Source organism: Pseudomonas sp. Ag1, assembly GCF_000278565.1.
GTDB lineage: Bacteria > Pseudomonadota > Gammaproteobacteria > Pseudomonadales > Pseudomonadaceae > Aquipseudomonas.
The window spans coordinates 1-43,629 of the sequence record NZ_AKVH01000066.1 but is presented as its reverse complement, the minus strand read 5'-3'; the positions used below and the strand labels follow the sequence as shown (position 1 = coordinate 43,629).

At 59.9% G+C, this 43,629-nt stretch carries 42 protein-coding genes and 1 tRNA gene; 16 read left to right on the top strand and 27 right to left on the bottom strand.

What is annotated here, in order from left to right; all coding sequences use genetic code 11:
• The 6 genes from A462_RS28190 to A462_RS28215 form a co-directional block, all read right to left on the bottom strand.
• Positions 1-392: cupin domain-containing protein (locus A462_RS28190; protein WP_008431572.1), on the bottom strand; the 392-nt coding region annotated here is incomplete at its 3' end.
• A gap of 84 nt (positions 393-476) precedes the next feature.
• Positions 477-1,847, bottom strand: a complete 1,371-nt coding sequence (purB, locus tag A462_RS28195; RefSeq protein ID WP_003219584.1) for an adenylosuccinate lyase — start codon at positions 1,845-1,847, stop codon at positions 477-479.
• A gap of 124 nt (positions 1,848-1,971) precedes the next feature.
• Positions 1,972-2,595 carry a high frequency lysogenization protein HflD gene (gene hflD / locus A462_RS28200; protein WP_003219586.1) on the bottom strand — a complete coding sequence of 208 codons (624 nt, stop codon included), beginning with the start codon at positions 2,593-2,595 and terminating at the stop codon, positions 1,972-1,974.
• Positions 2,592-3,716: a tRNA 2-thiouridine(34) synthase MnmA gene (gene mnmA, locus A462_RS28205; protein ID WP_003219588.1), complete on the bottom strand. Its 1,125-nt coding sequence runs from the start codon at positions 3,714-3,716 to the stop codon at positions 2,592-2,594. The genes hflD and mnmA overlap by 4 nt, the downstream gene beginning before the upstream one ends.
• Positions 3,717-3,775: 59 nt before the next feature.
• Positions 3,776-4,222, bottom strand: a complete 447-nt coding sequence (locus A462_RS28210; RefSeq protein ID WP_008431568.1) for an NUDIX hydrolase — start codon at positions 4,220-4,222, stop codon at positions 3,776-3,778.
• Positions 4,223-4,450: 228 nt separating this feature from the next.
• Positions 4,451-6,676, bottom strand: a complete 2,226-nt coding sequence (locus A462_RS28215; RefSeq protein WP_008431567.1) for an NADP-dependent isocitrate dehydrogenase — start codon at positions 6,674-6,676, stop codon at positions 4,451-4,453.
• Positions 6,677-7,170: 494 nt separating this feature from the next.
• On the opposite strand from A462_RS28215, the gene icd reads away from it, so the two are divergent.
• Complete coding sequence (gene icd / locus A462_RS28220; protein ID WP_003219599.1) at positions 7,171-8,427, top strand: NADP-dependent isocitrate dehydrogenase; 1,257 nt, start codon at positions 7,171-7,173, stop codon at positions 8,425-8,427.
• A gap of 69 nt (positions 8,428-8,496) precedes the next feature.
• On the opposite strand, the gene cspD is transcribed toward icd, so the two are convergent.
• Positions 8,497-8,757 carry a cold shock domain-containing protein CspD gene (gene cspD / locus A462_RS28225; RefSeq protein WP_023658953.1) on the bottom strand — a complete coding sequence of 87 codons (261 nt, stop codon included), beginning with the start codon at positions 8,755-8,757 and terminating at the stop codon, positions 8,497-8,499.
• 224 nt (positions 8,758-8,981) lie between these two features.
• On the opposite strand from cspD, the gene clpS reads away from it, so the two are divergent.
• Together clpS and clpA are read left to right on the top strand one after the other, a co-directional pair.
• Positions 8,982-9,350 (top strand): ATP-dependent Clp protease adapter ClpS, encoded by a 369-nt coding sequence (clpS, locus tag A462_RS28230; protein WP_003219604.1) that lies wholly within the window; start codon positions 8,982-8,984, stop codon positions 9,348-9,350.
• Positions 9,351-9,379: 29 nt separating this feature from the next.
• On the top strand, positions 9,380-11,650 hold the full coding sequence (gene clpA, locus A462_RS28235; RefSeq protein ID WP_003219606.1) for an ATP-dependent Clp protease ATP-binding subunit ClpA: 2,271 nt from the start codon (positions 9,380-9,382) through the stop codon (positions 11,648-11,650).
• A 236-nt stretch (positions 11,651-11,886) separates the two neighbouring features.
• Here clpA and infA read toward each other — a convergent pair whose 3' ends face one another.
• From infA to aat, 3 genes are all read right to left on the bottom strand, one after another.
• The gene (gene infA / locus A462_RS28240) at positions 11,887-12,105 is read right to left on the bottom strand and encodes a translation initiation factor IF-1 (RefSeq protein WP_002553999.1); all 219 of its coding nucleotides are present in this window, start codon (positions 12,103-12,105) and stop codon (positions 11,887-11,889) included.
• A gap of 100 nt (positions 12,106-12,205) precedes the next feature.
• Positions 12,206-12,913, bottom strand: a complete 708-nt coding sequence (locus A462_RS28245) for an arginyltransferase (RefSeq protein WP_003219609.1) — start codon at positions 12,911-12,913, stop codon at positions 12,206-12,208.
• Positions 12,914-12,968: 55 nt separating this feature from the next.
• A complete protein-coding gene (gene aat / locus A462_RS28250; protein ID WP_003219611.1) occupies positions 12,969-13,649 on the bottom strand; it encodes a leucyl/phenylalanyl-tRNA--protein transferase in 681 nt (226 codons plus the stop codon).
• 487 nt (positions 13,650-14,136) lie between these two features.
• On the opposite strand from aat, the gene ftsK reads away from it, so the two are divergent.
• From ftsK to cysG, 6 genes are read left to right on the top strand one after another with little or no spacing between them, the layout of a single operon-like run.
• Positions 14,137-16,545, top strand: a complete 2,409-nt coding sequence (ftsK, locus tag A462_RS28260; protein ID WP_008431561.1) for a DNA translocase FtsK — start codon at positions 14,137-14,139, stop codon at positions 16,543-16,545.
• Positions 16,546-16,602: 57 nt separating this feature from the next.
• The gene (gene lolA / locus A462_RS28265) at positions 16,603-17,226 is read left to right on the top strand and encodes an outer membrane lipoprotein chaperone LolA (RefSeq protein WP_003219615.1); all 624 of its coding nucleotides are present in this window, start codon (positions 16,603-16,605) and stop codon (positions 17,224-17,226) included.
• Positions 17,227-17,253: 27 nt separating this feature from the next.
• Positions 17,254-18,576, top strand: a complete 1,323-nt coding sequence (locus A462_RS28270) for a replication-associated recombination protein A (protein ID WP_003219616.1) — start codon at positions 17,254-17,256, stop codon at positions 18,574-18,576.
• Positions 18,576-18,950 carry a fluoride efflux transporter CrcB gene (gene crcB, locus A462_RS28275; RefSeq protein WP_008431560.1) on the top strand — a complete coding sequence of 125 codons (375 nt, stop codon included), beginning with the start codon at positions 18,576-18,578 and terminating at the stop codon, positions 18,948-18,950. The genes A462_RS28270 and crcB overlap by 1 nt, the downstream gene beginning before the upstream one ends.
• A 16-nt stretch (positions 18,951-18,966) precedes the next feature.
• A complete protein-coding gene (gene serS, locus A462_RS28280) occupies positions 18,967-20,247 on the top strand; it encodes a serine--tRNA ligase (protein ID WP_008431557.1) in 1,281 nt (426 codons plus the stop codon).
• Entirely contained in the window at positions 20,248-21,642 is a 1,395-nt protein-coding gene (gene cysG / locus A462_RS28285; RefSeq protein ID WP_003219620.1) for a siroheme synthase CysG, read from the top strand.
• Positions 21,643-21,772: 130 nt separating this feature from the next.
• On the opposite strand, the gene A462_RS28290 is transcribed toward cysG, so the two are convergent.
• The 7 genes from A462_RS28290 to A462_RS28320 all read right to left on the bottom strand — a co-directional run bounded on the left by A462_RS28290 (position 21,773) and on the right by A462_RS28320 (position 25,985).
• Positions 21,773-22,768 (bottom strand): glutathione S-transferase family protein, encoded by a 996-nt coding sequence (locus A462_RS28290; RefSeq protein WP_008431555.1) that lies wholly within the window; start codon positions 22,766-22,768, stop codon positions 21,773-21,775.
• Positions 22,769-22,856: 88 nt separating this feature from the next.
• Positions 22,857-23,858 carry a glycosyl transferase family protein gene (locus A462_RS28295; RefSeq protein WP_008431554.1) on the bottom strand — a complete coding sequence of 334 codons (1,002 nt, stop codon included), beginning with the start codon at positions 23,856-23,858 and terminating at the stop codon, positions 22,857-22,859.
• The gene (locus tag A462_RS28300) at positions 23,855-24,190 is read right to left on the bottom strand and encodes a TusE/DsrC/DsvC family sulfur relay protein (protein WP_008431552.1); all 336 of its coding nucleotides are present in this window, start codon (positions 24,188-24,190) and stop codon (positions 23,855-23,857) included. The genes A462_RS28295 and A462_RS28300 overlap by 4 nt, the downstream gene beginning before the upstream one ends.
• A complete protein-coding gene (tusB, locus tag A462_RS28305; RefSeq protein ID WP_003219628.1) occupies positions 24,187-24,480 on the bottom strand; it encodes a sulfurtransferase complex subunit TusB in 294 nt (97 codons plus the stop codon). Before tusB ends, A462_RS28300 begins: the two co-directional genes overlap by 4 nt.
• On the bottom strand, positions 24,480-24,830 hold the full coding sequence (tusC, locus tag A462_RS28310; protein WP_008431550.1) for a sulfurtransferase complex subunit TusC: 351 nt from the start codon (positions 24,828-24,830) through the stop codon (positions 24,480-24,482). The genes tusB and tusC overlap by 1 nt, the downstream gene beginning before the upstream one ends.
• Before the next feature lies 1 nt (position 24,831).
• Positions 24,832-25,224, bottom strand: coding sequence for a sulfurtransferase complex subunit TusD (gene tusD / locus A462_RS28315; protein ID WP_003219632.1), 393 nt, complete (start codon positions 25,222-25,224; stop codon positions 24,832-24,834).
• An 89-nt stretch (positions 25,225-25,313) separates the two neighbouring features.
• Positions 25,314-25,985, bottom strand: a complete 672-nt coding sequence (locus A462_RS28320) for a Bax inhibitor-1/YccA family protein (protein WP_003219636.1) — start codon at positions 25,983-25,985, stop codon at positions 25,314-25,316.
• A 152-nt stretch (positions 25,986-26,137) separates the two neighbouring features.
• Here A462_RS28320 and A462_RS28325 point away from each other — a divergent pair.
• Positions 26,138-26,228 (top strand) — tRNA-Ser (locus tag A462_RS28325).
• Positions 26,229-26,476: 248 nt separating this feature from the next.
• On the opposite strand, the gene A462_RS28330 is transcribed toward A462_RS28325, so the two are convergent.
• Entirely contained in the window at positions 26,477-27,388 is a 912-nt protein-coding gene (locus A462_RS28330; protein WP_008431545.1) for a bifunctional GNAT family N-acetyltransferase/nucleoside diphosphate kinase regulator, read from the bottom strand.
• Positions 27,389-27,750: 362 nt separating this feature from the next.
• On the opposite strand from A462_RS28330, the gene A462_RS28335 reads away from it, so the two are divergent.
• The gene (locus A462_RS28335; protein ID WP_003219642.1) at positions 27,751-28,209 is read left to right on the top strand and encodes an Hsp20 family protein; all 459 of its coding nucleotides are present in this window, start codon (positions 27,751-27,753) and stop codon (positions 28,207-28,209) included.
• Between the two features lie 127 nt (positions 28,210-28,336).
• On the opposite strand, the gene A462_RS28340 is transcribed toward A462_RS28335, so the two are convergent.
• The 4 genes from A462_RS28340 to A462_RS28355 form a co-directional block, all read right to left on the bottom strand.
• The gene (locus A462_RS28340; protein WP_003219643.1) at positions 28,337-29,665 is read right to left on the bottom strand and encodes an OprD family porin; all 1,329 of its coding nucleotides are present in this window, start codon (positions 29,663-29,665) and stop codon (positions 28,337-28,339) included.
• 230 nt (positions 29,666-29,895) lie between these two features.
• Entirely contained in the window at positions 29,896-30,153 is a 258-nt protein-coding gene (locus tag A462_RS28345; RefSeq protein WP_008431541.1) for a hypothetical protein, read from the bottom strand.
• Between the two features lie 40 nt (positions 30,154-30,193).
• A complete protein-coding gene (locus A462_RS28350; RefSeq protein ID WP_008431539.1) occupies positions 30,194-31,186 on the bottom strand; it encodes a zinc-dependent alcohol dehydrogenase family protein in 993 nt (330 codons plus the stop codon).
• 62 nt (positions 31,187-31,248) lie between these two features.
• A complete protein-coding gene (locus A462_RS28355) occupies positions 31,249-31,551 on the bottom strand; it encodes an ArsR/SmtB family transcription factor (protein ID WP_003219649.1) in 303 nt (100 codons plus the stop codon).
• 598 nt (positions 31,552-32,149) lie between these two features.
• Here A462_RS28355 and A462_RS33050 point away from each other — a divergent pair.
• Positions 32,150-32,347: a hypothetical protein gene (locus A462_RS33050; RefSeq protein ID WP_023658951.1), complete on the top strand. Its 198-nt coding sequence runs from the start codon at positions 32,150-32,152 to the stop codon at positions 32,345-32,347.
• A 56-nt stretch (positions 32,348-32,403) separates the two neighbouring features.
• Here the strand turns inward: A462_RS33050 and A462_RS28365 are convergent, their stop codons facing one another.
• Complete coding sequence (locus A462_RS28365; protein ID WP_008431536.1) at positions 32,404-32,964, bottom strand: fasciclin domain-containing protein; 561 nt, start codon at positions 32,962-32,964, stop codon at positions 32,404-32,406.
• A 191-nt stretch (positions 32,965-33,155) separates the two neighbouring features.
• Between A462_RS28365 and A462_RS28370 the strand changes: the two genes are divergently transcribed.
• Positions 33,156-33,905, top strand: a complete 750-nt coding sequence (locus A462_RS28370; protein WP_032898777.1) for a hypothetical protein — start codon at positions 33,156-33,158, stop codon at positions 33,903-33,905.
• Between the two features lie 15 nt (positions 33,906-33,920).
• On the opposite strand, the gene A462_RS28375 is transcribed toward A462_RS28370, so the two are convergent.
• Positions 33,921-35,183 (bottom strand): MFS transporter, encoded by a 1,263-nt coding sequence (locus A462_RS28375; protein ID WP_032898783.1) that lies wholly within the window; start codon positions 35,181-35,183, stop codon positions 33,921-33,923.
• A 243-nt stretch (positions 35,184-35,426) separates the two neighbouring features.
• Here A462_RS28375 and A462_RS28380 point away from each other — a divergent pair, with 243 nt between their 5' ends.
• Both A462_RS28380 and A462_RS28385 read left to right on the top strand, forming a co-directional pair.
• A complete protein-coding gene (locus A462_RS28380) occupies positions 35,427-36,554 on the top strand; it encodes an MFS transporter (protein ID WP_050550296.1) in 1,128 nt (375 codons plus the stop codon).
• A 55-nt stretch (positions 36,555-36,609) separates the two neighbouring features.
• Positions 36,610-37,707, top strand: a complete 1,098-nt coding sequence (locus tag A462_RS28385) for a LacI family DNA-binding transcriptional regulator (protein WP_008431528.1) — start codon at positions 36,610-36,612, stop codon at positions 37,705-37,707.
• Positions 37,708-37,815: 108 nt separating this feature from the next.
• Here A462_RS28385 and A462_RS28390 read toward each other — a convergent pair whose 3' ends face one another.
• The 3 genes from A462_RS28390 to A462_RS28400 are packed head-to-tail and all read right to left on the bottom strand — an operon-like array spanning position 37,816 to position 41,947.
• Positions 37,816-39,426, bottom strand: a complete 1,611-nt coding sequence (locus A462_RS28390; RefSeq protein WP_008431526.1) for a GMC oxidoreductase — start codon at positions 39,424-39,426, stop codon at positions 37,816-37,818.
• A 17-nt stretch (positions 39,427-39,443) separates the two neighbouring features.
• Positions 39,444-41,231 carry a thiamine pyrophosphate-binding protein gene (locus A462_RS28395; protein ID WP_008431524.1) on the bottom strand — a complete coding sequence of 596 codons (1,788 nt, stop codon included), beginning with the start codon at positions 41,229-41,231 and terminating at the stop codon, positions 39,444-39,446.
• Positions 41,228-41,947: a ThuA domain-containing protein gene (locus A462_RS28400; protein ID WP_032898774.1), complete on the bottom strand. Its 720-nt coding sequence runs from the start codon at positions 41,945-41,947 to the stop codon at positions 41,228-41,230. The genes A462_RS28395 and A462_RS28400 overlap by 4 nt, the downstream gene beginning before the upstream one ends.
• Positions 41,948-42,235: 288 nt before the next feature.
• Between A462_RS28400 and hisD the strand changes: the two genes are divergently transcribed.
• Entirely contained in the window at positions 42,236-43,519 is a 1,284-nt protein-coding gene (gene hisD, locus A462_RS28405) for a histidinol dehydrogenase (protein ID WP_008431521.1), read from the top strand.
• The last annotated feature ends 110 nt before the right edge of the window (positions 43,520-43,629 follow it).

Below are 43,629 nucleotides of genomic sequence, written 5' to 3'. Positions count from 1 at the left end.
TGTGTTAGVCCCGGGGCGGCGTAGCTGATCATCACATCGTCAATGCGCCAGCTTGGCAGGAAGCGGAAGTTTTCCAGCAGTTCGGCCACTTCCGGCACGAACTGGTCGACCGCCTGCACCAGCAGGGTCCACTCGCGCTCGGGCAGGGTGCTGAAGGCATCTTCGGCGAACGGGCCGCGGCGCAACTCCCACGGGCGTTCGCCGTGTTCGATGATCAGGCGCGACTCGACTTCTTCTTCCAGCGCCAGGCCGGCCAGTTCGTCGGCGTCGATCGGGCTTTCGAAGTCAGGGATGGCCTGGCGGATCAGCAGGGGTTTTTTCTGCCAGTAGTCGCGCAGGAATTCCCGTGCCGTGATGCCGCCCAGAAGTTGAAGAGGAATGTCAGGATTCATGTGTAACCTATTGAAAAAAAGCACTTTTCAGACGGGAATAAAAACGCCCGGCGCTGCCGGGCGTCTCAAAGGGTCAAGCTTCTATCAGATGCGTTTGGCTTGAGCCACAGCGTTGCCGATGTAGTTTGCCGGGGTGAGCAGTTTCAGCTCGGCTTTGGCGGCGGCTGGCATATCCAGGCCGTCAATGAAAGTTTGCAGCGCTTCGGAGGTGATGCCCTTGCCACGGGTCAGCTCTTTGAGCTTCTCGTACGGGTTTTCGATGTTGTAGCGGCGCATCACGGTCTGGATCGGCTCGGCCAGCACTTCCCAGCAAGCGTCCAGGTCAGCGGCGATCTTCTGCTCGTTGAGCTCCAGTTTGCTGATGCCTTTGAGGCTGGCTTCGTACGCGATCACGCTGTGGGCGAAGCCCACGCCGAGGTTGCGCAGTACGGTGGAGTCGGTCAGGTCGCGCTGCCAGCGGGAGATTGGCAACTTGCTGGCCAGGTGCTGGAACAGGGCGTTGGCGATCCCGAGGTTGCCTTCGGAGTTTTCGAAGTCGATCGGGTTGACCTTGTGCGGCATGGTCGACGAACCGATTTCGCCGGCAATGGTGCGCTGCTTGAAGTAGCCCAGGGAGATGTAGCCCCAGATATCGCGATCGAAGTCGATCAGGATGGTGTTGAAGCGCGCAATCGCGTCGAACAGCTCGGCGATGTAGTCGTGGGGTTCGATTTGCGTGGTGTACGGGTTGAAACCCAGGCCCAGTTCGTCTTCGATGAAGGCGCGGGCGTTTTCTTCCCAGTCGATCTCAGGATAGGCCGACAGGTGAGCGTTGTAGTTGCCTACGGCGCCGTTGATCTTGCCCAGCAGCGGTACGGCTGCAACTTGAGCGATCTGGCGCTCCAGGCGGTACACCACGTTGGCCAGTTCTTTACCCAGGGTGGTCGGCGAAGCCGGCTGGCCGTGGGTGCGCGACAGCATCGGAACGTCGGCGAAACGGATCGCCAGTTCGCGGATGGCGTCGGCAGTCTGGCGCATCAGTGGCAGCATCACGTCATCACGGCCTTCGCGCAGCATCAGGGCGTGGGACAGGTTGTTGATGTCCTCGCTGGTGCAGGCAAAGTGGATGAACTCGCTGACCTTGGCCAGTTCCGGCAGCTTGGCCGCTTGCTCTTTGAGCAGGTATTCGATGGCTTTAACGTCGTGGTTGGTGGTGCGCTCGATCTCTTTGACACGCTCGGCGTGCTCCAGAGCGAAGTTTTCCGCCAGGGCGTTCAGCACAGCGTTGGCTTCGGCAGAGAACGCCGGCACTTCGCTGATGCCAGGGTGAGCGGCCAGGCGCTGGAGCCAGCGCACTTCAACCAGAACACGAGCACGGATCAAGCCGTATTCGCTGAAAATAGGGCGCAGGGCCTGGGTTTTGCCGGCGTAGCGGCCGTCAACAGGGGAAACCGCAGTGAGCGAAGAAAGCTGCATGGGGTGTTCTCGGACAGTCGGGCAACGAAATGGGGCGCGTATCATACATGAAAAAATCCGCCGGTCCGTTGCCAACTGACCGGCGTATTACGCGTGGGGCTATAAAAAAATCGGTTGCTGCGACTTATTCGTTGCGCATCAACGGGTAAAGCTCTTTCAGCAATTTGCGTCGGCTGACCACCAACTGCCAGCGATGACCGCCCAATTGGCGCCATAACCGCGCCGAACGAATACCGGCCAACAGCAGGGCGCGGATTTTCGAGGCGTTGTTCGGTTGTTGCAGGTTGCGCATATCGCCGTGCACCTGGATCCGCTGGCGCAAGGTACTTAGGGTGTCCTGGTACAGGGCGCCACAGGCTGCGATCACGTTTTCGTGGGCCGGGCCAAAATGCTCGACCTGGGACTGGATCTGCGGCAGGCGCTTGCCGATGGTGTCCAGCAGGTCGTCGCGCTTGGCCAATTGACGCTCCAGGCCGAGCATCGACAGGGCGTAGCGCAGCGGCTCGCGCTGCAAGGTGCTTGGATCGCGCTCGAGGGCGCCGACCAGTGCGCGATAACCTTCGCGCAGGGCCAGGTCATCGCCGCCGTACACTTCCAGGGTGTCCTTCGGGTCGCGGATCAGCAGGCTGCCGAGCATGCAGGTCAGGCCTGCCTCGGTGACCTGGCCGGTCTTGGCGATCTTGTCCACCAGCACCGCGGCGAGAAACACGCCGCCCAGTGCCGTCAGTTGCTCCTGGGTCGGGCTCATGCCTGGCTGCTCCAGGGTTCGGCAACTTCGATCACACCGCCCCCCAGGCAAATCTCTCCGTCATAGAACACTACCGATTGGCCCGGCGTTACGGCGCGCTGCGGGTCGTCGAAGGTGGCGCGGTAGCCGGTGGCGGTTTTTTCCAGCGTGCAGGGCTGGTCGCTCTGGCGATAACGCACTTTGGCCGTCAGGCGGCGCGGGCTGCTGAGGTCCACCGGGTTGACCCAGTAGATGTCCGAGGCCAGCAGGGCACGGGAGAACAGCCATGGGTGGTCATTGCCCTGGCCCACGATCAGCTCGTTGTGCTCCAGGTCCTTGACCAGCACGTACCACGGCTCTTCGCCGGCGTCTTTCAGGCCGCCGATGCCCAGGCCCTGGCGCTGGCCGATGGTGTGGTACATCAAGCCGTGGTGACGGCCGATGATCTCGCCTTCGGTGGTCTTGATCTCGCCCGGTTGCGCCGGCAGGTACTGTTTGAGGAAGTCGCTGAAACGGCGCTCGCCGATAAAGCAGATCCCGGTGGAATCCTTCTTCTTGGCGGTGGCCAGGCCGTGTTTCTCGGCAATGGCGCGCACTTCGGGCTTTTCCAGCTCGCCCACCGGGAACAGGGTCTTGGCGATCTGTTCGCCGCCGACGGCGTGCAGGAAGTAGCTCTGGTCCTTGTTGGCGTCCAGGCCCTTGAGCAGCTCGGTGCGGCCATCGATGTCGCGACGGCGCACGTAGTGGCCAGTAGCAATCAGATCGGCACCGAGGATCATCGCGTAGTCGAGGAACGCCTTGAACTTGATCTCGCGGTTACACAGGATGTCCGGGTTCGGCGTGCGGCCGGCCTTGTATTCGGCCAGGAAGTGCTCGAACACGTTGTCCCAGTACTCGGCGGCGAAGTTGGCGGTGTGCAGCTTGATGCCGATTTTGTCGCAGACGGCCTGGGCATCCGCCAAGTCGTCCATGGCGGTGCAATATTCCGTTCCATCGTCTTCTTCCCAGTTCTTCATGAACAGGCCTTCCACCTCATAACCCTGCTCCATGAGCAGAACGGCGGAAACGGAAGAATCCACGCCGCCGGACATACCGACGATGACGCGCTTCTTTTGTGTGTCAGAAGGGGCTGGATCACGCATAGGATTTCAACGGGAGTCTTTAAAAAGGACGCGATTCTAGCAGGCTCGCGTCTGCAAGGCTAAAGAGAAGGGCGGATCAATTCGAGGCTGTGGCGCTGGCCGGCCAGATAATCGTCGATGCAGCGGATAATCAGCTCGCTGCGCCAGTCTTCGCGCAGGGCCATCAATTCGTCACGGGTCAGCCAGCGGGCGCGCAGAATACCGTCGTCCAGTGGGTAGTCCGGGTGGTGTTGCAGGGCCTTGGCGATGAAGCATACGCGCTGATAGGTCACGCCATTGCTGGGAGCGGTGTACAGGTAAATCCCGACAATCCCGGTGGCTTCGACGTCCCAGCCGGTCTCTTCGAGGGTTTCGCGCACGGCGGCCTCGGTCAGGGTTTCGTTCGGGTCGAGGTGACCGGCGGGCTGGTTGAGCACGGCGCGGCCGCCCTTGAGTTCTTCGACCATCAGGAAGCGGCCGTTGTCTTCGACGATGGTGGCGACGGTGATGTGAGGTAGCCAGGTCATAAAGTGCCTCGATTCAAGGTGTAACGCTGTCTTCAGGCGCGATTGCATTCAGTGTGGGAGCGGGCTTGCTCGCGAATACGGCGTGTCAGTTAAAGAGGTATTGACTGATCCACCGCATTCGCGAGCAAGCCCGCTCCCACATTTTGATTGGGTTTCTTCAATAAAAGTGCCATGTCCAGAAACAGAAACCCCGGCGCAGGGCCGGGGCTTCTTTGCATCCTTACAACCTTACACCAGCGCAGCGATTGCCGCGTTGAGGGTGGCGCTTGGGCGCATGGCCTTGCTGGTCAGCTCGGCGTTCGGTGCGTAGTAGCCACCGATGTCCACTGGCTTGCCCTGGACAGCGTTGAGCTCGGCAACGATGGTTGCCTCATTCGCGGTCAGGGTCTTGGCCAGTTCGCCAAACTGCGCTTGCAATGCAGTGTCTTCGGTCTGGGCCGCCAGGGCTTGAGCCCAGTACAGCGCCAGGTAGAAGTGGCTGCCGCGGTTGTCGATGTTGCCGACTTTGCGCGATGGCGACTTGTTGTTGTCGAGGAACTGGCCGGTGGCCTGGTCCAGGGTCTTGGACAGTACCAGGGCTTTCGGGTTGTTGTACGTCACACCCAAATGCTCGAGGGATGCGGCCAGGGCGAGGAACTCGCCCAGGGAATCCCAGCGCAGGAAGTTCTCTTCAACCAGTTGCTGCACGTGCTTCGGAGCCGAGCCGCCAGCGCCGGTTTCGAACAGGCCGCCACCGTTCATCAGCGGCACGATCGACAGCATCTTGGCGCTGGTGCCCAGTTCCATGATCGGGAACAGGTCGGTCAGGTAGTCGCGCAGAACGTTGCCGGTCACCGAGATGGTGTCCAGGCCCTTGCGGGTGCGCTCCAGGGTGAACTTCATCGCGTCGACTGGCGACATGATGCGGATGTCCAGGCCTTCGGTGTTGTGGTCTTTCAGGTAAGCCTGAACTTTCTCGACCACGACGCCGTCGTGCGCGCGCTGTGGGTCCAGCCAGAAGATGGCCGGGGTGTTGCTGGCGCGGGCGCGGTTGACGGCCAGTTTGACCCAGTCCTGGATCGGCGCGTCTTTGGTCTGGCACATGCGGAAGATGTCGCCGGCTTCAACAGCCTGTTCCATCAGCAGGTTGCCCTTGCTGTCGGTGACGCGGACTACGCCGTCAGCCTTGATCTGGAAGGTCTTGTCGTGGGAGCCGTACTCTTCGGCTTTTTTCGCCATCAGGCCAACGTTTGGCACGCTGCCCATGGTGGTTGGGTCGAAGGCGCCATTGGCCTTGCAGTCTTCGATCACTGCCTGGTAGATAGTGGCGTAGCAGCGATCCGGGATCACAGCCTTGGTGTCGTGCAGCTGGCCGTCGGTGCCCCACATCTTGCCGGAGTCACGGATCATGGCAGGCATCGATGCGTCGACGATGACGTCGCTCGGCACGTGCAGGTTGGTGATGCCTTTGTCGGAGTTGACCATCGCCAGGGAAGGGCGAGCAGCGTATACCGCCTGGATGTCGGCTTCGATCTGCGCTTGCTGATCGGCCGGCAGGGCCTTGATGCGAGCGTACAGGTCGCCGATGCCGTTGTTCAGGTTGAAGCCGATCTGCTCCAGCACCACAGCGTGCTTGGCCAGTGCGTCTTTATAGAACTCGGCAACGATCTGGCCGAACATGATCGGGTCGGAAACCTTCATCATGGTGGCTTTCAGGTGAACCGACAGCAGCACGCCTTGTTTCTTGGCGTCTTCGATTTCAGCGGCGATGAAGCTGCGCAGGGCTTTCTTGCTCAGCACGGCGGTGTCGATGATCTCGCCAGCTTGTACGCTGGTTTTTTCCTTCAGGACGGTAGCAGTACCGTCCTTGGCGATCAGTTCGATCTTGACGGCATCAGCGCCTTCGATCTGAACGGCTTTCTCGCTGCCGTAGAAGTCGCCGGTGCTCATGTGGGCAACGTGGGACTTGGAGTCGGCAGCCCAGGCGCCCATTTTGTGCGGGTGCTTGCGAGCGTAGTTCTTGACCGACAGCGGGGCGCGGCGGTCGGAGTTGCCTTCGCGCAGTACCGGGTTCACGGCGCTGCCCTTGACCTTGTCGTAACGTGCACGGGTTTCTTTTTCCGCGTCGGTGGTTACGGTTTCCGGGTAGTCCGGCAGGGCGTAGCCCTGGGCCTGCAGTTCCTTGATCGCAGCTTGCAGCTGAGGGGTCGAGGCACTGATGTTCGGCAGCTTGATGATGTTGGCTTCAGGGGTAACGGCCAGGTCGCCCAGTTCGGCGAGGTGGTCCGGCACGGCCTTGGCGCCCAGTTGCTCGGGGAAGCTTGCGAGGATGCGCGCGGCCAGGGAAATGTCGCGGGTTTCCACGGCAATATCAGCGGAAGCGGTGAAGGCCTCTACGATAGGCAGCAGTGAATAGGTGGCGAGGGCTGGGGCTTCGTCGGTGAAGGTGTAGATGATCTTCGAGCGGGTGGGCATATTCGGATTAACTCTCTTCTTTGCTGAAAGCATGCGCAGAAACTCGAGATGCGCCGGGTAAAGCGCGTTCGTTCAAAGTCATCCATGAGCGAAATGTCGAAGTTTCTTCGCGGTGATGTTGGGTTGCATCAGTCGAGCGTCAAGCGGGTGAGCTACTGTAGTAGCTCGGCTTTTCTGGCGGAGGGCGTCTGTCTAGAGCGGTCGGCCGTCGTGACTCTTTGGTCAGCGGCGGCATTATACATAGGTCGCTATGCTTACGCCGAGCCTTCATACAAAAGGTGTGTCGTCCATTGGTCTAAAGGTCGCAGGCAGCGGGTTGCGCCTAAAGTCGCATGATGTGCTCAAGATTGGCGCTTTTCCCTTTGCTTTCAAGCTTGTAGGCCGCTAAATGTGCTGTTTTCGACGCAAATGTGCAGGGCCTGAGGTTTCAGTCCTCATTTATCTGGAGTAGGCTCGAACGCAGCCAGATGTTCAATCCATAGATGGAGTTCAGCATGGGATACAAGAAGATTCAGGTTCCGGCAGTCGGCGACAAAATCACCGTCAATGCAGACCATTCTCTCAATGTTCCTGACAACCCGATCATCCCCTTCATCGAGGGTGACGGTATTGGCGTCGACATCAGCCCGGTGATGATCAAGGTGGTCGATGCAGCTGTTAACAAGGCTTATGGCGGCAAGCGCAAAATCTCCTGGATGGAGGTGTATGCCGGCGAAAAGGCCACCCAGGTTTACGACCAGGACACCTGGCTGCCCCAGGAAACCCTGGATGCGGTCAAGGACTACGTGGTTTCCATCAAGGGCCCGCTGACCACCCCAGTCGGTGGCGGTATCCGTTCGCTGAACGTTGCCCTGCGCCAACAGCTCGACCTTTATGTGTGCCTGCGCCCGGTGCGCTGGTTCGAAGGCGTGCCAAGCCCGGTCAAGAAGCCAGGCGATGTGGACATGACCATCTTCCGCGAGAACTCCGAGGATATTTACGCCGGCATCGAGTGGAAAGCCGGCTCCCCGGAAGCGATCAAGGTCATCAAGTTCCTGAAGGAAGAGATGGGCGTCACCAAGATCCGTTTCGACCAGAACTGCGGGATCGGCATCAAGCCGGTGTCCCTGGAAGGCACCAAGCGCCTGGCGCGCAAGGCCTTGCAGTATGTCGTGGATAACGACCGCGACTCGCTGACCATTGTGCACAAAGGCAACATCATGAAGTTCACCGAAGGTGCCTTCAAGGAATGGGCCTACGAAGTGGCGGCCGAAGAGTTCGGTGCGACCCTGTTGGATGGCGGCCCGTGGATGCAATTCAAGAACCCGCGCACCGGCAAGAATGTGGTGGTCAAGGACGCCATTGCCGACGCCATGCTCCAGCAGATCCTGCTGCGCCCGGCCGAATACGACGTGATCGCCACCCTTAATCTTAACGGTGACTATCTGTCCGACGCCCTGGCGGCGGAAGTGGGCGGTATCGGTATTGCGCCGGGCGCCAACCTGTCCGACACCGTGGCGATGTTCGAAGCCACCCACGGTACTGCGCCGAAGTATGCCGGCAAGGACCAGGTCAACCCGGGTTCGCTGATCCTGTCGGCGGAAATGATGTTGCGCCACATGGGCTGGACCGAAGCGGCCGACCTGATCATCAAGGGCACCAACGGCGCAATTTCGGCCAAGACCGTGACCTATGACTTCCACCGCTTGATGGACGGCGCCAAGTTGCTGTCGTCGTCGGCGTTCGGGGATGCGCTGATTTCGCATATGTAAGCTGATACAGAGGCGTAAAAAACCGGCCTTATGGGCCGGTTTTTTTTAGAGCGTTTGCTCAGTGGCTGATCAGGCCAGTTGTCTTTTTGATTTTTGAGCGACGCCCTCTTTGGGGGTAGTGGCGCTGACTGGAGCGCTGATATTCACTGCGTGCAAGCCCTTGGGTCCCTGAATGATGTCGAAGGAAACCGGTTGCCCTGCCTTTAGTGTCTTGTAGCCATCCATTTGGATAGCCGAGTAATGCGCAAATAGGTCGTCAGTCTTGTCGTCTTCGTTGATGAAGCCGTAACCCTTGGCATTGTTGAACCACTTGACCTTACCGCTCGCCATGCCCATATCCCTCTGCACCAGACTCCATCACTGGAGTATCATCCAGTTTATCCGTCCTAACCCGAATAAATAAGGTTGACTGCGCGGACCTTTTTTACCCACTGTGGGTTCTATTGGTTGTAACACTGATTTGCCGATAGTCAAGGCGACCAGTCGGTCAGAGTTGAAATTCTGACAGGTCGCCCCCACCACTGTATTTGAACCACTGACGAACCTTTCTTTCCATGCATGCAATCAGCCAGATTCGACTAACATTCAATCAGGATCGCCCGGATCATCAAGAAGACGACGACGGTTCTGCAGGCATTGCTGTCCAGGAGGCCAAGCCTGCTTTACAGGCGCCGCCGATGTACAAGGTGGTTTTGTTCAATGATGACTACACACCGATGGATTTCGTCGTCGAAGTACTCGAGGTGTTTTTTAACCTGAACCGCGAGTTGGCGACCAAGGTAATGCTGGCCGTTCACACAGAAGGACGGGCAGTATGTGGAGTGTTTACCCGCGACATCGCCGAGACAAAGGCCATGCAGGTCAACCAGTACGCCAGGGAAAGCCAGCATCCGCTACTCTGTGAAATCGAGAAGGACGGTTAACTCCGACCACTTGGGTATGAGGTGAAGCTATGTTAAACCGCGAGCTCGAAGTCACCCTCAATCTTGCCTTCAAGGAGGCCCGTTCGAAGCGTCATGAATTCATGACCGTCGAACACCTGCTGCTGGCACTTTTGGATAACGAAGCTGCCGCCACCGTACTGCGTGCGTGTGGTGCCAATCTCGACAAACTCAAGCATGACCTGCAGGAGTTTATCGACTCCACCACGCCGTTGATCCCCGTTCATGACGAGGACCGCGAGACCCAGCCAACCCTGGGCTTCCAGCGGGTACTGCAGCGTGCCGTTTTCCACGTACAGAGCTCCGGCAAGCGCGAAGTCACAGGGGCCAATGTGCTCGTGGCGATCTTCAGCGAGCAGGAAAGCCAGGCTGTGTTCCTGCTCAAGCAGCAAAGCGTTGCCCGTATTGATGTCGTCAACTACATCGCCCATGGCATTTCCAAGGTGCCGGGGCATGGCGATCACTCGGAAGGTGAGCAGGATATGCAGGATGACGAGGGCGGTGAGTCTTCTTCTTCGAGCAACCCGCTGGACGCTTATGCCAGCAACCTCAACGAACTGGCGCGCCAGGGGCGGATCGATCCGCTGGTGGGGCGTGAGCTGGAAGTTGAGCGCGTGGCGCAGATCCTGGCGCGTCGCCGCAAGAACAACCCGTTGTTGGTCGGTGAGGCAGGCGTGGGTAAAACCGCGATTGCCGAAGGCCTGGCCAAACGCATTGTTGATAACCAGGTGCCCGACCTGCTGGCCAACAGCGTCGTCTACTCCCTTGACCTGGGCGCATTGCTCGCCGGGACCAAGTACCGTGGCGATTTCGAGAAGCGCTTCAAGGCGTTGCTCGGCGAGCTGAAAAAACGCCCGCAGGCGATCCTGTTCATTGACGAAATCCACACCATCATCGGTGCCGGTGCGGCTTCCGGTGGCGTGATGGATGCGTCGAACCTGCTCAAGCCGCTGCTGTCTTCGGGCGATATCCGTTGCATCGGTTCGACCACGTTCCAGGAATTCCGCGGGATCTTCGAAAAAGACCGCGCCCTGGCGCGCCGCTTCCAGAAAGTGGATGTGTCCGAGCCTTCGGTAGAAGACACCATTGGCATCCTGCGCGGGCTCAAGGGGCGCTTTGAAGCGCACCATGGCATCGAGTACACCGATGAGGCGCTGCGTGCAGCCGCCGAGCTGGCATCGCGCTACATCAATGACCGGCACATGCCGGACAAGGCCATCGACGTGATCGACGAGGCGGGTGCCTACCAGCGCCTGCAGCCGGTAGAGAAGCGTGTGAAACGCATCGACGTGCCTCAGGTCGAGGATATCGTGGCGAAGATCGCGCGGATTCCGCCAAAACACGTCAACACCTCCGATCGGGAGCTGCTGCGTAACCTGGAGCGCGACCTCAAGCTGACCGTGTTTGGTCAGGATGCGGCGATCGACTCGCTGTCCACCGCGATCAAGCTGTCCCGCGCTGGCCTCAAGTCGCCGGACAAGCCGGTCGGTTCGTTCCTGTTCGCCGGGCCTACCGGCGTCGGCAAGACCGAAGCGGCGCGGCAATTGGCCAAGGCCATGGGGATCGAGCTGGTGCGTTTCGACATGTCCGAGTACATGGAGCGTCACACCGTGTCGCGCCTGATCGGTGCGCCTCCGGGCTATGTCGGCTTCGACCAGGGCGGCCTGTTGACCGAGGCGATCACCAAGCAGCCACATTGCGTGCTGCTGCTCGATGAAATCGAGAAGGCGCACCCGGAAGTCTTCAACCTGCTGTTGCAGGTCATGGACCACGGCACCCTGACCGACAACAACGGGCGCAAGGCGGACTTCCGCAACGTGATCGTGATCATGACCACCAACGCCGGTGCCGAAACGGCCGCGCGGGCTTCCATTGGCTTTACTCATCAGGATCACTCTTCCGACGCCATGGAAGTGATCAAGAAGAGTTTCACGCCGGAATTCCGCAACCGCCTGGACACCATCATCCAGTTTGGTCGCCTCAGCCATGAGGTCATCAAAAGCGTGGTGGACAAGTTCCTCACCGAGCTCCAGGCGCAGTTGGAAGACAAGCGCGTGCAGCTGGAAGTCTCGGACGCGGCGCGCAACTGGCTGGCGGAAGGTGGCTACGACGCGGCAATGGGCGCTCGGCCAATGGCTCGCCTGATCCAGGACAAGATCAAGCGCCCACTGGCGGAAGAGATCCTGTTTGGCGAACTGGCAGACCATGGTGGCGTGGTGCATATCGATCTGAAGGACGGCGAGTTGACCTTCGACTTCGAAACCACGGCTGAAATGGCCTGATAGCTGACGCAACAAAACAAAAAGGCGCCGAGAGGCGCCTTTTTGCTGTCTTGAAACCGATGCAGATCAAATGTGGGAGCGGGCTTGCTCGCGAATGCGGTGTGCCAATCGACACAATCAGTGACTGATACGCCGCATTCGCGAGCAAGCCCGCTCCCACAAGGGATTGCTGGTTTCAGGTAAATCGCGCGCACACAAAAACGCCCGGCATAACCGGGCGTTTTGTATTGACTTGATTAACGGGCGCGGTAAGTGATGCGCCCTTTGCTCAGGTCATAGGGCGTCAGTTCGACGCGCACTTTGTCACCGGTAAGAATACGAATGTAGTTCTTGCGCATCTTGCCGGAGATATGCGCGGTTACGACGTGCCCATTTTCCAACTCCACACGAAACATGGTGTTGGGCAGGGTGTCGACGACAGTGCCTTCCATTTCGAAGCTGTCTTCTTTCGACATGCAGTAAAGCCCTCGGTATCCAGTGAATGGCCCGGTGCAACTGCGCCAGGCAAAAGCGGCGTGCATTGTGCCCGAAAAAGGGTGTTTAAGCCAAGAGGTTCTAGTTCAACGTGACCCATCTTTGGTTAATTAGCAGCTCAATGGGCCGATATTGGGTCTTGTAGTTCATCTTTTTGCAGTTTTTTATCCAGTATCCGAGGTACACCGCCTCCAATTCCAGGCGCAAGGCTTCACCGATCTGCCACAGGATCGCAAAGCGTCCCAGGCTGCGCCGTTCCTCGGCGGGCTCATAAAAGGTGTAGACCGCCGACAGGCCATTGGGCAGCAGGTCAGTCACGGCGACCGCCACCAGTCGTCCCTCGAGCCGAAACTCATAGAAGCGCGAGAAGGGCAGGTCGCGCACCAGGAAGGTGGAAAACTGGTCGCGGCTGGGCGGGAACATGTCGCCGTCGGCGTGGCGCTGTTCGATGTAGCGTTGGTAAAGGTCGAAATATTCTTCGCTGAAGCCGGGTTTGGTGGCGGTAACGGTCAGGTCGGCGTTGCGCTTCAGGATGCGTTTCTGGTTGCGGTCCGGAAGGAACTGCGCCACCGGGATGCGCGCCGGTACGCAGGCGTTGCAGTTCTGGCAGTGCGGCCGGTAAAGGTGGTCGCCGCTGCGCCGGAAGCCCATTTCCGACAAATCGGCATACACATGCACGTCCATCGGCTGGCTGGGGTCGAGGAACAGCGTGGTGGCCTGCTCATCGGGCAGATAGCTGCATGAGTGGGGTTGAGTGGCATAAAACTTCAAACGCGCCAACTCGGTCATGATCAACCCTCGGATAAGCTTTGAAATAAGTGTAAGCCAGGTGTGGGGAAGTCGCCTAGGAAACCCACGGAGCAGAGCTGGTTTGGTCCAAATGGTCGCGCAGGTAGTTGGCGAAGTCGCTGCGGGGAATGGCGCGGGCGCCGAGGCTGTGCAGGTGATCGGTGGGCATCTGGCAGTCGATCAGCACAAAGCCCCAGGCCTGTAGTTGCCGAACCAGGGTGGCAAAGCCGTATTTCGAGGCGTTGTCGGCGCGACTGAACATGGACTCGCCGAAAAACAACTGGCCCATCGCCAGGCCGTACAGGCCGCCCACCAGTTCGCCCGCGTCCCACACCTCCACCGAATGCGCATAACCGCGCTGGTGCAGTTGCAGGTAGGCGTTCTGCATGGCTTCGGTGATCCAGGTGCCATCGGCATAACTGCGCGGCGCCGCGCACGCCTGGATGACCGCAGCGAAGTCCTGGTCGAAGGTCACTGTGTAACGCTGCTGGCGCAACAATTTGCCGAGGCTGCGGGAAACGTGCAGCTCATCGGGGAACAGTACGGTGCGTGGGTCGGGCGACCACCAGAGGATGGGCTGGCCTTCCGAGAACCAGGGAAAGCAGCCGTGGCGGTAGGCCTGGATCAGGCGGTCGGCCGACAGGTCGCCACCGGCAGCGAGCAGGCCATTGGGTTCGCGCATGGCCTTGGCCAGCGGTGGGAAGGTCAGGGTGTTGCGTTGTAACCAGGTCAGCATGGCATCCAGGCTTACGGAAGGGGAGGGCGGTAACGGCGATGTTGTCCGTTGCAAGAGCTGTGATTATTGTCGACGAAACGCTCTGGGGCTACCCCGAACATGGGATCGATGCAGATAAGCATGAACGGGTGTTTCTGCAACTCTATGCCGGGGGCGTGGTCGTAATCGCGTACGTCGGTCGGCAAGCTAGCCTGGATTGGCAAAAACAGCTCATAAGCCTTTGTCAGTAAAGACAATGCATGCTCAAATTGAACGTTATGAAATTGAACATTGGCTATGCTGTGTAACGTAGGGCCAAGTGCGTGGCATCGCGCACACAAACCCGTACAATGCGGCCATTGGGGCGTTATCGCCGTTTCATGAATCAGTAGCAGGGTGTTAAAAGTAGCTCCACTGGCACTCGTTCATTTTTTACCTGCCCGGATTGGGCAGTGTTTTGCAGTCATTCAACAGATGGACGCGCTAAAGGCGCAGGAAAAGACCCGTTTTGAAGAAATCCGCCGCAACACCTAAAGCCGCAGTCGTGCCCGCCTGGCGCCAGCACCTGCACTACCGACTCAAGGAAGGTGCACTGATCGCCATCGGAGCGCTGTGCCTGTTCCTGATGATGGCCTTGCTTACCTATGGCAAGGACGATCCAGGCTGGAGCCACAACAGCAAGATCGAAGACGTGCAGAACTTCGGTGGTCCGGCCGGCTCCTACAGCGCCGACATCCTGTTCATGGTGCTGGGTTACTTCGCTTACATCTTCCCGTTGCTGCTGGCCATCAAGACCTGGCAGATCTTCCGCCAGCGTCACGAGCCGTGGCAATGGAGCGGCTGGCTGTTCTCCTGGCGCCTGATCGGCCTGGTGTTCCTGGTGTTGTCCGGCGCGGCCCTGGCCCATATCCATTTCCATGCACCTACCGGTCTGCCGGCCGGTGCCGGCGGCGCTCTGGGCGAAAGCCTCGGCGATCTGGCCCGCAGGACCCTGAATATCCAGGGCAGCACCCTGATGTTTATTGCGCTGTTCCTGTTCGGCCTCACCGTGTTTACCGACCTGTCCTGGTTCAAGGTCATGGACGTGACCGGCAAGATCACCCTCGACCTGCTCGAACTGTTCCAGGGCGCCGCGAATCGCTGGTGGTCGGCCCGGGTGGACCGCAAACGCATGGTTGCGCAACTGCGCGAGGTGGATACCCGCGTCAACGAGGTGGTAGCCCCGAGCACGCCGGACCGGCGTGAGCAGGCCAAGGTCAAGGAACGCCTGATCGAACGCGAGCAGGCCCTGACCAAGCACATGTCGGACCGCGAGAAGCAAGTGCCGCCGGTGATTGCCCCTGCGCCGCCGAAGGCCCCCGAGCCGAGCCACCGCGTGCAGAAAGAGAAACAGGCGCCGTTGTTTGTCGACAGCGCCGTGGAAGGCACCTTGCCGCCGATCTCGATTCTTGATCCTGCGGAAAAGAAACAGCTCAATTACTCCCCTGAGTCCCTGGCGGCCGTCGGCCACCTGCTGGAAATCAAGCTCAAGGAATTCGGCGTCGAAGTCTCGGTGGATTCGATCCACCCGGGCCCGGTGATTACCCGCTACGAAATCCAGCCGGCTGCCGGCGTCAAGGTCAGCCGCATTTCCAACCTGGCCAAGGATCTGGCGCGTTCGCTGGCCGTGACCAGCGTGCGGGTGGTGGAAGTGATTCCGGGCAAGACCACCGTCGGTATCGAGATTCCCAACGAAGACCGGCAGATCGTGCGCTTCTCCGAAGTGCTGTCGACCCCGGAGTACGACAACTTCAAGTCGCCGGTCACTCTGGCCCTGGGCCACGACATCGGCGGCAAGCCGGTGATCACCGACCTGGCGAAAATGCCCCACTTGCTGGTCGCCGGTACCACCGGTTCCGGTAAGTCGGTGGGTGTGAACGCGATGATCCTGTCGATCCTGTTCAAGTCGGGCCCGGATGACGCCAAGCTGATCATGATCGACCCGAAAATGCTTGAGCTGTCGATCTACGAAGGCATTCCACACCTGTTGTGCCCGGTGGTGACCGACATGAAGGATGCGGCCAACGCCCTGCGCTGGAGCGTTGCCGAGATGGAACGGCGCTACAAGCTGATGGCGAAGATGGGCGTGCGTAACCTGTCGGGCTTCAACGCCAAGGTCAAGGAAGCCCAGGACGCCGGCACGCCGCTGACCGACCCGTTGTACAAGCGCGAAAGCATCCACGACGAAGCGCCGCTGTTGACCAAATTGCCGACCATCGTGGTGGTGGTCGACGAATTTGCCGACATGATGATGATCGTCGGCAAGAAGGTCGAAGAGCTGATCGCCCGTATCGCCCAGAAGGCGCGGGCCGCCGGGATCCACTTGATCCTCGCGACCCAGCGTCCGTCGGTGGACGTGATCACCGGCCTGATCAAGGCCAACATCCCGACCCGCATGGCGTTCCAGGTGTCGAGCAAGATCGATTCCCGGACCATCATCGACCAGGGCGGCGCCGAGCAACTGCTGGGCCACGGTGACATGCTCTACATGCCGCCGGGCACCAGTTTGCCGATCCGTGTCCACGGCGCGTTCGTCTCCGACGATGAGGTGCACCGTGTGGTGGAGGCCTGGAAGCTGCGTGGCGCCCCGGAATACAACGACGACATCCTCGCCGGCGTCGAAGAGGCCGGCAGCGGCTTCGACGGTGGCAGCGGCGGTGGCGACGATGATGCCGAGACCGATGCGCTCTACGACGAAGCGGTGCAGTTCGTGCTTGAAAGCCGCCGCGCCTCGATCTCCGCCGTACAGCGTAAGCTGAAGATTGGCTACAACCGCGCTGCCCGCATGATCGAAGCCATGGAAATGGCCGGCGTGGTCACCTCGATGAACACCAACGGCTCGCGCGAAGTGATTGCGCCAGCGCAGATACGTGACTGATTACGTGCCGCGTGGCAACACGCGGCACGCCTTGCAACCGAATCTAAGAGGACTCCCATGCGTCTTATCCGCATGCTGTTGTTGCCTGCATTGGCCCTGACTGCTGTTTCGGCTCATGCTGACCCGGCTTCCGTCGCCAGCCTGAAAAACCTGTTGGACAAATCCCAGACCCTGACCGCGCGCTTCTCCCAGCTCACGCTGGATGCCGGTGGCACCCAGTTGCAGGAAACCGCCGGCGAGATGGCTGTGCAGCGCCCAGGGCTGTTCTACTGGCACACAGAAGGCAAGGCCGAGCAGACCATCGTCTCTGACGGCCAAAAAGTCACCCTGTGGGACCCGGACCTGGAGCAGGCGACCATCAAGAAGCTCGACCCGCGCCTGAACCAGACGCCAGCGCTCTTGCTGTCGGGCGATGTGTCGAAGATCAACGACAGCTTCGACATTACCTCCAAGCAGACCAGCAACGTGATTGAATTCACTCTTAAGCCGAAATCCAAGGACACGCTCTTTGACACGCTGTCCCTGTCGTTTGGCAACGGCGTGATCAACAACATGCGTCTGATTGACAGCGTCGGCCAGCGCACCGATATCCTGTTCTCCGGGGTCAAGGCCAACCAGCCGGTACCGGCATCCAAGTTCAAGTTCGACATCCCGAAGGGTGCCGACGTGATTCAGGAATAAACTGCCCAGAGGTTTCAAACGCTGCCCATGGACCTGTTTCGAAGTGACCCGATTGCTCAGCCTCTGGCGGCGCGCCTGCGCTCGACCAACCTGGACGAGTACGTCGGGCAGGAACACCTGCTCGCCCGCGGCAAGCCTTTGCGCGAGGCCCTTGAGCAGGGTGCGCTGCACTCGATGATTTTCTGGGGGCCGCCGGGCGTGGGTAAAACCACCCTGGCGCGGCTCCTGGCAAAAGTCTCGGATGCACACTTCGAGACGGTCTCGGCGGTGCTGGCCGGGGTCAAGGAGATCCGCCAGGCGGTGGAAGTCGCCAAGCAGCAGGCCGGGCAGTACGGCAAGCGCACCATCCTGTTCGTCGACGAAGTGCATCGCTTCAACAAGTCGCAGCAGGATGCGTTCTTGCCGTATGTCGAAGACGGCACGCTGATCTTTATTGGTGCCACCACCGAAAACCCGTCTTTTGAACTGAACAATGCCTTGCTGTCCCGGGCGCGTGTCTATGTGCTCAAGAGCCTCGATGAAGCCGCGATGCAGAAGCTCTTGCAGCGTGCGCTGAACGAAGACAAGGGCCTGGGCAAGCGCCAGTTGAGTGTCAGTGAGGAAGGCTTCAAGATCCTGCTGACTGCTGCGGATGGCGACGGTCGACGTTTTCTCAATCTGCTGGAAAACGCTTCCGACCTGGCCGAGGATGGCAGCGAAATCGGCGTCGACTTGCTGCAGAGCCTGTTGGGCGACACCCGCCGGCGTTTCGACAAGGGCGGCGAAGCGTTCTACGACCAGATTTCCGCGCTGCACAAATCTGTGCGCGGCTCCAACCCCGACGGCGCGCTGTACTGGTTTGCGCGGATGATCGACGGCGGTTGCGACCCGTTGTACCTCGCCCGGCGCGTGGTGCGCATGGCCAGCGAAGATATTGGCAATGCCGACCCGCGTGCGCTGAGCCTGTGCCTGGCCGCCTGGGAAGTGCAGGAACGCCTGGGCAGCCCGGAAGGCGAGTTGGCGGTGGCCCAGGCCATCACCTATCTGGCCTGCGCACCGAAGAGCAACGCGGTGTACATGGGCTTCAAGTCCGCCCTGCGTGCTGCCGCCGAGCATGGTTCCCTGGAAGTGCCGCTGCACTTGCGCAATGCGCCGACCAAGCTGATGAAGCAACTCGGCTACGGCGATGAGTACCGCTACGCCCACGATGAACCGGACGCCTATGCGGCTGGCGAAGATTACTTCCCGGATGACCTTGAGCCGCAGCCGTTTTACCAGCCGGTGCCCCGCGGCCTGGAGCTGAAGATCGGCGAAAAGCTCAATCACCTTGCCCAACTTGACCGGCTCAGTCCGAAACAGCGGAGAAAGTAGTGCTCAGAACGATTCTTGCCGTGTCCGTAGCCGGCATCGCTGGTACATTATTGCGTTTCGCCACCAGCACCTGGGTCAGCGCCAATTGGCCGAAGCATTTTTATGCGGCGACCCTGGCGGTCAACCTGGTGGGCTGTTTGATCATCGGCTTGTTGTACGGGTGGTTTCTGCTTCGCCCGGAAGTGCCGATTGAGATTCGTGCCGGCTTGATTGTCGGTTTTGTAGGCGGTCTGACGACCTTTTCATCCTTTTCACTGGACACGCTACGCCTGCTGGAAAGCGGGCAGGCACCGGTCGCCTTCGGGTACCTGGCCATCAGCGTGTTCGGCGGGCTGCTCGCCACTTGGGCTGGCCTGTCCTTGACCAAACTTTGATAAACGAGAGACCGACATGCTCGATTCCAAACTGTTACGTAGCAACCTTCAGGACGTAGCGGACCGCCTGGCATCCCGTGGCTTTGCCTTGGATGTTGCGCGCATCGAAGCGCTGGAAGAACAGCGCAAGACCGTCCAGACCCGCACCGAAGCACTGCAGGCTGAGCGTAATGCGCGTTCCAAATCCATCGGTCAGGCCAAGCAGCGCGGCGAAGACATCGCGCCGTTGATGGCGGACGTCGAGCGTATGGCTGGCGAGTTGGCTTCCGGCAAAGTCGAGCTGGACGTTATCCAGACCGAACTGGACTCGATCCTGCTGGGCATCCCGAATCTGCCGCACGAATCCGTGCCAATCGGCGAAGACGAAGACGGCAACGTCGAAGTCCGTCGCTGGGGCACGCCAAAAACCTTCGATTTCGAGATCAAGGACCACGTCGCCCTGGGCGAACTGACCGGTGGCCTGGACTTCGAAACGGCGGCCAAAATGTCCGGCGCGCGCTTTGCCTTGCTGCGTGGCCCGATCGCACGCATGCACCGCGCCCTGGCGCAGTTCATGATCAACCTGCACACCGGCGAGCACGGCTACGAAGAGGCTTACATCCCGTACCTGGTCCAGGCTCCGGCGCTGATGGGCACCAGCCAGCTGCCGAAATTCGAGGAAGACCTGTTCAAGATCAGCCGCGATGGCGAAGCCGACTTGTACCTGATCCCGACCGCCGAAGTGTCGCTGACCAATATCGTGGCCGGGGAAATCCTCGACGCCAAGCAGTTGCCGATCAAGTTTGTCGCCCACTCGCCGTGCTTTCGCAGCGAAGCCGGTGCATCGGGCCGCGACACCCGCGGCATGATTCGCCAGCACCAGTTCGACAAGGTCGAGATGGTGCAGGTTGTCGAGCCGTCGACTTCCATGGAAGCGCTGGAAGGCCTGACCGCCAACGCCGAACGCGTCCTGCAACTGCTGGAGCTGCCGTACCGCGTTCTGGCGCTGTGCACCGGCGACATGGGTTTCAGTGCCGTGAAGACTTACGACCTGGAAGTGTGGGTGCCGAGCCAGGACAAATACCGCGAGATTTCGTCGTGCTCCAACTGCGGTGATTTCCAGGCCCGTCGCATGCAGGCGCGTTTCCGTAACCCGGAAACCGGCAAGCCCGAGCTGGTCCACACCCTCAACGGTTCGGGCCTGGCAGTAGGCCGCACCCTGGTGGCCGTGCTGGAAAACTACCAGCAGGCTGACGGTTCGATCCGCGTGCCTGAAGTGCTCAAGCCGTACATGGCGGGCGTTGAGGTCATCGGCTAAATGGAATTTCTGCCGCTGTTTCATAACCTGCGCGGCAGTCGTGTGTTGGTCGTCGGTGGCGGGGAAATTGCCTTGCGCAAATCCCGGCTGCTGGCCGACGCCGGCGCGTTGTTGCGGGTGGTTGCTCCCCAGATTGAAGACCAGTTGCGTGAACTGGTGCAGGGCAGTGGCGGTGAACTGATTTTGCGTGGTTATCAGGAGGCCGACCTCGACGGTTGCACCCTGATCATCGCGGCGACCGACGACGAGCCGCTGAACGCTCAAGTGTCCAGCGATGCCCGGCGTCGTTGCGTACCGGTCAATGTGGTGGATGCGCCGGCCTTGTGCAGCGTGATCTTCCCGGCGATTGTCGACCGTTCGCCGTTGGTGATCGCAGTGTCCAGCGGCGGCGATGCGCCGGTGCTGGCACGGCTGATCCGGGCCAAGCTGGAAACCTGGATTCCGTCGACTTATGGCCAGTTGGCCGGGTTGGCGGCGCGGTTTCGCAGCCAGGTCAAAGGCTTGTTCCCGGATGTGCAGCAACGTCGCGCGTTCTGGGAAGATGTTTTCCAGGGCCCGATTGCTGATCGGCAACTGGCCGGGCAGGGTGATGAAGCCGAACGTTTGCTGGTCGAGAAAATCAACGGCGCACCGCCCCACGCACCGGGCGAAGTCTACCTGGTGGGCGCAGGCCCGGGTGATCCGGACCTGCTGACATTCCGCGCCTTGCGCTTGATGCAACAGGCCGACGTGGTGCTCTACGACCGCCTGGTGGCGCCGGCGATTCTTGAGCTGTGCCGTCGCGATGCCGAGCGGGTGTATGTCGGCAAGCGTCGCGCCGACCATGCGGTGCCGCAGGACCAGATCAACCAGCAACTGGTGGACCTGGCCAGGCAAGGCAAGCGCGTGCTGCGGCTCAAGGGTGGCGACCCGTTCATCTTTGGGCGTGGCGGTGAAGAGATCGAAGAGCTGGCGGCCCATGGCATCCCGTTCCAGGTGGTGCCGGGTATTACCGCGGCCAGTGGTTGCGCGGCGTATGCCGGTATTCCGCTGACCCACCGCGACTATGCGCAATCGGTTCGCTTCATTACCGGGCACTTGAAGGACGGGACTTCGGACCTGCCGTGGAGTGACCTGGTGGGCCCTTCGCAGACCCTGGTGTTCTACATGGGCTTGATCGGGTTGCCGATCATCTGCGAACAGCTGATCAAGCATGGTCGTTCGGCGGATACGCCGGCGGCGTTGATCCAGCAGGGCACCACGTCCAACCAGCGGGTGTTTACCGGCACCCTGGCTGACCTGCCACGCATGGTGGCGGAACATGAGGTTCATGCGCCGACACTGGTGATTGTGGGAGAAGTGGTGCAGTTGCGTGAGAAGCTGAAGTGGTTTGAAGGCGCTCAGTCGCAAGTCTGATAACCGCGACAGATGTTCAACTGTAGGAGCGAGCTTGCTCGCGAAAAACTCAAGGTCACCGCGCTCATTCAGCATGAGCGCGTTATCGTTGACGACCTTCGCGAGCAAGCTTGCTCCTACAGGGCTTGGATCAACTCCAAATACCTTTCCCGCTCAACCGCTCCCGGTCGTGCTCCGCCTCAAACGTCTGCAACGGCCCCTTCGGCACAATCCCCGTCGGATTAATCGTGCGGTGACTGGCGTAGTAATGCCCCTTGATGTGAGCAAAATCCACCGTCTCGGCAATCCCCGGCCACTGATACAACTCCCTTAGCCAGTTCGACAGGTTCGGATAATCCGCAATTCGCCGCAGGTTGCATTTGAAGTGGCTGTAGTACACCGCATCAAACCGAATCGCCGTGGTGAAAAGCCTTACATCGGCTTCAGTCAGGTATTCTCCCGCCAGGTAACGATGCTCACCCAAGTGCTGCTCAAGGTGATCCAGTTCGGCAAACACATCATCAAATGCGGCCTCATAAGCCTTTTGTGACGTGGCAAAGCCTGCGCGGTACACACCGTTGTTCACGGCGGGATAGATTCGATCGTTCAGTGCATCAATGGTCGAGCGCTGGGCTTCGGGATAGAAATCCAGTTGATTGCCGGTCAGTTCATTAAACGCACTGTTGAACATGCGAATAATCTCCGCCGACTCATTGCTGACCATCCGCTTGAGCTTCTTGTCCCACAACACCGGCACTGTGACCCGCCCGGTGTAGCTGGCGGTGTCGGCGGTGTAGCGTTGGTGCATGAAGGTGAAGTCGTCAAGCTTGTCGCCGCTGGAGCCATGGGCCTTGTCGAAGGTCCAGCCGTTTTCCAGCATCAGCCAACTGACCACCGACACGTCGATCAGGCTTTCCAAGCCTTTGAGCTTGCGCAGGATCAATGTGCGGTGCGCCCAGGGGCAGGCGAGGGATACGTACAGATGGTAACGACCGGCTTCAGCCGCGAAACCGCCTTCGCCGGTCGGGCCGGGTTCACCATCGGCGGTCACCCAGTTGCGGCGTTGCGCCTGCTCCCGTTGGAAGGCGCCGTCTGCGCTACTTTCGTACCACTGGTCATGCCAGCGTCCTTCGATCAGCAAACCCATGACTGACTCCTTGGCTAATAAGCGTTGGAGTGCAGTCTAAAGGTCTGAGTTCGAACAAAAAGCGCAAAGGCTGGGGGTTAATGATCGACTAAATCGATTTGTCCCGGGCATCCCAGTACTGTTGGGCCAGTTCGAACGCCTGTTCCCGCGGGTGGCCGAGGCCGCGCAAGGCCAGGGCCATGGTGGCGATCAGTGCCAGTTGCGGGTAGCTGTCCTGCACCTCACCGCGCCATAGCGCCTTCAAATGCTCGGGCTCCAGGGCCGCAGGCTTGACGTGGCGCTGGGCGGAGAGGGCGGGCCACTCTTCATCCCAGCTTTCGCCGCCGGTAGTGCCGTACAGGTGGCTGATGGTGTCCGGGTTGATCTCGATCTCGCCGCCGTCGCCCTTGATCACGATGGTGTTGTCGCCAAGCAGGCCGCTGGCATCGCGGTGTACGCCCTGGTAGCCCGGGTGGAAGATGCTTTGCAGGCCGCAGCGGGCGCTCAACGGGTTGAGGATGCGCGCCAGTGAATGGATCGGCGAGCGCAGGCCCAGGGTGTTGCGCAGGTCGATCATGCGCTGCAGTTGCGGCGCCCAGTCCCCCAGGGGAATAAACGCCAGGTTGCCCTGTTCAAGGGCCGCTTCCACCTGTTGCCAATTGCGGCACAACGGAATCTGCAAGCCATCCAGCAACTGCTCGGTGTAGAGCCGGCCTGCCGTATGCGCGCCGCCGCCGTGCATCAGGATACGCACGCCGTTCTGTGCCAGGCACTTGGCTGCCAGCAGGTACCACGGCAGGTGGCGTTTTTTACCGGCGTAGGTCGGCCAGTCGACATCCACATTGAGCGACGGTGCATTCAGGCGCTCGCGCACGGCTTCGGTGAAGCCTGCGAGTTCTTCCGGGCTTTCTTCCTTGTGCCGCAGCAGCATGAGGAAGGCGCCGAGCTGGGTGTCTTCGACCTTCTCGTCCAGCAGCATGCCCATGGCTTCCCGGGCTTCCTCACGGGTGAGGTTGCGGGCGCCGCGCTTGCCTTTGCCGAGGATGCGCACGAACGGCGCGAACGGGTGCTCAGCAGGGGTTTCAGTGATCAACGGGGCAAAATCAGTCATAAGCAATTCGTCGGCCTGGGCAGGCCCGCCAGCTTGGCGGCGAGTTTGGCGGGAGTGCCTTTGAACAGTCGGTTGAGGTGCAGGCTGTTGCCCTTTTCCGGGCCCAGCTTCAAGGCGGTGTACTTGATCAGCGGGCGGGTGGCGGGCGACAGCTGGAATTCGGTATAAAAGCCGCGCAGCAGTTCGAGGATTTCCCAGTGTTCCGGGGTCAGCTCCAGCGCTTCGGTAGTGGCGAGGGCGTTGGCCACGTCGCTGGACCACTCGGTCAGGTCGACGAGGTAGCCGTCCTTGTCCAGTTCGAGGGTGCGTTCACCTACGGTCAAAGTGTTCATAGCCAGGTGTTGACCTTGTCATAGTCGATCGACAGCTGGACGAACGCCGGGTAATCGACACTGCCGGCCCATTCAGGCACGGCGAGGTTACGCGCCTGGCTGTCTTCGGCCAGTACAAACACTTTCACGCCCCTGGCCTGCAGGGCCTGGCAAGGCGCGCTGGCGGGTTGCAGGGCGTAGGCGCCGTCGCCGCACAGCAGGATCGCATCCTGGGTGCCACAGAGGCGCAGGCAGCTGTCCAGCCGGCTGTCGGTAAAAGGCGAGTGGGATACCACATGCAAGGTCGACATCAGAGGGTAATCACCTGGTCGTAACGGTCAATCATCTGTGAAATTTGTTCACTGCTCAGCGGCTGTGCGTTGCCGGAGGTGGCCAGCCCGCGCACGCCGAGGCTATGGCTGCAGGCAAACACCTCTTCGACGCCAAATAATTCCAGGGCCTGGAGGTTGGCGCTCAGGTCTTTCTGTTGCACGGCCCTGGCGTCCTGGCTCGCGGCCAGTTGAAACACGCCGTCATCCAGAAACAACAGGCCAATCGGCAAATCAAACGCGCCGCCAGCCAATACGATATCCAGCGCTTCACGGGCGCTGGGGCCGGACCACGGCGCCTGTCGGCTGATCACCAGCAAGGATTTCGACATGTCACGGCCCTCCGAAGCAGATCAAGCGGTCAGCGGACTGGGCGGCGTCATGCAACTGCCCAAGCCCGGACAATGCCCAAGGCGCGTCCAGGTTCACCGCGCTGCGCTGATAACGGGTGGCCTCTTCGGCATTCAGCACGCCACGGCGCAGGGCCGCGGCGATGCACACCACGCCATCGAGCTGATGCTCGCTGACAAACTCGCGCCACTGACGGGCGATATCCTGCTCATCCTGCGGCGCAACAATGTTAGTGGATGCGCTGTAGACGCCATCCTGATAAAAAAACAGCCGCACAATCTCATGCCCACCCGCCAGCGCCGCCTGGGCGAACAGCAAGGCACGGCGCGAGGAGGGCGCATGGGCGGCGGAAAAAAGCGCAATCGCGAACTTCATGGAACACTCTGAAGGCAAAACCTGTGGCAATGATAAAGCCGCAGGCAACAAAAAGCCCGCCGAAGCGGGCTTTTTGCGTGCTGCTGCGATCAGTCGTCGCGGCCCATGATGCCGAAGATCTGCAACAGGCTGATAAACAGGTTGTAGATCGATACATACAGGCTGATGGTGGCCATGATGTAGTTACGCTCGCCACCCTGGATGATTGCGCTGGTCTGGAACAGGATGCAGGCCGAGGAGAACAGCACGAAACCTGCGCTGATCGCCAGTTGCAGGCCGCTGATCTGGAAGAACATGCCTGCCAGTACCGCAGCCAGCAACACGAAGAAACCGGCGGTGATGAAACCACCCAGGAAGCTCATGTCCTTGCGGGAGATCAGCACGTAAGCCGACAGGCCGCCAAATACCAGGGCAGTCATGGCAAATGCCGAGCTGACCACTTCCGCGCCGCCGGCCATGCCGAGGTAACGGTTAAGGATCGGGCCGAGGATAAAGCCCATGAAACCGGTCAGGGCAAACGCCGACACCAGGCCCCAGGCCGAGTCGCGCAGCTTGTTGGTCAGGAAGAACAGACCGTAGAAGCCGATCAGCACGACGAAGATATTCGGGTAGCCGACGCGCATTTGCTGGGCTACGAAGGCCATCACGCCGCTGAACGCGAGGGTGAGAGCGAGCAAGCCGTACGTATTGCGCAGGACGCGGCTAACTTCTAGCTGCTCAGCCTGCGCGTTTCCATTCACTGCGTAATTTTGTTCGCGCATGGCGACACTCCTTCAGTTTTGAAACATTCAGTCGCAAGGATCATAACAGACGCTCTGTAACAAGCTATGGCGAGAGTTTGACAGTGTGTTTCATTCGGGTATTATGGCGCCCGCTGAGGCAGGATGAGCTACGCTAATCCTGTGTTGCACAAGGGAAATTGGCAGAGTGGTTGAATGCACCGGTCTTGAAAACCGGCGGACGTTAATAGCGTCTCCAGGGTTCGAATCCCTGGTTTCCCGCCAAGATTTACTCAAGAGCCCCGCTATTGCGGGGCTTTTGCGTTTCTGGGGTTCAGGAATACACCTCTAATCGTTTCCGTATCATTTCAGGCAGTTTCCGCAACTCTGCAAAAAGTGGGCGTCAGCGGGTAGGTTTCACGATCTCACCCCCCGCGCCGATAACCGTCTCGGTTATCAGTTCACGCTGGAGAAGTCAGGCACCCAAGCCGGGCGCGCTGACTGGCGTGATTCGTTACTGAGAAAAGGCGCAATTACAGGTGGAAGTCGCCCGCAGCCTCCGGCTGGTAAAGCACTTTCTTGATCTCAATCCGGCGGGTCCGGTCAGCAATTCGCCAGTCGATGGCGTCTCCCTCCTGATAGCCAAGGATGGCGGTGCCTATGTCGGAATACACGGAATGCTTTGCTGCGTTGCTGTCCGCGTCTTCAGGGTAGACCAAGGCCACTTCGAACTCTTCATCGTCCAGTTGCAGCAAGGCCCTGGAGTTCATCGTGATGACATTGCACGCCACCTGCTGCGGCTTGACGACAATGGCCCGCTCAAGCTCATGTTCGAGTTCAACAACCGCCGGGCCTTGCTCGAACGCGATCAGATCCTCGAGCCTGGCCTTGTCGATTTCAGTGATGTAGATCCTGGTGGAGTCGCCACCGGCGCCTTCGCGCAAGAACTGGAAATAGCTCGCCGCCGTCATGGAAAATGACGTCAATGTCGGCGTTTCGCTCTCCAGCATAAAGCCGCTGCGCAGAAAGGCTTTCAGCGAGCGCGAGTTGTCCGGGTGAATCTTGGCGATGAGCTTCTCGGCCCGCATGTCGAGGAAGGCCAGTTTCATGCCTTCGCGGATCGTGCTGGCGCCCAGGTTCCGGCCCCATTTGTCGCTGTCTCCGATGACCAGGACAATCTCGCAATTTGAGCCGGTCTTGATGAGACGGACAAAGCCCACCGGAGCGTCATGCCGGTCATAGGCCATAAAGAATCTGCCGCCCTGGTTGAATAGATGAGTCAGGATCGGCAACTGAGTCCGATCAATGACTTGCTCAATGGAGCGGGAGACATGACGCGAATCGCTCAGATAGCAGGTGATGCGTTCATCCTCTAACCAATCCACCAACGTCAGCGCGTGCGCCCGCGTAATTTCAGGGCACAGCGAAATGAAAGGCTTGTTCATCTTGACCACACTTATTTGTAAAGGATTGAAGCCCTTCATGGATATGTCATGGCGGTTCTTCGGCAACCGGATATTTTAAGACATGCCGCGAGTAATGGCGAACATGCCAGAGAGTTCCAAGAAGCCACCGCTTGCTGAACCCGACCCAGGCAAGCACTCAAGAGAAAGGTGGGCTGACTACGCATCGCAGCCTGAGGGCGGCCTGTCTATCCAACCGAGCAAGCCGTTCCCGGCTGGTACTCAAATGTAAAAATTTTTATCTGGCCTCTTGAAAATTTTCCCGGCGAACATAAATTTTTATCACGCGACGCCGAATGCGGGTCGCGCACTTAATCACTTGGATTTAATCAGGAGATTTTGAGATGGCTACTACCCTTTCCTTGGCCCCTTTGTTCCGTCAATCCGTGGGCTTCGATCGCTTCAATGACCTGTTCGAGTCGGCGCTTCGCAGCGAGGCTCCGAACACTTATCCGCCTCACAATGTGGAAAAGCACGGTGATGACGAATATCGCATTGTCATTGCTGTCGCTGGGCTTACTGAAGCGGATCTGGATATACAGGTCGAAAAGGGCGTTTTGACAGTCGTTGGCGACAAGCGCGAAACCGAGAAAGCAGTCACTTATCTGCACCAGGGCATCGCGCAACGAGCATTTCGGCTGTCGTTCCGGCTGGCAGATCATATCGAGGTGCGCGGTGCTTCGATGAACAACGGGCTGTTAAGCATCGACTTGCTGCGCGTGGTTCCTGAAGAGGCCAAGCCCAAGCGCATCACGATTGGTAGCGGGAAAGAGCCCGAACTGCGTCAGGTTAGTTTGCAATAAGTCAGCGGTAACAAAAAAGGCGCTCTTGGTAGCGCCTTTTTTTGTGTGTGGAATCAAAACGCCTACCGATCAATACCTGGCTACGCAGAGTACCCGGTAGATCCATCAACCGGGCACTCCCGCCTGTTTAGAAGATATTCAACGGGTACTCGGTAATCAGGCGTGTCTGCACCAGATGCCCCCCGGTGGAAGCATCGCCATCGTGCCAGGCTTCCCGCAGGCGGAAGGACAGCTTCTTGGCCGGGCCACTCTGCACGACGTATTTCACTTCGGCGTCGGTTTCGTGTTCCTGGTCGTTGGCGCCATAGAACCCGGTGTAGGCCGAATTGCCGGGGGTATGCGTACCGTCGATGCCAGCACCGCGAATATGGCGGGCCATGAAGCTCAGGCCGGGGGCGCCAAAGGCTCCCATGTCCAGGTCATAGCGCATCTGCCAGGACCGCTCGCCCGGGCCGTTGAAGTCGGAGTATTGCACCGAGTCAGCCAGGTTGATCGAGTTGCCGTAGCGCCCGGCACCGACGCCGGCATTGGTCTCCCCAAAGCCGACGTAGTCGAACGGCTCGTCACCATGCACTTTCTGCCCGGCCAGGGTGAAGGTCTGTGCACCCAGGGTGTAGGCAGCCGCCAGCGAGGCTGCGGTGGTGTCGATGGTCCCGGCCTTGGCGCTGCCGTCGTCCAGTGTGCGATAGAGGTTGAAGTCCAGCGCGACGGATTGGTCATCGGTCAGTGGATGAACAAGGTTCAGGTTGACGTAGTACTGATTCCACACGTCTTCCAGGTGTGCTCCGTACAGCGACGCGGTGAATTCCTTGCTGAACTGGTATTTGCCGCCCGCGAAGCTGGCCGACGACGCTTCCACGCCCGCATAGCTGGCGAGAATGTCGCCGCTGCGCGAGGTGGTGGTGGTACCGGTGCCGGAGGTGTAATGGCCGGCCTCCAGGTTCAGGCCGGTGATTTCATGGCTGTCGATCTGGAAGCCTGTTGCGGTCTGTGGCATCAGGTAGTTATCGGCGGTGGCGAACACCGGCGACGTAGGCTGCAGGTCGCCGACCTTGAGCGTGGTATTGGAAATACGGAACTTGACGTCACCACCGGCCTTCGCGAAGCCATGATCCGGATTGCCATTGGCGTCGGACGGTATGTTCGGGCCACCGGCGCGGTCGGTGTCCCCGTCGATGCGCAACGCCAGGTCGGCAAACGCATCAATGCCGATGCCAATGGTGCCTTGAGTGAAGCCCGAGCTGTAGGTCGCCATCAGCGCCTGGCTCCAGTCACGGGTGTGGGCGCCGTTGCCGTTCTGGTTCCAGAACAGGTTGCGGTTGAGGATATTCAAGCTGCTGTCGGCGACAAAGCCCTTGGAGTCGGACTGATCGCTGGCATAGCTCATGGCCGGCAAGGCAAATGCCAGCGCCACGGCCAAGGTATTGAGCTGAAGTAACGGTTGACGTTTTTTCATTATATTTTGCTCCTGTGCACGAGTTCGTGTGGGAGCATTAAGGCGACAGCCCAGGCCATCAACAAATGAAACTGGATGAAGGTTTTGATATCCCTTTTACCAAATTCCAGGCAAAGAAAAGCCCGCGATGGGGAGTGCGGGCTTAAAGGTGTTCACTTAGGAGCTGGAGTGACGATAAGCGCTCGAGTGTGAAAGGGATGTGAAAGGTTGTTGGGTGCGTAGCGTATTTATCACGAGTGATCCTCTCCTCGCACAATCCTTCCGGCCTTCACCTCATCCGCGTACCCGCTGAGCTTTTCCTGCTGAGCCGCGAGCAGTGCACCCATCTTCATCAGGGCGACTGCTTCGTCGGGTGATTTGGCGACCCCGGCGATAGTGGCCAGCTCATTGACCGACCAGGCGATAACGGCCGTCGCATCTTCGAGGTCGTAGAACAGTTCCTGCTGTGCGGTCCTTGGGCCGTCGAGCCTTTCCATCAGTTCTGCCATTTACCCGTGCTCTCCAAAAAAGTGGTTCAGTGCGATCAGCTCAGGCACCGTTGCGCCAATCCTCCTGTAAGCCGGCAAACACGGCAATCGCGATTTTCCCTTGAATGCCGTTGTTGGGGCTTTCCAGGCGGGAATGGGCGAGCGGGATGTCGGCAAGGGAATAGACCGCGCCAACGTGTGGCCGCAGTTGACCGTTGGCGATCAGTGCGCTCATTTCATCCAGCTTGCCGCGGTTCTGTCGTGTGAAAACGAAGTGATAACTCGCGTTCCTGCCCCAGGCCTGGACGAGGTTCTGGGGGTGCGCCGTGTCCACAATCGTGACCACGCGACCCAGTTGCGCAAGCGCGTCCGGGCTACGGGACAATGTGGTGCCGCCGATGGTATCGAACACCACATCAACGCCACGGCCACCCGTTTCCCGCAGGATGGCGTCGACGTAATCTTCCTTTTCGTAGTCGATGATTACGTCCGCGCCCAGGCTTCGCGCGAACTCGACATTGACGTCGCGTACGGTGGTGAACACCTGGGCGCCAATGGCTTTCGCCAGTTGGATCGCCACATGGCCGACGCCGCCCGCGCCGCCGTGCACCAGGATGCTTTCTCCCACCCTGAGGGCTGCACGCACCACCAGCGCTTCCCAGGCGGTGCCGCCGACCAGGCTCAGGCTTGCCGCTTCAAGGTGACTCAGGGCAGGGGGCTTCTTCCCGATAATGCCTTCGGCCGCCACGTGGTATTCGGCATAGCTGCCGGGTCCGTCAAATATTTGCGGGGTGTACCAGACTTCGTCGCCTGGCGCGAAGGACGTAACCCCCGGCCCGACTTCCTCAACGACCCCCGATACGTCATGCCCGGTAATCGCCGGTAGCGGCACCAGGTCAGCGTAGTCGCCACGTCGGACCTGGTAATCCAGCGGGTTGATGGAGGTTGCGTGTACGCGGACCAGGACTTGCCCCGTGTGCGGAACGGGCTTGGAAACGTCGCGAAGTTCGAATGATTCCGGGCCGCCAAATGACTTGAGTATCAACGCCTTCATTGCATTTCCTCGTTTCGACAAAAAGGGATATCGCGAAATCTCGATATTATGTGGCAAAAAAACTACAAATCTTTCCCTATGATCTCGGCAAGCCTGCGGATGGTGGCTTCATTGCGCTTGTAGTAAGTCCACTGGCCGATGCGCCTGACTTCGACCAGACCCACCCGTTGCAGCGTTGCCAAATAACCAGACACCGTCGACTGCGAGAGCCCGATGCCTTCCTGAATACTGCTGACGCACACGCCCACCGTGTGAACGTCCCCTTCATCTTGTGCAGGGAAGTTCTTCTCGGGGTCCTTCAAACCTTTCAGGATTTCGAGGCGTGTCTGGTTTGAGAGGGCTTTGAATATTTCGAGTAAGTCCATGGCGTGATCATATCGAGAATTACCGATATGTCAATGTGTGTCAGATATAAAGGGTAGTCAGTTTCAGGCCTCACCGGAGGCGGCGACCAAGGACCTGTCGCGCTGCGGGCCTCTGAGCTATAACAGTGTAAAAGCACAAAAAACAAACGTGTTTCCGGGCTGTTTTCAGGAGAGAACTCATGAGCGCCATGGACGCGGGGCAAGTGGTGCCTGGCTACGTAACCTTCGTCGGGCGTGAGGCATCGTGGGCCGGACGCCAATTCATGAGCTTCAGCTATAGCGTCAATGGGCAGCACTTTCACAAGTCTCTCAACGAGACGGTTGACGCTTGGTCAACGACGACGCTTCGTAAAGCCTCGTATGGCTTGCGAGTGGGAGACCCGGTGTCTGTCTGGTGTTCTCTCACCGACCCCGAGGTGTGTTGCATTGGCGAAAAACCAGCAGAGAAACCCGCGATCCTGCGGTGGATAGAGTCTCTCGGAGCGTTAGGGCCGTTATGAAATTGATCCCCACCGTTCGTCCATCGGCCGGCACTCGCGACACCGCATCGTTTCTCATGTTCAAGCACGGACATCCCGCGCTAGAACGGAGAGCCAGCATGGAAATTAACGAGAAGGCCCCTGGGAATGTATCCCAGCAAGGCGTAACGCGCGGTACAGACAATGAAACCGGGCATGATCCTCGGCGCGATCAACCTGAAGCGCCTCTACCACCGGACGATGATGCCCCTCTGGAAGAGGATATGTCGGATGTGGATGCAGCTGATTCTGTCGCGAGTGAACACCCCGACAACTGAAGCATCCGAATCAGCCCGACGCACACTGCGTCGGGCTTTTCGGTGTCAAGCGACGATTACGGCATCAGCACCGAATCAACCACATGAATCACGCCATTGGACTGCATCACATCCGCAATGCTGATGCTGGCCTTGCCACCCTTGGCATCCACCACCCACAGTTTGCCGTCATGCAGCTTGATCGTCAGCGACTCACCCTGCACGGTTTTCAACATCACGGTACCGCCGTTCTTCTTGGCGTCGGCCATCAGTTGTGCAGAGGTATGAGTGCCAGCCACCACGTGATAGGTCAGGATTTTTGTGAGATCGGCTTTGTGCTCAGGTTTCACAAGCGTATCCACGGTGCCTGCGGGGAGCTTGGCGAAAGCTTCGTTGGTCGGTGCGAATACGGTGAACGGGCCTTTGCTGTTAAGGGTATCCACCAGTCCGGCTGCCTTGACCGCCGCCACCAGAGTGGTGTGGTCCTTTGAGTTGACTGCGTTTTCGACGATGGTTTTCGTCGGATACATCGCCGCGCCGCCCACCATTACGGTGTCGGTGGCAAAACTTAGGGATGTGGTGACGGAGAGGATCGTAAAGCAGGCAACGGCAGCAATTTTTTTGTAGATGGCGTGCATGATGTATCTCCTTGGTGCTTGTGCCCTCCGGGTGAGGGTATTGAATCTACGTACCAAGGATCAAAGTGGATGCACCTCTGGAAAAATTATTGGTTTGCCGCCCTCACTGCACTTTTTCCCGTTCTTCCGATCTATCTCTGTCCCGACCACACTAATTTCCGGCGTGGACAGCAGACCCAGACCTGGTGCCGATGGATCGCACGTTACCTGTTTTTATCACCCGATGGATGCGTCAGCCGCTGTGGCTGGCTGCGGTTTTGATGCTTTGCGCCAACGGTTGCAGCCAGCAGCAGGGGCGCGATATTGCCACGCAGTTCAGCAACGGCAAGCCCGACGAGTTCTTCCAGACCAGCGTTGATCGCATGGCCACCCTGAGCATGCGCGACAACCTGCAAAGCCTGTATCTGCTGATGAGCAAGCTCTACCTGCGCAACCCCAACCAGTGGCGTCAATCGGGTTACACCGACGCGGTGACCGCCGCCCGGCAAATCCGCCAGGCCATCGAACTTCGCCAACCGCTACCTGCCCTGGGGGATCGTCGCGACCTGGCGGCGCTGAGCTATTCCCTGAGCCCGGAGTTTCGCGGCGACCGGGTAGGCGCCTTCATCTACGCGATCGGCAGCATGCTGGTGACGGCACACGGCGGGCGCACCGAGTTTTATATAACGGACTCGATCAACCCGCAGTTCGTCAGCAATGCCGCGCGCAATATCGAGAAGGCCACCTGGCTGCTCAGTCAGCGCCAGGATGCCAATGGCTCGCTGTTGCTGTTCTCCAACGAGATCTCGGAGGCGGGCAGCAACCTCAGCTTTGCCGTGGAGTTCGGCAAGATCGTCGCGCGCCTCGACCTGTTGACCCAGATGCTCGACGAACGCTACCGGCGCATCGGGCTCAACTACGCGCAAAGCTTGCTGCTGATGAATTTCCTGCCGGTGCAGTGACGATGCGGGCCTCCCTCACACCTCGGTTTGCGCTTTGCCGCGGGCAACGGTTTTCTTCGGCGCGCGCATCAGCAGTGGGCCGAACGTCGCGAGCAAACCGAGCATCACCAGCGGGAAGAACATCAGCTTGCTCAGGCCGAAGTGGCTGACGATGACGGTGATGACGGCGGGGCCCACCAGCATCCCGGAAAATCCGATGCAGTTGACGATGCCGATATTGCGCCCGGCATGTGCCGGGTCCCGGCGCCCGGCGGCGGAGATCATCAACGGTGCGATGCACGAAAGGCCGAGGCCAAACAGCGCGAAGCCGACAACGCCGGTCACGGCCGTACCGCCCAATATCGTGGTGATCATGCCGAGGACGCACAACGTACCGCATCCAAACACCACCTGCGCATTACCGAACGCAGCGGCCAGGCGGTCGCCAAAAAGACGCCCCACGAATGACGCACCGACGAACAGTGAGACCGCCATGCCTGCGGTCGAGGTGGTGGTCGCGAACTCCCGGCGAATGTATTCCTGGCCCCAGTCGGCAATTGCGTTTTCGCCCATCATGCTGCCCAGCAGTAAGGTGCCGAGAGCGATCATCACCAGCAGCGTCTTGGCCGAAGGGCCCTTGCCGGTTTCGTCCCGGGACTGGGTGCCGGCTTGCCAGTCGTCGAGCTGGGCGTCGGGCACATCATGCTTGCCCAGCAACCATCGGCTGAACACACAGCCCAGAATGAACATCGCCAGGCCCAGTACGGTGTAAGGCACCAGCACGCTGTCGGTGTAGAACCGGGTCAGCCAACTGCATGCCATGCCCAGCAGGAAGCCGCCCAGGGAATAGAAGGCATGGAAGCCGGACATGATCGAGCGTCGATAAAACCGTTCAACCTGCACGCCGTGGGCATTCAAGGCGGTATCCAGGGCGCCGCGCAACAGCCCCAGCACAGAGCCGAAACACAGCGCAAACCAGAAACCGTTGACGAAGCCCAGCGGGATAATCGAAAGGGGATAGGCGAGGGCGCCAAGGGTAATTACCGGCTTGGCGCCGAAGGTGTCCAGCAGCCGCCCGACCAGCAGCGCACCGGCTGCGGAACCGACACCGACCCCGAGGGCAATCAGGCCGAAACTCGAGTCCCCGAGTTCTCCCGTCAGGCCAAGCTGGGTCCTGAACACGCTTACACCGGTGGACCAGATGTACATCATGGCGCCGATCATCATGAAGCCGAGAAAGGTGGCGATACGTGCCTTGCGAATACGCGGGGGGATCGGGGTTTTCTGGAAAGTGCTTATCACGCTGCATGGTCCCTTTTGTTTTTGTGGGGTGGTTATGCAATTTTGGGTTATACGAATAACCTTGCGGAAGTAAAACCTGCACCCTGTGGGCTGTCAATGCTTTATCAATCCAGAATATGTAACAGTAACAAGGCAGTGGCTGGCGCTTGAGTTTTAAGTTATACGTATAACTCCAACTGTTCAGGTATTGGGGTTTCCGTGTCGTCTCAAGAGTTGTTATTGCCGTGCTCCACGCCGCATATGTCGGCCTACCGCTTGACGTTTCTGCTGTCCGGCCTGTGCATGGGCGCCTGGGCGCCGCTGGTTCCCTATGCGCGCAGCCGGGCCGGGGTGGACGACGGCGCATTGGGCATCCTGTTGCTGTGCCTGGGCCTCGGCTCACTGGTGATGATGCCGCTGGCGGGCATCCTGAACGCCCGCAAAGGTTGCCGCTTTACCATGCACATCGGCATCGCCCTGGTGTTTCTGACGCTGCCTCTGCTGGCGACCACACATTCATTCTTGGGCTTGATGTTTGCCCTGACCGTGTTCGGTGCAGGGTGCGGCGCAGTGGATGTGACGATGAATGTACAGGGCGTGATGGTTGAGCGTGCGACCGGGCGGTCCTTGATGTCGGGTTTTCATGGCTTGTTCAGCCTGGGCACGATTGTCAGTGCGGCGGGGATCACCGCGCTGCTCTGGCTGGGCGCCACGCCGTTGCTGGCCAGCAGCGCGGTGATGGCGGCACTGGCTGCGTTTGTCCTGAGTTACGGGCGCCAGATGCTCGGGCGCAGCGGCGAAGAGGGCAGCCCGATCTTTGTGCGGCCCACGCGTAAAGTCCTGGTGCTGGGCGTGCTGTGCCTGTTCGCGTTCCTGGCCGAAGGTGCGATTCTCGACTGGAGCGCGGTGTTCCTGACCCAGGTGCGTGATGTCGAGCCTTCCATTGCAGGCCTGGGCTACGCCTGCTTCGCCGTGATGATGGCGTTGGGGCGCTTGAGTGGCGACCGGATTCTGCTCAGGCTCGGCGCCCGGCTAGTACTGGTGGGCGGTGGCCTGATTGTAATCCTGGGCTTTCTCACGGTGGTGCTCGCGACGAACTGGCAGGTGAACCTGGTGGGGTTTGCGGTCATCGGCATCGGTTTGGCCAATATCGCGCCGGTGTACCTGTCGCTGGCGGGCGCGCAAAAGACCATGCCGGGGGAACTGGCGATTGCCGCTGCCACCAGCCTCGGTTATCTGGGTATCCTGATGGGCCCGGCGGTGATCGGCTTGTTCGCCCACGCGACGAATCTATCCTGGGCGCTGCTGGCGGTTGCCTCGCTGATGGTCGCAATCATGTTCAGTGCCACACGACTGGTTCCGAAGGTTTCCCCTCAACGGGTACACTGAGCGCCTGTTTTTTCATGACCTCGCATGAGGTTTCAAAAGGATTGGGAAGCAAGCGATGGCCGTTTCAATGAAAGACGTAGCACTGGCGGCAGGGGTGTCCCAGCCTGCGGTGTCTTACGCCTACAACCGACCTTCCAAACTGTCCCCGGCCCAGCGCGAGCATATCCTCGAGGTGGCCGCTTCATTGGGCTACCCGGGCCCCAATGTGCTGGGCCGCAGCCTGCGCTCGGGCAAGATCGGCGCCATCGGGTTGATGATGATGGACAAGTTGTCCCTGGCCTTTGCCGACCCGTGCACCATCGCCATGCTGCGCGGCATCAGTGAAGTGGGCGAGTTGGAAAATGTCGCACTGACACTGTTTCCGCTCAACAACAACCGCCTGGTAGGCCGGGGCCCGGCGGCGAGCCACGGCAGCCTGGCCCTGCGCGGGCTAGTGGATGGCCTGATTATCTCGACCCTGCCCGATGATCACCCGGCGGTGCTGGCGGTGGTGAAGCACAGTATTCCGTTCGTGGTGATCGACTCGCCGCTGGTCGAGAATTCGTTTTTTGTCGGCATCGACGATCGCGGTGCGGCTCGCACGCAAATGCAGCATCTGCTGGACCTGGGCCACCGCAAGATCGGCGTCATCATTGACCGCCTCAACCCGGATGGTTACCGCGGCCCGATTGACCTGCAACGCTTCAAAAGTGCCAGTGAGCGGATTGTCCGCGAACGCCTCACCGGTTACGTGGAGGCGGCCACCGCCGCGGGCCTGGCGTTTGAAGACCTGAGCGTGATCGAGGCCGGTGGGCTGGATTCCACGTCCGGCCAGGCCGCAGCGTTCACATTGCTGACCTCCAACGACGTCACGGCAGTGGTGGCGTGCTCGGATGTGATGGCGATTGCCTGCATGAAAACCGCCCACGCCCTCAGTCGCCAAGTGCCGCAGACACTTTCGGTGATCGGCTTCGACGATATTCCCGAGGCGGTGCAACTCGGTTTGACCACCATTGCCCAACCCATGGTGGAGAAGGGCGTGTACGCCGCACGCATGCTGACCGAGCAATTGAATGCCCCGGCTGATGCGCCGCTGGCGCCCGAGCAGAAGATTTTCGCCACCAAGCTGGTGGTGCGTACCTCGACCCGCAGTATCCAGCAGGCAGACGCCTGATCCCGTTGGTAAGGGATCGCTGTAGGAGCTGGCTTGCCTGCGATGGCATCGACTCAATACCACTGACAGACCGAGTCGACTGCATCGCAGGCAAGCCAGCTCCCACCTTTACCCGGGCTGCCCCTTGAAGTGTGCCGCTACTCTGAGGGCATTCGCCGCGATGGTCAGTGCCGGATTAACCGCCGCCGACGACGGGAAGAACGAGCTGTCCACCACCCATACATTCTCCAGGTCATGCAGCTTGCAGTTCAGGTCCAGCACGCTGGTGGTTGGGTCCTTGCCCATCACGGCAGTGCCGCACTGGTGGGAGTTCGTCGCGATGCCCATGCGCGCCTTGAGGATCAGCGGATACCCTGCATGACGCATGGTTTGGGTGGCCTTGCTCACCAGTCCTTCATGGGCCTTGAGGTTGTTCGGCGTCCAGTGAACCTTGATCGCACCGCGCTGTGTGTCGTAGGTGACGCGGTTGTCCTGGTTCGGCAGATCTTCCGAGGTCAGGTACAGGTCTACGCTGTGGTCAGTGATATAGCGTGAAGCGAATTTCGGCAGCCAGGGCCGCATGGCACTGATCATCGGCTCGCGGATTTTCCCCAGCATCTGCACGTTACCCAAGGGGAATGCGTTGTGCGGGCTGGCGCTGTACCAGTCGTTGATGGCCAGGGTTTTCTGGAAGGTCACGTTGTTCTTGCGTCGCGGGTCCACCGCCAGCATGAAGGTGCTGTTGTGCACCATGTAGTTACGCCCCAACTGCCCAGAGCTATTGCCCAGGCCATGAGGATGTTGAGCGTTCGCAGACTTGAACAGCAATGCCGCGCTGTTGACTGCGCCGCACGCCAGCACGAAGCGTTTGGCACGCAGTGTCACCTCGCGTCCATCGAACAGACCCCGCGCTTGAGTCACGGTTTTGCCATCGTTATCGGTGTTCAGCTGCCGGATCGTGGTGCGAGTCATCAGCCGAATGCTGCCACTGCGCAGGGCGGGCCTGAGCGCAGAAACTTCAGCGTCGGCCTTGGCCTCCACCAGGCACGGATAGCCATCGCAGGTTGAGCACAATACGCAATCGCCGCCATCGCCATAGTCCACCGCCGCCGGCATCACGAACGGCTTGAGTCCGGCACGCTGCATGCTTTGCTCCAGCGCAACCAGGGCCGGGTCGTGCTTGAGTGCCGGTTGCGGGAAGGGTCCTGAACGCCAGGGTTCGCTGGGGTCAATGCCGGCCTGGCCATGCACGCGGTAGAGCTTTTCCGCTTCGGCGTACCAGGGTTCAAACTCGGCGTAGCTGACGGGCCACGCAGGCGACACGCCCTCGGCATGCTGGATCTCGCCAAAGTCCGCCTCGCGAAACCGTGGCAGCATGGCGCCGTAGAATTTGGTGTTGCCGCCGACGTAATAAAACACCCCCGGCGAAAATGCTTGGTTGGCCTGGTCCAGCCACGGTTCGGCATTGCGATAGCGTCCTTGGCCGAACACCGCTTCAGCGCTCCAGTTCTGGATTTCCCGGGGCAGGAAATCCCCTCGTTCGACGATCACAATATCCAGCCCGCTGTCACGCAGGGCATGGGCGAAGGTCGAACCGCCCATGCCCGAGCCGATAATCACCACGTCACAGTTGATCGTGCCATCTGCATCAGGTGTCACCACGTCGAGGGCGCGCGGTTCGCGCGGCGCCCCCGGTTGTGGATTCAGCTCTGCATGATGCGAAATCAATGCATCACTCATGTGAGCCGCTCCGGCAGTTACAGGTGTTGTTCGGAATTACGGATTTGCCAGTACTCATCCTGGCGTTCGTCGGTGATGTATTCCGGAATCGGGAAGTCCCACCAGCCGGGCACCCAAGGGCCAGCCGCATCGCGGTCGGTGGGTACTTCGATCAGCACCGGCACATTCAAATCCAGCGCTTCCTGCAGGATAGGCTCAAGGTCTTCCGGGCGCTCCACACGGTAGGATTTGAGGCCGAAGGCTTCGCCCACCGCCTTGAAGTCCGGGCTGTAGGGCGTGCCGTCCGGGTGGTTGAACTCAGTGCCGATATGGCGGCTGGTCTGCTTGCGCTGGCCACCGCGAATCGACATGTAGCCGGCGTTGTTCTGGATCAGGAACACCACAGGGATATTGTTGGTCACGCAGATCGCAATTTCCTGGGAGGTCATCAGGAAATCGCCATCCCCGAGGATGCACACCACCGGCTGGTCAGGCGCCGCCAGCTTCGCACCGATGGCCGCAGGTACGGCCCAGCCCATGGACGAGAAGCCGCCGGAGGTCAGGTGGGTACGTGGCGTATAGACCGGGAAAGTCTGCTTGACCGGGCCCTGGGTGTTGCCCGAGCCAACCACCACGATGGTGTCCCGCGGGAACACTTTGCGCAGCGCGCCGAGGGGGCGTTGCGAGGTGAACGGAAAGCGATCGGAGTCACGACGGCCCGCCAGTTTGGTTTCCCATTCTTCCTGATAACCGCGCAGGTCGCTCAGGTACTCTTCGCGCTCAACCGTCTCGCCTTTCAGGCTTTCGACAATGGCGGCGAGGGCGTATTTGGCGTCGGCACAAATGCCCACGGTCACCGGGTAGTTCTTGCCGATTTCATGCGGGTCGATGTCGATGTGGATCAGCTTCGACGGCGGGATCGCGAAGGTCACGCCCTTGGCGTAGCTGGACGACGACCAGTCGGTGAAACGGCAGCCCACGGCGATGATCACGTCTGCGGTGGACGCGACTTTATTGCCGCACAGGGTGCCGGTCTGGCCGACACTGCCGGCGAACAACGGGTGATCTTCCGGGAAGCCGCTCTTGCCGTTCCAGGTGGTGACCACCGGGATCTTCCAGGCTTCGGCCAGGGCGAACAATTCCGCGCTGGCTTCGCCGGTAATCACGCCGCCGCCGATCACCAGCACCGGGCGCTTGCTCAGTTTCAGCTCTTCCACTGCGCGTGCGGTGGCTGCCGGGTCCGGGAAGCATTTGCCGATCGGGGTGCGCTCTTCGAGGGCATGCAGGGTCACTTCAGCGGCCTCGGCCTGCACATCCATCGGGATTTCCAGGTGCACCGGCCCGGGGCGTCCGGTGACCATTGCGCTCCAGGCGCGGTGCATCATGAACGGCAACTCTTCAACACGGGTCGCCACCCAATGACGCTTGGTCACGGCCTCGGCGATTTTCGGGAAGTCGTTGTCGGTGTAGCGCTCCAGCTCCTGCAGCAAGCCATGGCCACGCATGTGAGTGGGTGGCCCGCCGGTGATCAGCATCAGGCTGGTGGAGTCGGTAAACGCGGTGGCCATGCCGATCACCGTGTTGGCGGCGCCGGCACCGATGGACGTCACTGCCGCCATCGGCTTGCCGCTCACCCGGTAGTAACCATCGGCGAGGTGCACCGCGCTCTGCTCATGGAACACCTGGATGAACTTGAGCTTGGAGTCTTCTTCGAGGAAGGCGTCGGTCAGGGTCCAGATACCGTGGCCGGGAATACCGGCGACGTATTCGACGCCATAGTTTTTCAGGGTTTGAGCCACGATCTGGCTGCCGGTCAATTTAGTCATGACAGGACTCCTTGGGTTGATGAAACGGAGGGGGTTGCCTCGGCGGTACTGGCTGCACGCCCGCGTGTCGCCCAGTTCAGGCCTTGCTTGGTCAGGCGGCGGATATTCGGGTCGGCGAGGTTGCTGGTGTCGTGCCCGATGGAGTGATAGAACACCCGCCCCTGGCCCCACTGGCGCACCCACGCCACCGGGCTGCGATGGCCGTTTAGCCAGGGGAAGGGGTTGCCGTCGAAGGTGGTTTCAGCCAGCACATGAATGTTCGGGTCGACCTGCATGTAGTACTGCTCGGACCGTACCTCGAAATCCTCGACGCCCTGGGTCACCTCGTGGCTGTGGTCGATGACGTTGACCTGGTACGGGTGGGGAAAGCCTTCGCCCATCGGGTGTTCGAGGAATGAGCCGCCGAGCACCCAGTGATATTTGAGGCTGGCGCGAAACGCCGCGCCTGCGCCGTGCCAACCCACCAGGCCGGTGCCGCTTTCGATCGCTTCCAGCAGGCGGTTTTCCTGGGACGCGGTGAGCGTCTCGGTAGTGACGGCGTTGTTCCAGCCGATCACGATCAGGTCATAACCGGTCAAGTCCCTGTCCAGTGTGAAGATGTCGGTGGACTCTTCGACCTCGAAATCCAGTTCCTGGAAAACGGTGCGCGCCCATGCCGCAATTTCGTAGGGGAAATGGCCGGGCCAGCCACCGAATAGATACAAGACTCGACTCACGGTTGATCACCTCTTTACGTTGGGTGTGATTGTTAGGTTATACGTATAACCGCTTATTTAACCTATCACTCCGAATCCCTAAGTCAATGGGGCTTACATGTTTTTCATCGGGGGTTATACGAATAACGTCAGCAGCCCGCCGCAGTGCTTCAACACTGCGTCTGTGTTGCGTCAGGTTGCGTCACCAATACGGAGGCTGCGAAATTGCCCGGGGCAGGGGGGTAGGAAAAGATGGTTGCCAATGCCGGGGGCATGTCGCGTGCCCTCAAGAACCACCTGGAGCCACTGATGATTCGTTACCTGAAAACGCCTAAACCGGTCGAAGCCCAAGCCGAGATTGCCGCCCAAGTCCGCGATACCGTTGAGCGCATCATCGCCAACGTCGCCCGTAACGGCGATGCGGCCGTACGTGAGTATTCGAAGCAGTTTGATCAGTGGTCGCCTGTATCTTTCCGGCTGAGCGACGAAGAAATTGCCGCCTGCGTGGCGAGCCTGTCCGAGCAGGAAATCGGCGATATCACCTTTGCCCAGGCCCAGGTCCGGCGCTTCGCCGAGGTGCAAAAAGCCTCGATGCACGATGTGGAAGTCGAGACCTTGCCTGGCGTGATCCTTGGGCATCGCAATATTCCGGTGAACTCGGTGGCTTGCTACATTCCGGGCGGCAAGTACCCGTTGCTGGCGTCGGCGCATATGAGCGTGCTGACGGCCAAGGTGGCCGGGGTGAAGCGCGTTGTTGCGGCCGCGCCGCCGTTTGATGGCAAGCCTCATCCGGCCATTGTGACGGCGATGTATTTGGCGGGTGCCGATGAGATCTATTGCGTGGGCGGGGTGCAGGCGATTGCTGCGTTTGCGTTGGGCACCGATACGTTCAAGCCGGTGGATATGATCGTTGGGCCGGGTAATGCGTATGTGGCCGAGGCCAAGCGTCAGTTGTTCGGCAAGATTGGTATCGACTTGATTGCCGGGCCTACAGAGACACTGGTGATTGCTGATGACAGCAGCGATGTTGAAATCATCGCTGCCGATTTGTTGGGGCAGGCGGAGCATGGGGTTAATTCGCCTGCGGTGTTTTTGACGAACAGTGCGGAGTTGGCGCAAACCCTGCCGGCGGAGATCGAGCGGCAGTTGGCGATCCTGTCCACCGCACCGGTTGCTTCTGTCGCCTGGCGCGACTATGGCGAAATCATCCTGTGCGACAGCGTCGACGAGCTGGTGCAGGAAGCCGATCGCATCGCCTCCGAGCACGTGCAGGTGATGACCCGCGATCCGTTGTATTTCCTGGAGCACATGACCAATTACGGCGCGTTGTTCCTTGGTGAGCGCACCAACGTTTCCTATGGCGACAAGGTGATTGGGACCAACCACACATTGCCTACCACCGGGACTGCGCGGTACACCGGCGGGCTGTGGGTCGGCAAGTTCATCAAGACGTGCACGTATCAGCGGGTGCTGACGGATGAGGCTTCGGTGTTGGTAGGGGAATACTGCTCGCGGCTTTGCGGGATGGAAGGGTTTGCGGGGCACAAGGAGCAGGCGGATATTCGGATTCGTCGTTACAAGAAGCACGGTTGAGGGTACATATCCGTTGTTTGGGTAACGGCCTCTATTGGTTCCGCTCTTACAGCGGCTCACTTTTGAAGAGCGCAAAAGTAAGCAAAACGCTCTTGCCCCACCACTCGGCT

Excerpts from the sequence above, each read along its gene's own strand:
- purB (WP_003219584.1), bottom strand. The coding sequence starts at position 1,847 with ATGCAGCTTTCTTCGCTCACTGCGGTTTCCCCTGTTGACGGCCGCTAC.
- hflD (WP_003219586.1), bottom strand. The coding sequence starts at position 2,595 with ATGAGCCCGACCCAGGAGCAACTGACGGCACTGGGCGGCGTGTTTCTC.
- mnmA (WP_003219588.1), bottom strand. The coding sequence starts at position 3,716 with ATGCGTGATCCAGCCCCTTCTGACACACAAAAGAAGCGCGTCATCGTC.
- A462_RS28210 (WP_008431568.1), bottom strand. The coding sequence starts at position 4,222 with ATGACCTGGCTACCTCACATCACCGTCGCCACCATCGTCGAAGACAAC.
- A462_RS28215 (WP_008431567.1), bottom strand. The coding sequence starts at position 6,676 with ATGCCCACCCGCTCGAAGATCATCTACACCTTCACCGACGAAGCCCCA.
- icd (WP_003219599.1), top strand. The coding sequence starts at position 7,171 with ATGGGATACAAGAAGATTCAGGTTCCGGCAGTCGGCGACAAAATCACC.
- cspD (WP_023658953.1), bottom strand. The coding sequence starts at position 8,757 with ATGGCGAGCGGTAAGGTCAAGTGGTTCAACAATGCCAAGGGTTACGGC.
- clpS (WP_003219604.1), top strand. The coding sequence starts at position 8,982 with ATGCATGCAATCAGCCAGATTCGACTAACATTCAATCAGGATCGCCCG.
- clpA (WP_003219606.1), top strand. The coding sequence starts at position 9,380 with ATGTTAAACCGCGAGCTCGAAGTCACCCTCAATCTTGCCTTCAAGGAG.
- infA (WP_002553999.1), bottom strand. The coding sequence starts at position 12,105 with ATGTCGAAAGAAGACAGCTTCGAAATGGAAGGCACTGTCGTCGACACC.
- A462_RS28245 (WP_003219609.1), bottom strand. The coding sequence starts at position 12,913 with ATGACCGAGTTGGCGCGTTTGAAGTTTTATGCCACTCAACCCCACTCA.
- aat (WP_003219611.1), bottom strand. The coding sequence starts at position 13,649 with ATGCTGACCTGGTTACAACGCAACACCCTGACCTTCCCACCGCTGGCC.
- lolA (WP_003219615.1), top strand. The coding sequence starts at position 16,603 with ATGCGTCTTATCCGCATGCTGTTGTTGCCTGCATTGGCCCTGACTGCT.
- A462_RS28270 (WP_003219616.1), top strand. The coding sequence starts at position 17,254 with ATGGACCTGTTTCGAAGTGACCCGATTGCTCAGCCTCTGGCGGCGCGC.
- serS (WP_008431557.1), top strand. The coding sequence starts at position 18,967 with ATGCTCGATTCCAAACTGTTACGTAGCAACCTTCAGGACGTAGCGGAC.
- cysG (WP_003219620.1), top strand. The coding sequence starts at position 20,248 with ATGGAATTTCTGCCGCTGTTTCATAACCTGCGCGGCAGTCGTGTGTTG.
- A462_RS28290 (WP_008431555.1), bottom strand. The coding sequence starts at position 22,768 with ATGGGTTTGCTGATCGAAGGACGCTGGCATGACCAGTGGTACGAAAGT.
- A462_RS28295 (WP_008431554.1), bottom strand. The coding sequence starts at position 23,858 with ATGACTGATTTTGCCCCGTTGATCACTGAAACCCCTGCTGAGCACCCG.
- A462_RS28300 (WP_008431552.1), bottom strand. The coding sequence starts at position 24,190 with ATGAACACTTTGACCGTAGGTGAACGCACCCTCGAACTGGACAAGGAC.
- tusB (WP_003219628.1), bottom strand. The coding sequence starts at position 24,480 with ATGTCGACCTTGCATGTGGTATCCCACTCGCCTTTTACCGACAGCCGG.
- tusC (WP_008431550.1), bottom strand. The coding sequence starts at position 24,830 with ATGTCGAAATCCTTGCTGGTGATCAGCCGACAGGCGCCGTGGTCCGGC.
- tusD (WP_003219632.1), bottom strand. The coding sequence starts at position 25,224 with ATGAAGTTCGCGATTGCGCTTTTTTCCGCCGCCCATGCGCCCTCCTCG.
- A462_RS28320 (WP_003219636.1), bottom strand. The coding sequence starts at position 25,985 with ATGCGCGAACAAAATTACGCAGTGAATGGAAACGCGCAGGCTGAGCAG.
- A462_RS28330 (WP_008431545.1), bottom strand. The coding sequence starts at position 27,388 with ATGAACAAGCCTTTCATTTCGCTGTGCCCTGAAATTACGCGGGCGCAC.
- A462_RS28335 (WP_003219642.1), top strand. The coding sequence starts at position 27,751 with ATGGCTACTACCCTTTCCTTGGCCCCTTTGTTCCGTCAATCCGTGGGC.
- A462_RS28340 (WP_003219643.1), bottom strand. The coding sequence starts at position 29,665 with ATGAAAAAACGTCAACCGTTACTTCAGCTCAATACCTTGGCCGTGGCG.
- A462_RS28345 (WP_008431541.1), bottom strand. The coding sequence starts at position 30,153 with ATGGCAGAACTGATGGAAAGGCTCGACGGCCCAAGGACCGCACAGCAG.
- A462_RS28350 (WP_008431539.1), bottom strand. The coding sequence starts at position 31,186 with ATGAAGGCGTTGATACTCAAGTCATTTGGCGGCCCGGAATCATTCGAA.
- A462_RS28355 (WP_003219649.1), bottom strand. The coding sequence starts at position 31,551 with ATGGACTTACTCGAAATATTCAAAGCCCTCTCAAACCAGACACGCCTC.
- A462_RS33050 (WP_023658951.1), top strand. The coding sequence starts at position 32,150 with ATGGAAATTAACGAGAAGGCCCCTGGGAATGTATCCCAGCAAGGCGTA.
- A462_RS28365 (WP_008431536.1), bottom strand. The coding sequence starts at position 32,964 with ATGCACGCCATCTACAAAAAAATTGCTGCCGTTGCCTGCTTTACGATC.
- A462_RS28370 (WP_032898777.1), top strand. The coding sequence starts at position 33,156 with ATGGATCGCACGTTACCTGTTTTTATCACCCGATGGATGCGTCAGCCG.
- A462_RS28380 (WP_050550296.1), top strand. The coding sequence starts at position 35,427 with ATGTCGGCCTACCGCTTGACGTTTCTGCTGTCCGGCCTGTGCATGGGC.
- A462_RS28385 (WP_008431528.1), top strand. The coding sequence starts at position 36,610 with ATGGCCGTTTCAATGAAAGACGTAGCACTGGCGGCAGGGGTGTCCCAG.
- A462_RS28390 (WP_008431526.1), bottom strand. The coding sequence starts at position 39,426 with ATGAGTGATGCATTGATTTCGCATCATGCAGAGCTGAATCCACAACCG.
- A462_RS28395 (WP_008431524.1), bottom strand. The coding sequence starts at position 41,231 with ATGACTAAATTGACCGGCAGCCAGATCGTGGCTCAAACCCTGAAAAAC.
- hisD (WP_008431521.1), top strand. The coding sequence starts at position 42,236 with ATGATTCGTTACCTGAAAACGCCTAAACCGGTCGAAGCCCAAGCCGAG.